Annotated in this window: 37 protein-coding genes, 11 tRNA genes, 1 other RNA gene, 1 pseudogene and 1 riboswitch (1 of these 51 only partly in view); of the genes and pseudogenes, 23 read left to right on the top strand and 27 right to left on the bottom strand. The window is 69.7% G+C overall.

What is annotated here, in order from left to right; translation table 11 throughout:
* Together trmB and GAS53_RS19920 are read left to right on the top strand one after the other, a co-directional pair.
* On the top strand, positions 1-776 hold a 776-nt coding region (gene trmB, locus GAS53_RS19925), incomplete at its 5' end, for a tRNA (guanosine(46)-N7)-methyltransferase TrmB (protein WP_151478997.1).
* Positions 777-919: 143 nt separating this feature from the next.
* Positions 920-2239, top strand: coding sequence for a PrsW family intramembrane metalloprotease (locus GAS53_RS19920; protein ID WP_151478973.1), 1320 nt, complete (start codon positions 920-922; stop codon positions 2237-2239).
* A 127-nt stretch (positions 2240-2366) separates the two neighbouring features.
* Here GAS53_RS19920 and GAS53_RS19915 read toward each other — a convergent pair whose 3' ends face one another.
* The 4 genes from GAS53_RS19915 to GAS53_RS19900 form a co-directional block, all read right to left on the bottom strand.
* On the bottom strand, positions 2367-3311 hold the full coding sequence (locus tag GAS53_RS19915; protein ID WP_151478972.1) for an aldo/keto reductase: 945 nt from the start codon (positions 3309-3311) through the stop codon (positions 2367-2369).
* 178 nt (positions 3312-3489) lie between these two features.
* Positions 3490-4533: a M23 family metallopeptidase gene (locus GAS53_RS19910; protein WP_151478971.1), complete on the bottom strand. Its 1044-nt coding sequence runs from the start codon at positions 4531-4533 to the stop codon at positions 3490-3492.
* A gap of 11 nt (positions 4534-4544) precedes the next feature.
* Positions 4545-4701: riboswitch (cyclic di-AMP (ydaO/yuaA leader) on the bottom strand.
* Positions 4702-5119: 418 nt separating this feature from the next.
* A tRNA-Met gene (locus GAS53_RS19905) sits at positions 5120-5193 on the bottom strand.
* 114 nt (positions 5194-5307) lie between these two features.
* Complete coding sequence (locus GAS53_RS19900; RefSeq protein WP_151478970.1) at positions 5308-6453, bottom strand: dihydrofolate reductase family protein; 1146 nt, start codon at positions 6451-6453, stop codon at positions 5308-5310.
* A gap of 134 nt (positions 6454-6587) precedes the next feature.
* Between GAS53_RS19900 and GAS53_RS19895 the strand changes: the two genes are divergently transcribed.
* Together GAS53_RS19895 and GAS53_RS19890 are read left to right on the top strand one after the other, a co-directional pair.
* The gene (locus GAS53_RS19895; protein WP_151478969.1) at positions 6588-7103 is read left to right on the top strand and encodes a MarR family winged helix-turn-helix transcriptional regulator; all 516 of its coding nucleotides are present in this window, start codon (positions 6588-6590) and stop codon (positions 7101-7103) included.
* A 181-nt stretch (positions 7104-7284) separates the two neighbouring features.
* Positions 7285-7911, top strand: coding sequence for a GTP cyclohydrolase II (locus GAS53_RS19890; RefSeq protein WP_151478968.1), 627 nt, complete (start codon positions 7285-7287; stop codon positions 7909-7911).
* Positions 7912-8066: 155 nt separating this feature from the next.
* Here the strand turns inward: GAS53_RS19890 and GAS53_RS19885 are convergent.
* The 5 genes from GAS53_RS19885 to GAS53_RS19865 form a co-directional block, all read right to left on the bottom strand.
* Positions 8067-8139: transfer RNA gene (locus GAS53_RS19885), tRNA-Lys, on the bottom strand.
* A gap of 143 nt (positions 8140-8282) precedes the next feature.
* On the bottom strand, positions 8283-9818 hold the full coding sequence (locus tag GAS53_RS19880) for an amino acid permease (RefSeq protein WP_151478967.1): 1536 nt from the start codon (positions 9816-9818) through the stop codon (positions 8283-8285).
* Positions 9819-10012: 194 nt separating this feature from the next.
* Complete coding sequence (locus GAS53_RS19875; RefSeq protein ID WP_151478966.1) at positions 10013-12214, bottom strand: DEAD/DEAH box helicase; 2202 nt, start codon at positions 12212-12214, stop codon at positions 10013-10015.
* A 244-nt stretch (positions 12215-12458) separates the two neighbouring features.
* Complete coding sequence (locus GAS53_RS58380; protein WP_151478965.1) at positions 12459-12986, bottom strand: hypothetical protein; 528 nt, start codon at positions 12984-12986, stop codon at positions 12459-12461.
* Between the two features lie 109 nt (positions 12987-13095).
* Entirely contained in the window at positions 13096-13446 is a 351-nt protein-coding gene (locus tag GAS53_RS19865) for a metallopeptidase family protein (protein WP_151478964.1), read from the bottom strand.
* A gap of 135 nt (positions 13447-13581) precedes the next feature.
* On the opposite strand from GAS53_RS19865, the gene GAS53_RS19860 reads away from it, so the two are divergent.
* The 8 genes from GAS53_RS19860 (at position 13582) to GAS53_RS19825 (ending at position 20542) form a co-directional block, all read left to right on the top strand.
* Positions 13582-15141 carry a metallophosphoesterase family protein gene (locus GAS53_RS19860; RefSeq protein ID WP_151478963.1) on the top strand — a complete coding sequence of 520 codons (1560 nt, stop codon included), beginning with the start codon at positions 13582-13584 and terminating at the stop codon, positions 15139-15141.
* Positions 15142-15221: 80 nt separating this feature from the next.
* Positions 15222-15294: transfer RNA gene (locus GAS53_RS19855), tRNA-Glu, on the top strand.
* Between the two features lie 39 nt (positions 15295-15333).
* Positions 15334-15408: transfer RNA gene (locus tag GAS53_RS19850), tRNA-Asp, on the top strand.
* A 24-nt stretch (positions 15409-15432) separates the two neighbouring features.
* A tRNA-Phe gene (locus GAS53_RS19845) sits at positions 15433-15509 on the top strand.
* 156 nt (positions 15510-15665) lie between these two features.
* Positions 15666-15766 (top strand) — tRNA-OTHER (locus GAS53_RS19840).
* 178 nt (positions 15767-15944) lie between these two features.
* Positions 15945-19913: an ATP-dependent RNA helicase HrpA gene (gene hrpA, locus GAS53_RS19835; protein ID WP_151478962.1), complete on the top strand. Its 3969-nt coding sequence runs from the start codon at positions 15945-15947 to the stop codon at positions 19911-19913.
* Between the two features lie 94 nt (positions 19914-20007).
* Positions 20008-20082 (top strand) — tRNA-Asp (locus GAS53_RS19830).
* A gap of 265 nt (positions 20083-20347) precedes the next feature.
* Entirely contained in the window at positions 20348-20542 is a 195-nt protein-coding gene (locus tag GAS53_RS19825) for a DUF6274 family protein (RefSeq protein ID WP_151478961.1), read from the top strand.
* 472 nt (positions 20543-21014) lie between these two features.
* Here GAS53_RS19825 and bldC read toward each other — a convergent pair whose 3' ends face one another.
* A complete protein-coding gene (gene bldC, locus GAS53_RS19820) occupies positions 21015-21221 on the bottom strand; it encodes a developmental transcriptional regulator BldC (RefSeq protein ID WP_027749187.1) in 207 nt (68 codons plus the stop codon).
* A gap of 588 nt (positions 21222-21809) precedes the next feature.
* Positions 21810-22664, bottom strand: a complete 855-nt coding sequence (locus GAS53_RS19815) for a hypothetical protein (protein WP_151478960.1) — start codon at positions 22662-22664, stop codon at positions 21810-21812.
* 234 nt (positions 22665-22898) lie between these two features.
* Here GAS53_RS19815 and GAS53_RS19810 point away from each other — a divergent pair, with 234 nt between their 5' ends.
* Positions 22899-24002, top strand: coding sequence for a Leu/Phe/Val dehydrogenase (locus GAS53_RS19810; RefSeq protein WP_151478959.1), 1104 nt, complete (start codon positions 22899-22901; stop codon positions 24000-24002).
* 302 nt (positions 24003-24304) lie between these two features.
* Positions 24305-24556, top strand: coding sequence for a DUF3073 domain-containing protein (locus GAS53_RS19805; protein WP_151478958.1), 252 nt, complete (start codon positions 24305-24307; stop codon positions 24554-24556).
* A gap of 215 nt (positions 24557-24771) precedes the next feature.
* Here GAS53_RS19805 and purM read toward each other — a convergent pair whose 3' ends face one another.
* The 9 genes from purM to purS all read right to left on the bottom strand — a co-directional run bounded on the left by purM (position 24772) and on the right by purS (position 34223).
* Positions 24772-25866 carry a phosphoribosylformylglycinamidine cyclo-ligase gene (gene purM, locus GAS53_RS19800; RefSeq protein ID WP_151478957.1) on the bottom strand — a complete coding sequence of 365 codons (1095 nt, stop codon included), beginning with the start codon at positions 25864-25866 and terminating at the stop codon, positions 24772-24774.
* A gap of 45 nt (positions 25867-25911) precedes the next feature.
* The gene (gene purF, locus GAS53_RS19795; RefSeq protein ID WP_151478956.1) at positions 25912-27438 is read right to left on the bottom strand and encodes an amidophosphoribosyltransferase; all 1527 of its coding nucleotides are present in this window, start codon (positions 27436-27438) and stop codon (positions 25912-25914) included.
* A 61-nt stretch (positions 27439-27499) separates the two neighbouring features.
* The gene (locus GAS53_RS19790) at positions 27500-28366 is read right to left on the bottom strand and encodes an META domain-containing protein (RefSeq protein ID WP_151478955.1); all 867 of its coding nucleotides are present in this window, start codon (positions 28364-28366) and stop codon (positions 27500-27502) included.
* A 97-nt stretch (positions 28367-28463) separates the two neighbouring features.
* Positions 28464-29261 (bottom strand): maleylpyruvate isomerase family mycothiol-dependent enzyme, encoded by a 798-nt coding sequence (locus GAS53_RS19785; RefSeq protein WP_151478954.1) that lies wholly within the window; start codon positions 29259-29261, stop codon positions 28464-28466.
* A 213-nt stretch (positions 29262-29474) separates the two neighbouring features.
* On the bottom strand, positions 29475-30356 hold the full coding sequence (locus tag GAS53_RS19780; protein ID WP_151478953.1) for a M23 family metallopeptidase: 882 nt from the start codon (positions 30354-30356) through the stop codon (positions 29475-29477).
* Between the two features lie 28 nt (positions 30357-30384).
* Positions 30385-30876: an ArsR/SmtB family transcription factor gene (locus GAS53_RS19775; protein WP_151478952.1), complete on the bottom strand. Its 492-nt coding sequence runs from the start codon at positions 30874-30876 to the stop codon at positions 30385-30387.
* 151 nt (positions 30877-31027) lie between these two features.
* Positions 31028-33286, bottom strand: a complete 2259-nt coding sequence (purL, locus tag GAS53_RS19770) for a phosphoribosylformylglycinamidine synthase subunit PurL (RefSeq protein ID WP_151478951.1) — start codon at positions 33284-33286, stop codon at positions 31028-31030.
* Complete coding sequence (purQ, locus tag GAS53_RS19765; RefSeq protein WP_151478950.1) at positions 33283-33963, bottom strand: phosphoribosylformylglycinamidine synthase subunit PurQ; 681 nt, start codon at positions 33961-33963, stop codon at positions 33283-33285. The genes purL and purQ overlap by 4 nt, the downstream gene beginning before the upstream one ends.
* Positions 33960-34223: a phosphoribosylformylglycinamidine synthase subunit PurS gene (gene purS / locus GAS53_RS19760; RefSeq protein WP_033526749.1), complete on the bottom strand. Its 264-nt coding sequence runs from the start codon at positions 34221-34223 to the stop codon at positions 33960-33962. Before purS ends, purQ begins: the two co-directional genes overlap by 4 nt.
* Before the next feature lie 359 nt (positions 34224-34582).
* On the opposite strand from purS, the gene GAS53_RS19755 reads away from it, so the two are divergent.
* The 8 genes from GAS53_RS19755 to GAS53_RS19720 all read left to right on the top strand — a co-directional run bounded on the left by GAS53_RS19755 (position 34583) and on the right by GAS53_RS19720 (position 39488).
* Complete coding sequence (locus GAS53_RS19755) at positions 34583-34900, top strand: histone-like nucleoid-structuring protein Lsr2 (RefSeq protein ID WP_151478949.1); 318 nt, start codon at positions 34583-34585, stop codon at positions 34898-34900.
* Positions 34901-35113: 213 nt separating this feature from the next.
* Positions 35114-35185, top strand: a tRNA-Gly gene (locus tag GAS53_RS19750).
* Between the two features lie 80 nt (positions 35186-35265).
* Positions 35266-35341, top strand: a tRNA-Gly gene (locus tag GAS53_RS19745).
* A 163-nt stretch (positions 35342-35504) separates the two neighbouring features.
* Positions 35505-36566: an ABC transporter ATP-binding protein gene (locus GAS53_RS19740; protein WP_151478948.1), complete on the top strand. Its 1062-nt coding sequence runs from the start codon at positions 35505-35507 to the stop codon at positions 36564-36566.
* Positions 36563-37369, top strand: coding sequence for an ABC transporter permease (locus GAS53_RS19735; protein ID WP_151478947.1), 807 nt, complete (start codon positions 36563-36565; stop codon positions 37367-37369). Before GAS53_RS19740 ends, GAS53_RS19735 begins: the two co-directional genes overlap by 4 nt.
* Positions 37370-37428: 59 nt before the next feature.
* Complete coding sequence (locus tag GAS53_RS19730) at positions 37429-38778, top strand: sensor histidine kinase (RefSeq protein ID WP_151478946.1); 1350 nt, start codon at positions 37429-37431, stop codon at positions 38776-38778.
* Positions 38775-39389, top strand: a complete 615-nt coding sequence (locus GAS53_RS19725) for a response regulator transcription factor (protein ID WP_151478945.1) — start codon at positions 38775-38777, stop codon at positions 39387-39389. Before GAS53_RS19730 ends, GAS53_RS19725 begins: the two co-directional genes overlap by 4 nt.
* Before the next feature lie 23 nt (positions 39390-39412).
* A tRNA-Gly gene (locus tag GAS53_RS19720) sits at positions 39413-39488 on the top strand.
* A 53-nt stretch (positions 39489-39541) separates the two neighbouring features.
* Here the strand turns inward: GAS53_RS19720 and GAS53_RS19715 are convergent.
* From GAS53_RS19715 to ffs, 6 genes are all read right to left on the bottom strand, one after another.
* Entirely contained in the window at positions 39542-40441 is a 900-nt protein-coding gene (locus GAS53_RS19715; protein WP_151478944.1) for a phosphoribosylaminoimidazolesuccinocarboxamide synthase, read from the bottom strand.
* Between the two features lie 85 nt (positions 40442-40526).
* Positions 40527-42083 carry a N,N-dimethylformamidase beta subunit family domain-containing protein gene (locus GAS53_RS19710; protein ID WP_151478943.1) on the bottom strand — a complete coding sequence of 519 codons (1557 nt, stop codon included), beginning with the start codon at positions 42081-42083 and terminating at the stop codon, positions 40527-40529.
* 319 nt (positions 42084-42402) lie between these two features.
* The gene (locus GAS53_RS19705) at positions 42403-44193 is read right to left on the bottom strand and encodes a hypothetical protein (protein WP_192583184.1); all 1791 of its coding nucleotides are present in this window, start codon (positions 44191-44193) and stop codon (positions 42403-42405) included.
* Positions 44194-44518: 325 nt separating this feature from the next.
* Positions 44519-45847, bottom strand: a complete 1329-nt coding sequence (purD, locus tag GAS53_RS19700) for a phosphoribosylamine--glycine ligase (protein ID WP_225859004.1) — start codon at positions 45845-45847, stop codon at positions 44519-44521.
* Between the two features lie 160 nt (positions 45848-46007).
* On the bottom strand, positions 46008-48317 hold the full coding sequence (locus GAS53_RS19695) for a DNA polymerase III subunit gamma and tau (protein WP_151478941.1): 2310 nt from the start codon (positions 48315-48317) through the stop codon (positions 46008-46010).
* Positions 48318-48411: 94 nt separating this feature from the next.
* An RNA gene (gene ffs, locus GAS53_RS19690) (signal recognition particle sRNA small type) lies at positions 48412-48510 on the bottom strand.
* 71 nt (positions 48511-48581) lie between these two features.
* On the opposite strand from ffs, the gene GAS53_RS19685 reads away from it, so the two are divergent.
* Positions 48582-48669, top strand: a tRNA-Ser gene (locus GAS53_RS19685).
* A gap of 67 nt (positions 48670-48736) precedes the next feature.
* On the opposite strand, the pseudogene GAS53_RS19680 reads toward GAS53_RS19685, so the two are convergent.
* Positions 48737-49555: pseudogene (locus GAS53_RS19680) on the bottom strand (tyrosine-type recombinase/integrase) (its annotated part continues 166 nt past the right edge of the window); the annotation flags it as partial.

Below are 49555 nucleotides of genomic sequence, written 5' to 3'. Positions count from 1 at the left end.
CCCCCCGGCCCCCCCGCCCGAAGGGCGAACCCCGCTTCCCCGACGGCCCCCGCGCCGACCCGGCCGGCTCACACTTCGAGCGCCGAATCCGCAGCTTCCAGCCCCGCCGAAGCCGGGTCACCCACGGCCAGGCGGACGCGCTGCAGCGCCTGTGGCCCAAGTGGGGACTGGACATCGACGGCCGACGGACCCTCGACCTGAAGGAACTGTTCGGCGCCGACATCCCGGTCGTGCTGGAGATCGGATTCGGCATGGGCGAGGCGACCGCACAGATGGCCGCCGAGGGCCCCGGCACAGGGATCCTCGCAGTCGACGTCCACACACCAGGCCAGGGCAACCTGCTGAACCTCGCAGACCGTAACGGCCTGTCCAACATCCGCGTCGCCAACGGCGACGCGATCATCCTGCTCCGCGAGATGCTGACGCCGGACTCCCTCGACGGCCTGCGGGTCTACTTCCCGGACCCCTGGCCCAAGAAGCGCCACCACAAGCGGCGCCTGATCCAGCCGGAGTTCCTCACCCTCGCCGCGTCCCGCCTCAAGCCGGGCGCACTCCTGCACTGCGCGACGGACTGGGAACCGTACGCCGAAGTGATGCTCGAAGTCCTCACCGCCCACCCGGACTTCGAAAACACCCAGCCGAACGGCGGCTTCGCGCCACGCCCCGCCTTCCGCCCCCTGACCCGTTTCGAAAGCCAGGGACTGACCAAGGGCCACGCGGTGAACGACCTGCTCTTCCGCCGCGTACCGCTTTCCGCGGACAGCACAGACAACTGAGCGCTCCGTGCACGCTCCGGCGCGCAACGTGCGCGTCGTGGGGCTGATCGCGCCCCCACGACGGAGCGGCACAACGTCACGGCTCCGCGCCCCTGACAGGGCGCTCTCGCGGGCCAAGCCCCTCCGTCGTTAGGGTCGTTGTCATGGCCACCAGCCCCCTATACCCGACGCACTACCCCGGCCTCCCCGCCGCAGGCGGAGGCGGAGGCCGGCGTCGGCACGCTCACTGGTGGCAGCGCAAATGGGTCCGCTACGGCGCACTGATCACCCTGCTCACGCTCTCCGGCCTGGTCATCCTGGCCCTCGTCCGCGAACAGACCGGCACCGAGGGCTTCTTGGTGGGCCTGGGCCTCTCCGTACTCCCGGTCCCGCTCCTCGTCGCGGCGTTCCGCTGGCTGGACCGAGTCGAACCGGGCCCCTGGCGAAATCTCCTCTTCTCCTTCGCGTGGGGCGCCTGCGCGGCCGCGCTGATAGCCATCGTCGCGAACAGTTTCGCGACGAGATGGATAGCAACAGCAACGGCGGACCCGTCCAGCGCGGACACCCTCGGCGCAACGGTCATAGCACCGATCGTCGAGGAATCAGCGAAGGCAGCCGCGGTCCTGCTCGTCTTCCTGTTCCGCAGACGCGAGTTCACCGGCATCCTCGACGGCGTCGTCATCGCAGGCGTCACCGCGACCGGCTTCGCGTTCACCGAGAACATCCTCTACCTCGGCACGGCGTTCGGTACCGACCAGCTCACCGGCGACAGCGGCATCGCCTCCGTAACGGCCGCGACCTTCTTCGTACGCGTGATCATGTCGCCCTTCGCGCACCCGCTGTTCACCGTGCTCACCGGCATCGGCTTCGGCATCGCCGCGTTCTCGGCCGACCGCCACCACGTGCGCCGTGTCCTCCTGCCGGTCACGGGCCTGCTGCTCGCGATGGGCATGCACGCGATGTGGAACGGCTCGTCGGCCTTCGGCGAGTACGGCTTCTTCGCGGTCTACGCGGTGTTCATGGTCCCGGCCTTCGGCCTGCTCACCTGGCTGGTCGTCTGGACACGGCAGCGCGAACTGGGCACGGTCCGCTCCGAACTGCCCGCGTACGCCATGGCGGGCTGGCTCACCGCACCCGAGCCGTTCGTCCTGGGCTCGATGAAGGCGCGCCGGCTGGCCCGCGAGTACGCCACGCATCACGGCGGGCGCGCGGCGGGCCGGGCGGTCGCGGAGTACGAGGCGTACGCGACGTCGCTGGCCTTCCTGCGCCACCGGGGCCGCAGCGGCCGCGCGGGCGCCGACTTCGTAGTACGCGAACGGGAACTGCTCCACGAGCTGTGGTCCCGCCGCGAACCGGCCCGCCCGGCCCTGGCGTACGCGGCCCGGGCGACGGCCCCGGTACCAGCGCTGCCGCCGTGGTACGGACCCCCGTACGGGCACCCGGCAACGACGCCGTACCCCGCGTACAACCCGTACCGCTCTTAAGAACCCGCAGAATCAGAACCCACAGAACCCACAGAATCCCAAAGCTTCGGCAGCCTCAGACAGAAGCCCAAAATCTCAGGAGCCTCAGCCAGAAACCCCGAAGCACCAGCAGTCTCAGACAAAAGCCTCAGCCAGAAGCCGCGGTCAACTTCACAAGATCGGCATCCGTGAGCGCCAGCTCCGCCACGCCCAACAGCGCCGGCAGCTGCCCCACCGTACGAGCGCTGGCGATCGGCGCGGCCACCGTAGGACGGGACGCGAGCCACGCCAGAGCAACCGTCGCGATCTCGGCCCCGCGCTCCTGCGCGACCTCGTCCAGCGCGGCAAGGACACGCCGCCCACGCTCCGACTCCAGGTGGACGCCCGCCGAACCGGCCCGGGGGCTGTCGACCTCGGCACCCGTCCGGTACTTGCCGGTGAGGAAGCCCGAGGCGAGCGCGTAATAGGGGACGGCGGCGAGGCCGGCCCGGGAGGCGATGTCCTGGCGCGGGCCCTCGTACGTGTCGCGGGAGACGAGGTTGTAGTGCGGCTGAATCGCGACGTACCGCGCGAGGCCCTCGCGCTCGGAGAAGTCGAGGGACTCCTGGAGCCGTTCGGGGGTGAGGTTGGACGTGGCGATCGCGCGCACCTTGCCGGAGCGTACGAGCTCGTCCAGGGCCGTGAGGATCTCCTCGACCGGCACGGACGGGTCGTCGAAGTGCGTGTAGTAGAGGTCGATGTAGTCGGTCCGCAGACGCCGCAACGACGCCTCGGCGGCCGCCTTGATGTTCACCGCGGACAGACCCTTGTACTGGGGGTGGGCTCCGACCTTCGTCGCGACCAGGACGTCGGCGCGGTTGCCGCGCGCGGCCAGCCAGTTGCCGATGACGGTCTCCGACTCACCGCCCTCGTTGCCCGGCACCCAGGCCGAGTACGAGTCGGCGGTGTCCACGAAGTTCCCGCCCGCGGCGGCGTACGCGTCGAGCACGGCGAAGGACTGCGCCTCGTCGGCGGTCCAGCCGAAGACGTTGCCGCCGAGGGCGAGCGGGAAGACCTCGAGATCGGACGAACCCAGCTTGCGAAGAGAAGTCATGGGTAGGCCAACAGCCGTACTGGACGGCCATATTCCACACTCAGGGTCCTACAGGTGCCCACAGACGGTCCTACAGGGGCCCACAGACCCCACAGACCCCAGATCTACGACACCCGGCTTACGTGTGTTGCGCCCCGCTTACGTGTGTTGAGCCCCGCTTACGTGTGTTGCGCCCCGCTTACGGGTTGAGCCCCTTGCTCCGCAGCCACGCCATCGGGTCGATCCCGTTGTCGGCGCCGCCCGGGTGGACCTCCAGGTGGAGGTGGGCTCCGGTCACGTTCCCCGTGGCGCCCACGCGGCCGATCACATCACCCGTGTTGACCTTCTGCCCGACGCTGGCGCTGATCGACGACTGGTGGGCGTACCAGATCTCCGTGCCGTCATCGAGGGTGAGCACCGTCTTGTAGCCGTACGACCCCTCGTAGCCGGCCTGGGTGATCGTGCCGCTGTGCACGGCCTTGATCAGCGTGCCCGTGGGAGCGGCGAAGTCGAGGCCGGTGTGCTGGCCGGAGGACCAGTACGCGCCGGACTGACCGAAGGTCGAGGTGATGGTGTACGAGGAGGTCGGCAGCGTGAACTGCTTGGCGAGCTCGGCAAGGCGCGCGGCCTCGGCCTTCGCCCTGGCCTCCTCCTCCGCCTTCTTCTTGGCGGCGGCGGCCTTGGCCTCGGCGGCCTCCCGCTCCTTGGCGGCCTGCTCGGCGGCCTTCTTCGCGGCGGCGGTCTCGGCGGCCTCCTGGGCCTCGCGGTCCACCTGGTCCTGCTGCTGCTCGGCCTGGAGCATGATGCGGGCGCGCAGGGCCTCGCCCGCGTCCGCACTGCCCTGCTCGGCGTCGGCGGTGGTCAGGCCCGCGGCGGTGAGCGGCGTGCTGGAGCCCTCGGGGGCGTCGGACTCGTCCGAGATCAGCGAGCCCACCGACGGCAGGTCGGGCACCGAGATCGACACCGGCGGCTTGCCGGTCTGCGCGGTGGCCATGCCGCCCGCGCCGACGGCGGCTATGACACCGACGCCCAGCACGGTCGAGCTGCGGGCGAGTCCTCCGCCGCGCTGCTTGGAGACGCGGTGCCGGCCGCGGAGGGGACGGACGGAATCCGCGGTGGGATTCCAGGCCTCCCAGGTCTCCTCGTCCTGGCGGATGCCGTAGCCGAAGGTGTCGAGCTTCTTCTCACCCGGCAACTCATCCGGCGGGAACGAGGTGGTGGGGGCAGGCCTGTTGGACGCCACGTGGGCGCACTCCTTTCCTTCCTTCTCGCCTACCGGGTTAGCTGACGGGTTCGGAGCAGGAAGGTCTCCTACGCGCGTCAACCACGGTGTACTCCACCGCGAAAGACACGCGATTCACCCCAATTGGTGGTTCCCCGGTTCCCTTGCGGGATTCGGCGCGTGAGCACGGAGCCGTCTCTTGTGACGGCTGGGACGACCGCGCTGCGTTATCGAACGTTAATAGACCCGGGCCCCGGATTCCAAGCTGTTCCTGATGATCGTTAAAGCTCTTGGCCTGGACTTACGGGTCATGAGCGGGGTAAATCGGGCGAGTTGATCGCCATTCAGGTACGGAAGGTTTGTTGATGGTGTGTCAGTTGTTATGCGGAGGGGCGTCGTTCGACTACTACGGGTGATATAGGTGGCCAGAGACTCCAGAGGATGAAACGAGAGGCTCCGAACTCAGGGCCGGCGCACGGCGAGCAGCACCATGACAACCTCCCGAAGGCGTCGACGCCCTCCCGGCGGAGGCGAGGCGCACGTCATACAGGCACGCAAAAACGCCTGGGGCCGGAATCCTTGTCGGATTCCGGCCCCAGGCCTTCAGTAGCGGGGACAGGATTTGAACCTGCGACCTCTGGGTTATGAGCCCAGCGAGCTACCGAGCTGCTCCACCCCGCGTCGTTAAGACCAGTGTACGCCATCCGCGGGACCCGAAGCGCACAGGTTTACGTCGCCTGCCCTTTACCCCCGGTTCGAGACGAATCACCTGGGGTCGGAGACGAAACGCGCCGCTCAGCCGAGATGGCGGTTGGGCGCCTTCGCCGAGGCTTCGTACTCCGGGAGCACGAGGACATCGGCGCCCTCCGCGGCCAGCAGCCCGCTCCCGTCCGCGGACGCGACGAAGGTGTCCGGCTCGCGCCATGCGGTGACCACCCGGCGTACCCCCGCGTCGAGGATCAGCCGGGCGCAGGGCGCGGGACGGGAGGCGCGGCGGGCGCACGGCTCCAGGCTGCTGTAGACCGTGGCGGTCGCGAGCCGCGGATCGTCCGGCCCGATCTTGGCGAGCGCGGCCTCCTCGGCGTGCGACACGGGGTCGGACTCACGGGAGTGGCCGCGGGCCAGTTCCGTACCGTCGGCGGCGACCACGACCGCGCCGACGCTGAACGCCGTCCGCGAGGGCGGGCACTCGGCGGCCAGTTCGCAGGCGAGCGCCAGCCACCGGTGATCGGCCGCGGAGGGGACGTTGCCGGTGCCGGGCGCGGTGGGGACGTACCGCATGAGGACGACGTCCCCCACGGGCCGTGTCTCGACCAGCCGCATCCGGTTCCGGGGGCCGCCCGGATATCCACCGGGCCCGAACAGCCGTGGCGCGCCCGGCTCCCCCACGACGAGCGGCGCGACGGCGAGCTGCAGTTCGTCGGCGAGCCCCTGCTGGAGGAGCTGGGTGTGGACGCGGCCGCCGCCTTCGACCATGAGGCGCCGCACGCCGCGTATGTCGTGGAGGTGCGCGAGGACGCCCCGCCAGTCCACGTCTCCCGACCCCACGGGGACGACATCGACGTCATCGTGCCCGCGCAGCGCGTCCGTGGCCCTCTGGACGCCCTTGTCGGACGTATAGACGATCTTCTCGCCACCCGTGGACCAGAAGTTGGCGGTCGGGTCCAGGTCACCGCTGCCGCTGACGGTGACCTTCAGCGGGTACTCCGGCCGTCCGGCGGCGACCCGGGCCGCGCGCCGCTCGGCGGAGTTGACGAGGAGGCGGGGGTTGTCGGCGCGCAGGGTGCCCGCGCCGACCAGGATCGCGTCGGACTCGGCCCGTACCTCGTCGACCCGGTCGAAGTCGGCGGGCCCGGAGAGGAGCAGCCGTCCGGGGCCGGTGTCGTCCAGGCAGCCGTCGAGGGAGACGGCAGCGGACAACAGGACGTAGGGGTGGGGCATGTACGCGCTCTCTTTCGGACTCTTCGGAACCCTTTGGGACTCTTTGGGACTCTTTGGGACTCTTTCGGAGGCAGGGTGTGGACCGGCCGAAGATCGGACTTGGTTCAAGTTTGAAGCAAACTTACACTGGGCGCATGACGACCCGCTGGCTCACCCCCGAGGAGCAGCGCGCCTGGCGCGCCTACATCGCCGCCTCCCACCTCCTGGAGGACGCGATCGACCGACAGCTCCAGCAGGACGCCGGCATGCCGCACCTGTACTACTCCATCCTGGCCAACCTCTCCGAGGCCCCGGACCGCAGTCTGCGCATGACCGACCTCGCCGAGAAGACGAAGATCACCCGTAGTCGGCTGACGTACGCGGTGACCCGCCTGGAGAAGGACGGGGCGGTACGCCGTGAAGGATGCCGCATGGACAAGCGGGGCAGTATCGCGATCCTGACCGACGATGGAATGGCCGTCCTCGAGCGCACGGCGCCCGGCCATGTCGAGACGGTCCGCGCGACCCTCTTCGACAACCTCACCCCGGAGCAGGTGGGGCAGCTGGAGGAGATCTGCACGGGGATCGCGCGCGGGCTCGAGGGCGACGATCCGCAGACCACACCCGACGACGTCCCGTGGCGCCGTCGCTCGTCGAGCTCTTGTACGTGAGTCCGTACGAGCACACACGTGAATCCATTTGAGCACATATGCGGGGCACATAAAGGCACGTGAACCGCACCACATCCACCACCGTCACACATTGCTTCAACTTTAAAGCATGAGGTAGGGTCTCGATCCGAGGAACTGCTTCAAAACTGAAGCAGATGAGAACCCGGACCGGAGTACCCGCATGCCCGACTTCCCCGCCGCCACCCCGCGCTCGCGCGTCCGGGTACCGCTGCGCTTCCACGACAGCTACAGCGTCGACGCCGAACTGGTCACCTTCCACGGACTGGCCGACGGCCAGGAACACCTGGCGATGGTCCTCGGCACCCCGTCGACGACCCCCCTGGTGCGCCTCCACTCCGAGTGCCTGACGGGCGACGTCTTCGGCTCGTCCCGCTGCGACTGCGGCCCCCAGCTCCGCGAGGCCGTCGAACAGATCGCCACCCGCGGCGGCGTACTCCTCTACCTCCGCCAGGAGGGCCGGGGCATAGGCCTCTACAACAAGCTCGACGCGTACGCCCTCCAGGACGAGGGCCTCGACACCTATGCCGCCAACACGGCGCTCGGCCTCCCCGAGGACGCCCGCGACTACACGGCGGCGGCCCAGATGCTGACAGCCCTCGGCGTCACGGAGCTGGACCTCCTCTCCAACAACCCCGACAAGGCGAACCAGCTCCGGGACCTGGGCATCACCGTCAACCACCGCGTCCCGACGGGCGTTTTCACGACGCCCCACAACGTCCGCTACCTGCGGGCGAAGGTCCTGCAGACCCAGCACACACTGCCGCTTCCGGAACTGACGGCGGGCTGACAGGAGTTCGTACGGCGGCCCCTAAGCCTCCCCGAGACCGCTTAGCGGGACTCAATGCTCAGCATGGGCCCGGAACGCAGCAACGCCCGAGTCAGCAGAAGCCGACCCGGACGCCGCACCGCGGATCAGGGGTCATATCGCCTGCCCGCCATCGGTAGACCCTGTGGGACTCGAACCCACAACCAATGGATTAAAAGTCCACTGCTCTGCCAATTGAGCTAAGGGTCCACGCACCGGCTCACGCCGATGCCCGCACCGACCCGCGTCGATGCAGGAACGAGCATAGCCGGACGAGGCCAGGACTCCGATCGGGTATCGGTGACCCGGCCGTGCCGCGAGGGCGGAAGGGGGTGGATGGGGGTGGCGGAAAGTTACGGATCCACCGGATCCGGGGCGCCCGCACGGGCCGCCTCGCGGGCCACGGTGCGTTCGTGGTCCGGGTTGAGGAACCAGTGGCGGGCCGAGGCGAACCACCAGGCCGCGGCGAAGCCGAGGACGGCCAGGACCGCGATCGGGGCGTAGTTGAACGTCTCCCAGGTGACCGGGGAAACCTGCGGGAGCATGAAGAGGATCGTGATCACGACCACCCACCCGACCGCCACGACCCCGATCAGGCGGGACCAGCGGCCCAGATGCCACGGACCGCGTTCGAAGCCGTCACCCTTGCGCAGCCGCAGCAGCGTCGGGATCACATACGCGATGTAGAGGCCGATCACGGCGATCGACGTCACCGCCGCGTACGCGGTCACATTGATCAGGTACGGCAGGCCGAGGACCAGCGCCCCGAGCGCCGCCAGCCACACCGCCGCGACGGGCGTACGCGTGCGCGGGTTCACCGTGTGCCACACGTGGGAGAACGGCAGCGCCCCGTCGCGCGAAAAGGCGTAGATCATGCGGGAGTTGGCGGTCACGGACGCCATGCCGCAGAACAGCTGCGCGCCGATGACCACCAGCAGGAGGAGCTTGCCCGCTGTCGCGCCCAGCGCGTCCAGGAGGATCTGGGCGGGCGGCACCCCGGTCGGCGAGCCGAGGGCCCCGTCGTACGACTGGATCGCGAAGGTGAAGCCCAGCAACAGGACGAAACCCGCTATCCACGATGTCCAGATGGACTGCACGATGCCCTTCGGGCCGGCCGTCGACGCGTCGTGCGTCTCCTCCGTCATGTGCGCCGAGGCGTCGTACCCGGTGAAGGTGTACTGCGCCATCAGCAGGCCGAGCAGCACCACGTACATGCTGCTGCCCCAGCCCGTGTTGTTCACGAACTCCGTGAACACGAAGGACGCCGACTGGTGGTGGTCCGGCGCGAAGGTCAGCGCGCCCACGATGACCGCCACGCCCACGACGTGCCACCACACGCTGACGCTGTTGAGGAGGCCGACGATGCGTACGCCGAAGGTGTTCAGCAGGCCGTGCAGGATCAGGATCCCGGCGAAGAGCAGGATCGTACGGCCGGGTGTGACCTCGAAGTCGAACTGGAGATTCAGGTACGCGCCCAGGAACGAGGCCGCGCCGAAGTCGATGCCCGCGGTCACCGCGACCTGGCCGAGGACGTTGAACCAGCCCGTGAACCACGCCCAGGCCGCGGCCGTACGCGGCGGTGCCAGACGGTGGGCCCAGAAGTACAGGCCGGCCGACGTCGGGTACGCCGAGCAGATCTCGGCCATCGCGAGCCCGACGAACAGCGTCATCAGGCCGACCGCGACCCAGCCCCAGGTGATCACGGCGGGCCCGCCGGTGTTCATGCCGAACAGATACAGCGTCATGCATCCCGAGAGCACCGAGATGATCGTGAAGGAGACCGCGTAGTTGGAGAACGCCGACATGCGGCGGGCGAGAACCTGCGTGTAGCCGAGCTGGGCAAGCCGTTCTTCGTCCGACAGCCCACGTGTCCTGGCGTCATCTGTCATGCCCCCAGCAATTCCCTCACCAGGGGTATGACATGCGCCACAGAGGACTTCGTTTGGCCGGAAAGGGTGGCCAAATCGCATGGCTCGGAACGAGCCCCCTCAGGTCGTGCAAGGAGCGGGTACGCCGAAGGGCCCGGCCGACCGAGGTCGTCCGGGCCCTTCAGTGATGCTCAGCGGCCGTTCAAGCCGACGTTTCAGCCGTTGCGCTTCCAGCGCGGCTTGTCATCACGACGCCCGAAGGACGAGCCGGAGCCCGAACCGGCGCCACGGTGGTCGTCACGACGGCCGTACGGGCGGTCATGGCTGCCGGTGCGGAAGCCGCCGCCGGCCGGACGGTCATCGCGACGGTCACGGTTGAACGGGCGGTCGCTGCCGCGGTGGCCGGCCGGACGGTCGTCCCGGCGGAAGCCGCCAGTCGCCGGGCGGTCGCCGTCACGACGGTCGCGGTTGAAGCCGCCCGAGGGACGGTCGTCACGACGGTCACGGTTGAGGCCACCACGGTCGCCGTCACGACGGTCATCGCGACGGAAGCCGCCCGACGGACGGTCGTCACGACGGTCGAAGGAACGGCCACCGCGGTCGTTGTCACGGTTGAAGCCACCCGACGCCGGGCGGTCGCCGTCACGGCGGTCACGGTTGAAGCCGCCCGAGGGACGGTCGTCACGACGGTCACGGTTGAAGCCACCACGGTCGCCGTCACGACGGTCGTCACGGCGGAAGCCGCCCGAGGGACGGTCGTCACGACGGTCACGGTTGAACCCGCCACGGTCGTTGTCACGACGGTCGTCCCGACGGAAACCACCCGACGGACGGTCGTCACGACGGTCACGGCGCTCGTAGTTGCCCCGCTCGTCACGACGCTGACGCGGCTCCTCGCGCACCGCCTCGGCGGCCTCCTGCGCGACCGTCTGCTCGGCGACGGCGGCCGCGGCGGCCTCCACGACGGCAGCGGCCTCGGCCAGCGCGGCCTCCGGGTCCTCGCCCCGCTCGCGCGCGGCCCGCGCGATCAGCCGGTCCGCCTCCTCGCGCAGCTCGGCGGCACGCCGCTGCGCGCGCTCCAGCTGCTTGGTGAGCTGCGAGACCTCACGCTCGGCCTGCTGCGCCGCGTTGCCCGCCGACTCGGCCTGGACCTCGGTCATCGACCGGGCACCGGTGATGTCCGCGACCTCCGGGTCGAAGGCCGCACCGCCCTGGATGATGTGACGCGAGGCGTCGACGCCCGCGTCCTCCATCAGACGGAAGATCTGCCGGCGCTGGTGCGGCAGGGACAGCGACACGACCGTGCCGGAGCGCCCCGCGCGGGCCGTACGGCCGGAGCGGTGCAGGTAGTCCTTGTGGTCACCGGCCGGGTCCACGTTCAGCACCAGGTCGATGCCGTCGACGTGGATACCGCGGGCGGCGACGTCGGTCGCGACCAGCGCGTTGACGTAACCGTCCTTGAAGTCGGCCAGCGTCCGCGTCCGCGCCCCCTGCGTCATGCCGCCGTGCAGCGCGTCGGCCTTCACGCCCGACTCACGCAGCTGCTCGGCGATACGGTCCGCGCCCAGCTGCGTACGGACGAAGATGATCGTGCGGCCCTTGCGGGAGGCGATCGCGGCCGTGACCGGCGCCTTGTCCTTCGGCTTCACGATGAGGATGTGGTGCGACATGGTCGTCACCGCGCCCTGGGCGGCGTCGACCTCGTGCGTCACCGGGTTGCTCAGGTAGCGCTTGACCAGCGTGGAGATCTCGTTCTCCATCGTGGCCGAGAACAGCATGCGCTGGCCGCCGCCCGGGATCTGGTCGAGCAGCTCGGTGACCTCGGGCAGGAAGCCCAGGTCGGACATCTGGTCGGCCTCGTCGAGGACGGCCACCTCGACGTTCGCGAGGGAGCAGGCGCCGCGGTTGATGATGTCGCGCAGCCGGCCCGGGGTGGCGACGAGGATGTCGACACCGCGCTCCAGGGCGTAGATCTGGTTGCCCATCGACGTACCGCCGCAGACGACCTTCATCTTCAGGCCGAGCACGTCGCCGTACGGCTGGAGGGCGTCCGCGACCTGCATCGCGAGCTCACGCGTCGGCGTGAGGATGATGCCGCGGGGCTTCTTCTTCTCGGTGTGACCGCCGGACAGCCGCGCGAGCAGCGGCAGACCGAACGAGAGGGTCTTGCCGGAGCCGGTGCGGCCACGGCCGAGGATGTCCTTGCCGGCCAGGGCGTCCGGAATGGTCGCGGCCTGGATCGGGAAGGGGGTGGTCACGCCGTTCTGCGCGAGCTTGCGCACAACGCCCTCGGGGAGACCGAGAGTGTCGAAGGTGACCTCGGGAACCGCGGGAGCCGCGGTCTCGTCGGTCGCCTCGACCGTGTCGGGCGCCTCGTTCTCGGGCACGACGACGTGATCAGTACTGGAAATGGACATGCGAATGCGAAACCTTCCGGAGTCTCGTCGGCACGCGCCCGTCAACTCCGTGATTTCGCAAACGACCGCCTCAATGCGGTCAGCCACGGCAAGGGAGAGTACGCGCCACGCGGCGCGCTCTGTGATGGCGCCGGGCAAATGGGATCAAACGATCTACCACCATACGCACCCTCCACCCCTCAAGGCAAACCGAGCCGATAGCCCCAGGTCAGCCCACCTCTCAGGCCCTCGCCCAGGCCGCCGCTCAGCCCTCGGCCCCGGCCCGCGGCGCCGGCTCCCGCCGCTCGGCGAGCTGCGGCGCGGGCTCCGGATGCGCCGAGGACGACGGCTCGGCCGTGGTCGGATCCGGCGACGGCGTGGGCGTCACCTTGGTGGGTGTCGGCTCCGGATCGGGACGCGTCGGCGTGGGCTGCGCCTTCGTCGGCGAGGACGCCCCCGGCCTGGGCTTCTTCCCGCCCTTCCCGCCGTCCCCGTCCCTGCCGGGCTTCGACGGAACGGCCGACGCGCTCTCCCCGGCCGACGGCGACGCCGACCCGGACGCCGACTCACTCGGCTTCGCCGCACCGTGTTTTCCGTCACGCGCCCCGTGATAGCCCGAGCCCCCGCCGCTCACCGCCGAGCCACCGTCCGGCGCCTCACCACCCCGCTGCCCCGCCGAGTGCGAGGGCTTCGCACGCCCTCCCTCGTCGTCACCGACGCTCATACAGCCTGCTGACACGGCAACGGCCAGGGCCGCGGCGGCCAGACGGACGGGTACGTACATGGCGCGCACGGGCAGCCACCTCCGAGGCGGAATGAGGAGTCCCCCTGCCCAACTCCCGCCGCCCGCAAGAAGACACGCGACCGCACGGGAGAGACGTCAGCCACATCCGGGAGCGACGTCAGCCGTATCCGAGGGCGTGCAGCCGCGCGTCGTCGATCCCGAAGTGGTGAGCGATCTCATGCACCACGGTCACCTCGGTCTCGGCCACCACGTCCTCACGCGTATCGCACATCCGCAGCGTCGGCCCCCGGTAGATCGTGATCCGGTCCGGCAGCACCCCGGCGTACCACTCACCGCGATCCGTCAGCGGAGTCCCCTCGTACAACCCGAGCAGCTCGGGATCGTGGCTCGGCGGTTCGTCCTCGACGAACACCGCCACGTTGTCCATCAGCCGTGTCAGCTCCGGCGGAATCCGGTCCAACGCCTCGGCGACCAGTTCCTCGAACTCCTCGCGCGTCATCTCCAGCACAGGGCCATTGTCCGGTACGGACGCCCGGGCGGTGCGGGACGCCGCGTACGAGCGCCCGTCCCCGAGCCCGTACGACCCCTGTGAGAGACCGCGCCCCGCCGCATACCCACCCCGCCCTTTGGGCATACGGGACCAATGGCCCGCGTCCCCGCTGCCGCCACCGCTCTGCACCGCGTAGGAAAGGCTCCACGTGCCTTCGTACGCCACTACCGCTCACGCCGTACGCACCCGGTCATCGAACTCGTCCACCAACCGCATCCGTACACCCGCGCCCTCGGCCTCATCGCCGTCGTCCTGTTCGGCGCGTGGCTCGGCCTGCTGATCGTCGGAAACGTCCGTGCGCCGGTCGGTCCGATGGACACCACCATGACCCTGCGCCCCTCCGTCACGGGCGGCACGAAGATCAACGTGTCCCCGCTCGGCGCCCTCGAACTGCGCAGCCACATTGCCCCCCTCCGCCTCGACGTGGACGTCGACCAGCTCGACCCCGTCCGCTCCCAGGCCCTCGTCGACCACCCCGAACGGCTCTCCGGCCTCCAGGACGAGGTCGCCCGAGACGTCGGCCACGGCACCCTCGACCTCGCCGTACGCTCCTGCGTCGCCGTGGTCTCGGGCGCGACGGCCCTCGGCCTCGCGGTCTACCGCCGCCCACGCCGAGCCCTCGCGGCCGGCGGCCTGGCACTGGCACTGCTGGCCGCCTCCGCAGCGACAGCCTTCGCGACGTGGAACCCGAAATCGGTCCTGGAACCGAAATTCTCGGGTCTCCTGAGCAGCGCCCCCTCGGTCGTCGGCAACGCCCGCAGCATCGTCAGCGAATTCGACGTCTACCAGAAGGAGTTGGCGCGCCTGGTGACGAACGTGACGAAGCTGTACGACGCCACGTCCACGCTCCCCGCGTACGAACCGGACCCCTCCACCATCCGCGTCCTGCACGTCTCCGACATCCACCTCAACCCCGCCAGCTGGAAGATCATCGCCTCACTGGTGAAGCAGTACGAGATCGACGTCATCGTCGACTCCGGCGACACCATGGACCACGGAACGGCGGCGGAGAACGGCTTCCTGGACCCGGCCGCCGACCTCGGCGCCCCCTACGTCTGGGTGCGAGGCAACCACGACTCCCGGATCACCCAGAGCTACCTGGAGCGGATGAAGAACGTGCACGTCCTGGACGACGGACGGGCCGTCTCGGTGGCCGGCCTGCGCTTCGCGGGCATCGGCGATCCGCAGTTCACCCCCGACCGCTCGGAGCGGGACGGGGAAGCCCCGTCGGAGGAACTGGCGGGTGCGCGTCTGGCGTCCGCGCTCCGCGACCAGGAAGCGGCAGGCACACCGGTGGACGTGGCCATCGCCCACAACCCGGACGCCGCCCGGCAGACGGACGGCGATGTACCGCTGGTGCTGGCCGGGCACCTCCACCACCCGGAGATGGAGGTCATGAAATACGGCACGCGCCTGCGCATCGAGGGCTCGACCGGCGGCAGCGGGCTGCGGGCGCTGGAGCAGCAGTACCCCGACCCCATCGAGACGTCGATCCTCTACCTCGACCGCGACACCCGCCGCCTCCAGGCCTGGGACGAGATCAAACTGGGCGGCCTGGGCCTGACGACGGCCGAGGTCAGCCGCCATCTCCCGGAGGAAAACCAACCAGGCGCACCGTCCACTCCGCCCGCCACCCCCTCGCCCACCCCGTAAACCGTTTTGGCGATCCCTCCCGACATCCCATATGCTGCTCACGTCCCCGACGCGCTGCGAGGCGCCCAGGCGGGCCGATAGCCCTCATCGTCTAGCGGCCTAGGACGCCGCCCTTTCAAGGCGGTAGCACGGGTTCGAATCCCGTTGGGGGCACGCAATCCCGTGTGCGAGACTGTTCGCACACAACAGCTTGGTCCTGTGGAGCAGTTTGGAGTGCTCGCCACCCTGTCAAGGTGGAGGCCGCGGGTTCAAATCCCGTCAGGACCGCTGCGACTCGCCCGCGAGTCGCGTGGCTGGGTAGCTCAGTTGGTACGAGCGATCGCCTGAAAAGCGATAGGTCGCCGGTTCGACCCCGGCCCCAGCCACCACCCGAAGGCCCCGTCCAGACGGACGGGGCCTTCCGCGTACCCCGACATGGCACCAGCAAGTCCACGATCGTGCCGCAGCGGCGCAACGACACCGCCGCCGCGCCAGAGCCACGACAGCCGACTTCCCACCCGCTGCGACTCGCCCGCGAGTCGCGTGGCCGGGTAGCTCAGCCGGTACGAGCGATCGCCTGGCTGCATCCGATTGCGGCTGCGCCGCGGGCGATAGGTCGCCGGTTCGACCCCGGCCCCAGCCACCACCCGAAGGCCCCGTCCAGACGGACGGGGCCTTCGTCGTGCGCGTGCGCCGGCGAGGGCACAGGAGAGGCCGGCAAGGCAGAGGAGACCGGGCCGCCCGCTCCCCGCCCGCTCCGCGTGAGCGGCCCCGTGCAAAAGCGTTCGCTCCTCGTTTCCCCGAGGTGAGATCCTGGACCGCGTATGTCTACGCATCCTGCCCCCGCCCTCGGCGATATCGCCCCTCGTCTGGCCGAGCTGTCCCTGCGCGACGCGCACCGGCTCGGGCGCAGGCTCGAGGGTGCGCGCCGGATTCGCAAGCCCGAGGCCCGGGCCGCTGTCGCCGCCGAGATCGAGACGGAGGTCGCCAGGGCCGAGGTCCGCATGGCCGAGCGGCGCACGCGCGTGCCCGCCGTCACGTACCCCGAGCAGCTGCCCGTCAGCCAGAAGAAGGACGACATCGCGGACGCCATCCGTGATCATCAGGTCGTCATCGTCGCCGGTGAGACCGGGTCCGGCAAGACGACGCAGATCCCGAAGATCTGTCTGGAGCTCGGGCGCGGGGTCAGGGGGATGATCGGGCACACACAGCCGCGTCGTATCGCCGCCCGTACCGTCGCCGAGCGGGTCGCGGAGGAGCTGGACACGCCTCTCGGCGAGGCCGTCGGCTGGAAGGTCCGCTTCACCGACCAGGTGAACCCGGACGGCACCTTCGTGAAGCTGATGACGGACGGCATCCTGCTGGCCGAGATCCAGACGGACCGCGAGCTGCGCGCGTACGACACGATCATCATCGACGAGGCGCACGAGCGGTCGCTGAACATCGACTTCCTGCTCGGGTATCTAGCTCAGCTGCTGCCCAAGCGGCCGGACCTGAAGGTCGTCATCACCTCCGCGACCATCGATCCCGAGCGGTTCTCCCGGCATTTCGGGGATGCGCCGATCGTTGAGGTCAGCGGGCGGACGTATCCCGTCGAGGTGCGCTACCGGCCCCTCCTCGAAGAGGACGGCGACGATGCCGACCGCGACCAGATCACCGCGATCTGCGACGCGGTCGAGGAGCTCCAGGGGGAAGGCAAGGGCGACATCCTCGTCTTCCTCTCGGGAGAGCGGGAGATTCGTGACACCGCGGATGCGCTGACCAAGAAGAACTACCGGTTCACCGAAGTGCTGCCCCTGTACGCCCGTCTCTCGCACGCCGAGCAGCACCGCGTCTTCCAGCCGCACACCGGGCGCAGGATCGTTCTGGCGACCAACGTCGCCGAGACGTCGCTGACCGTCCCGGGCATCAAGTACGTGATCGACCCGGGCACCGCCCGCATCTCCAGATACAGCCACCGTACGAAGGTGCAGCGGCTGCCCATCGAGCCGGTCTCGCAGGCCAGCGCCAACCAGCGCAAGGGCCGCTGCGGACGGACCAGCGACGGAATCTGTATCCGGCTGTACACCGAGGACGACTTCCTCGCCCGGCCGGAGTTCACGGACGCCGAGATCCTCCGTACGAACCTGGCGTCCGTCATTCTCCAGATGACCGCGGCCGGGCTCGGGGACATCGAGAAGTTCCCGTTCATCGACCCGCCGGACCACCGCAACATCCGCGACGGCGTCCAACTGCTCCAGGAACTCGGCGCGTTGGATCCGACCCAGAAGGACGTACGCAAGCGGCTCACGGAGACCGGGCGGAAGCTCGCCCAGCTGCCCGTCGACCCGCGGCTCGCCCGCATGGTCCTGGAGGCCGACAAGAACGGCTGTGTGCGCGAGGTCATGGTGATCGCCGCCGCGCTCTCCATCCAGGACCCGCGCGAGCGGCCGGCCGACAAGCAGACGCAGGCCGACCAGCAGCACGCCCGCTTCAAGGACGAGACGTCCGACTTCCTGGCGTACCTCAATCTCTGGCGGTACCTGCGTGAGCAGCAGAAGGAGCGCGGCTCGTCGTCCTTCCGCCGCATGTGCAAGCAGGAGTATCTGAACTTCCTGCGGATCCGCGAGTGGCAGGACATCTATTCGCAGCTGCGGACGGTCGCCAAGCAGATGGGCATCCATCTGAACGAGGACGATGCCCCCGATCAGCAGATCCATCTCTCGCTTCTCGCCGGGCTGCTCTCCCACATCGGCATGAAGGACGTGAAGGAGGCCGGGGGAGAGGGCGGGAGAAACACAGGGAAGAACGAGTACCTCGGCGCCCGGAGCGCCAAGTTCGCGATCTTCCCGGGCTCGGCACTCTTCAAGAAGCCACCGCGCTTCGTCATGTCCGCCGAGCTCGTCGAGACCTCCCGTCTCTGGGCCCGGGTCAACGCGAAGATCGAGCCGGAGTGGGTCGAACCGCTCGCGGAGCACCTGCTGAAGCGCACGTACAGCGAGCCGCACTGGGAGAAGGACCAGGCCGCGGTGATGGCGTACGAGAAGGTCACGCTGTACGGCGTGCCGATCATCGCCCAGCGGAAGGTCAATTACGGGCGGATCGACCCGGAGGTCTCCCGCGAGCTGTTCATTCGCAACGCGCTCGTCGAGGGCGACTGGCGTACGCACCACAAGTTCTTCGCGGACAACCGCAGACTCCTCACCGAGGTCGAGGAGTTGGAGCACCGCGCGCGGCGTCGCGACATCCTGGTGGACGACGAGACGCTGTTCGACTTCTACGACCAGCGGGTGCCCGAACACGTCGTGTCGGGCGCGCACTTCGACTCCTGGTGGAAGCACAAGCGGCACGACGAGCCCGAACTGCTCGACTTCGAGCGGTCGATGCTCATCAACGAGCGTGCGGGGGATGTCAGCAAGGACGACTATCCGGACTCCTGGCGTCAGGGCCGGCTGAAGTTCCGTGTGACGTACCAGTTCGAGCCGGGCGCGGACGCGGACGGCGTGACCGTCCACATCCCGCTCCAGGTCCTCAACCAGGTCACGGACGAGGGCTTCGACTGGCAGATCCCGGGCCTGCGCGAGGAGGTCGTCACGGAGCTGATCCGGTCCCTCCCGAAGCCGATCCGGCGGAACTACGTCCCTGCCCCCGACTTCGCGCAGAAGTTCCTGGAGCGGGCGGTGCCCCTCCAGGAGCCGCTGACGACGACGATGGCGCGCGAGCTCAAGCGCATGGTCGGGGTGCCGCTGACGGCCGACGACTTCGACTGGTCCCGGGTTCCCGACCATCTGAAGATCACCTTCCGGATCGTCGACGAGCGGCGGCGCAATCTGGCCGAGGACAAGGACCTGGAGGCGCTGCAGCTGCGCCTGAAGCCGAAGGCACGGCAGGCGATCTCGCAGGCCGCGGCGGCGACGGCCGAGCGCACGGGCGGCGAGTCCCTGGAACGCAAGGGCCTCACGGACTGGACGATCGGCTCCCTCACCCGTGTCTTCGAGACGCGCCGGGCCGGCCAGCCGGTGAAGGCGTACCCCGCCCTGGTCGACGACGGCGACACGGTCTCCGTACGCCTCTTCGACACCGAGGCCGAGCAGCAGCAGGCCATGTGGAAGGGCACGCGGCGGCTCATCCTGCGCAACATCCCGGTGAACCCGGCGAAGTTCGCGTCGGACAAGCTCACGAACCCGCAGAAGCTGGCCCTGTCCGCGAACCCGCACGGCTCCATCCAGGCCCTCTTCGACGACTGCGCGATGGCTGCGGCGGACAGACTGATCGGGGACTTCGGCGGGCCCGCCTGGGACGAGGAGTCGTACCGGAAGCTGTACGAGAAGGTGCGCGCGGAGATCGTCGACACGACGGTCCGCACGGTCGGCCAGGTGCAGCAGGTCCTCGCCGCCTGGCAGGCCTGTGAGCGCCGTCTGAAGGGTGTACGGAGCGCTGTGCTGCTCGCGAACCTCACGGACGTACGCACACAGCTGGACGCCCTCGTGAAGCCGGGCTTCGTCACGGAGACGGGTCTGCGTCGTCTGCCGGACCTGATGCGCTACCTGGTCGCGGCGGACCGCCGGCTCCAGCAGATGCCGACGAACGTCCAGCGGGACACGAGCCGTATGGAGAAGGTCCACGAGATGCAGGACGAGTACGCGTGGCTGCTCGAGCAGATGCCGCAGGGCCGTCCCGTCCCCTCCTCGGTCCTGGACATCCGCTGGATGATCGAGGAGCTCCGCGTCAGCTATTTCGCGCACGCGCTGGGCACGGCGTACCCCGTCTCCGACAAGCGCATCGTGAAGGCCATCGACGCGGCTGTCCCGTAACGGCTCCCGTACGCAGGGTGAGTTCGCCCTGGGGGCTCACCCTCCTGTACAGTCTCTTCTCGCAGCGCAACGCACGATTGGCCCTGCGAAACCTGGTCCTGTGGAGCAGCTTGGAGTGCTCGCCACCCTGTCAAGGTGGAGGCCGCGGGTTCAAATCCCGTCAGGACCGCAGTAGATGAAGGGCCCAGCATCCGACAAGGATGCTGGGCCCTTCTTCATGCGCCCTGGGCGCCCCCTCAGGGGCGCGGGGAACTGCGCGACCAGCCCCCACGGCGCCGCAGCCGCACACCGCACCGCAAGGCCCCTGACGCCGGCATCCGACCAACACCGGCCTCACAAGCCTCGCTCGCCCCGCGGAGCGCCACCTGGGCTTGACGCCGTCACATTCCCCCAGTACCTAGAAACCAGGGCCCAAGACCCCACCGGAGGTGGCCATGGCCGTGTCCGCGAGGCACGAGACACGAGCTCTGCTCCGCGCCCATCTGTCGGCGGCCTCCGGGTACCGCCATCTGACGCGGCACTGCCCGATCTGTCATCGGCTCCTGCGGCTGGCCACGGAGACCGCTCCAAGCGGCACGGAGAGCCCCGACGAGAGCCCCCAAGAGGACGAGAGCCCGTCCCCGGCGTAGGCAAGGCGGCCAGTGCTCCGCGCGTCAACTGTCGCCCGGGCGGCGCCAGATGCGCACAATCCCCTTTAGCGCAGGAGCACCACACGCAACAAGGACCCCGACATGTGATGGGTGTCACCGCATAAGTTTTCAAACCTGCGGAACTTACCCCCCACATACAACTGGTCAATTTAATATGTGCAATTGCACCCAGCTCAGAGGCCTCGCACAGCTGATCCGACAGCCCTCCCCAGACTGCGACAAGGCCGCTCACAGTCCGGCCCGGCACTCCGCGACCAGGGCATCAGCAGGGCACAAAAAGATCGCGCTGGACCCGGCGGAGTCCAGCGCGATCTACGACGCACCCTTGTTGCTTGAGGTTCTTGCTCGGGCGTGGACCCCGTTGGGGCAGGATCCGCGTCGCTTGGAGCTTGGGTTCGGGCGTACCGACAAATGGGGGACCTGCCGAAATGCCCTGCTATGGAGTTGTTGTTCAGACTTCGCTGCGCTGCTGCGGGATACCCGCAAGCAGAGCGCGGACTTCGGCTTCGCGGTAACGGCGATGCCCGCCGAGCGTCCGGATCGAAGTGAGCTTGCCGGCCTTCGCCCACCGCGTCACCGTCTTCGGGTCCACGCGGAACATCGTGGCAACCTCAGCGGGGGTCAGCAGCGGCTCGGCATCAGGGGTGCGAGCGGTCATGAGCGGCCTCCTCGGGAGAACCGAACCTTCTCGGTTCTTTCCTCTAAATTCTGCACCTTGACCCGCGTTGCCCGAAATGGCGGACGCGGGCCGAGTCGGTTATAGGACGAACGGCTTGTCCTCGGCACTACAACTACACCATCTGTCCAGCCACGTCGGCCAAACCGATGGAATTGCCCTCCCAGGTGTTCATCAGCGACGGAAGCCGATGGACCATGCCATAGCGGACAGTCACGCCACTGTGACGATCAGTCACAGGACGATCAGGAGTCACGAGACCCCCCATAGCGTGCAATGCTGAGATTCCACCCATACGCGGGCAGAAGGAGCCCTCCCCGGACTCCTTGTCCTATTTTGGCATGAGGAGGGGCGTTAGGCGCAAGGTCCGCGTTAGTGCCGTCCGTCACGCTTACCCCGTACGACCCGGATCGGGACTTACGTCCTGTCAGATCCCGTGACACAAAGGAACCCTCGGCCCGGCGAACGAACCACGGGCCCCGGCAAGCGAACAGCAGGCCCCGGTATGCGAACCCCGCAGCACGTGGTCCGCGGAAGTGCCATCGGTTCCTCAGGAGTCCCGCCGGCCCCTCAGTTCGCGGAGCGACGGTCCCGTACCGAACGCCACCGCTCCACGAGCCGACCGTACGCCTCGCCGGCCCCGGCACCGTCGCCCGTGCGCAGCGCCTCGATGCCCTCGGCGACATCGGCCGCCGAGTGGTCGCCGTCGAGCTCGCCGGCGGGCAGGACGTGCACCAGGCCGCCGTAGTCCAGCTCCACCAGCGAACGCGGGTGGAACTCCTCCAGCCAACGCCCCACGTCCACCAGGCCGTCGATGAGCGGTCCTTCGTCGAGGGTGTCCCGCAGTGTCCGCAGGGCCCGCGCCACCCGCCGCCGGGCCTGCACCATCGGCGTCCGGTAGCGGAGCACCGGCGCGTCCTCCTCGGCACCGGAGCCGGCCCCCTTGCCGAACTCGCGCTCCTCGTCCGACACCAGCACGAACCAGTTCAGCGGCACCTGCCAGGTCGACGTGCGGATCCAGGGCCGGGCGTCGGGGTTGCGGGTCAGCCAGCGCTCGTAGTCCTGGGCCGTCTGGCGCCGTACGACCGGGGGCAGGACCGCGTCCAGGACCGGCGGCGGCAGCTCCTCGGCCAGGTCGCCCAGGGCCTGCCAGCCGCGCAGCCGGGTCCGCCAGGGGCACACGCACAGCACGCCGTCCACGTCCACGACGAACGCGTCGCCGCTCTCGTGTACTGGCACCGGGACAGGCGGGGTGGGCAGCAAGTCGGCCAGCGACCGGCGCAGTTCGTCCTGATAGGAGGGGCGGTCCGGGCGGCGGGCATAGCGCGCCCAGTGGCCGCGCTCCGGCTCGGGGAAGGCCGCCAGCGGTTCGTACACGCGGAGATAGGACGCGTACGGGACGATCAACGAGGACACCTTGGGCACGCTTGCTCCCTCCCCCGCCGACCAAACGGAAAACCCGCGAAACCTGCGCACAAGAGCGCGGGAAAACACTGCAAATCGTCCCACGCCCCATCGTGACCGTACTCCGGGAGAGGGTGATCCTGACCACTGCGCGGATGGCGGTCCCGTACAGGCTCTAATCTCGTGCCACACGGACCCCCGCCACCCGTACGAGGGCCGCCCCGAACCGCCGCTTCTTACCTGGGAGTCACCACCGTGACCGACGTAACCGGCGCCCCTGCCGATGTACTGCACACCCTGTTCCGCTCGGATCAGGGCGGCCATGAGCAAGTCGTGCTCTGTCAGGACCGGGCCAGTGGCCTCAAGGCCGTCATCGCGATCCACTCCACCGCTCTGGGCCCCGCCCTCGGCGGTACGCGCTTCTACCCGTACGCGAGCGAGGCGGAGGCCGTCGCCGACGCGCTGAACCTCTCCCGCGGGATGTCGTACAAGAACGCCATGGCCGGGCTCGACCACGGCGGGGGCAAGGCCGTGATCATCGGCGACCCGGAGAAGGTCGAGCCCGCTCAGAAGACTGCGCTGCTGCTCGCCTACGGGCGGTTCGTCGCTTCCCTCGGTGGCCGGTACGTCACCGCCTGCGACGTCGGCACGTACGTGGCCGACATGGACGTCGTGGCGCGCGAGTGCCGCTGGACCACCGGGCGCTCCCCCGAGAACGGCGGCGCGGGCGACTCGTCCGTCCTGACCGCCTTCGGCGTCTTCCAGGGCATGCGGGCCTCCGCCCAGCACCAGTGGGGCGATCCGTCGCTGCGCGGCCGCCGGGTCGGCATCGCGGGCGTCGGCAAGGTGGGGCGCCACCTGGTGGAGCATCTGCTGGACGACGGCGCCGAGATCGTGATCACGGACGTACGGGAAGAGGCCGTACGGGGGATGCTGGCCAAGCACCCGTCCCGTGTGACGGCCGTCGCGGACACCGACGCGCTGATCCGGGTGGAGGGGCTCGACATCTACGCTCCCTGCGCGCTGGGCGGCGCCCTGAACGACGACTCCGTGCCGGTGCTCACCGCGAAGATCGTCTGCGGTGCGGCCAACAACCAGCTGGAGCACGCGGGCGTCGAGAAGGACCTCGCGGACCGCGGGATCCTCTACGCGCCGGACTACGTGGTGAACGCGGGCGGTGTCATCCAGGTCGCCGACGAGCTGCACGGCTTCGACTTCGAGCGGTGCAAGGCGAAGGCCGCGAAGATCTTCGACACCACGCTGGCCATATTCGCACGTGCGAAGGCGGACGGGATTCCGCCGGCCGCGGCGGCCGACCGGATCGCCGAGCACCGCATGGCGGAGGCGCGTCGTCCCTGAGGTCCGGGACAGCTGTTCGGGACGTCCGGCGGGTACCTGCCGGCGGGTGTTGGAGAGAACTCTCACGTTCGTCGGCGGGTCGTTCGCCGAGAAGAGGTTAAAATCGCGGTTGACCAGCGAGGACAGGGCGCCTCGAGGGTTCTGGGCGTAGGCGCGTCCTGCGGGCGACGTACCGTATGGGCGCGGGCTCAGGTACCGTGGAAGCCCTACGGACCGGTCTCTCCGCGGAGAGCCCGTTCCAGATCATGAACGCGTGTCAAGACTCTGGGGCCGTCGAGCCCCGTCACCGAGGGGGTCGAGCCATGGGGCGCGGCCGGGCCAAGGCCAAGCAGACGAAGGTCGCCCGCCAGCTGAAGTACAACAGCGGCGGGACTGACCTGTCGCGTCTGGCCAACGAGCTGGGCGCTTCGACTTCGCAACAGCCGCCGAATGGCGAGCCGTTCGAGGACGATGACGAGGAAGACGACCCGTACGCCCAGTACGCGGATCTCTACAACGACGACGAGGACGAGGACGACGAGTCCGGTCCCACGTCGCAACGCCGCGGCGCTTGACGCTCCAGCTGAGCTGTTCGTTTTAGCTGCGCTTCACCCGGTCCGGACCGGTTTATTGCCGGACCGGGTTTTGCGGTTGCGCTCCGCTTGGAGCGGGGGTAGCTGCGGCGCGTTGTGATCTGCGGGCTGTCGTGGGCTGGTCGCGCCCATGCGGCGGAGCCGCATATGTCACAGCCCCGCGCCCCTAATGGGGCGCCTCTGATGGGGCGTGTTGATCAGTTCGCGTAGTCGTTGATCAGGGTTGCGCCCGTCTCGTGGGTGTCTCGGTCTGTGATCTCGCCTGCCACCCAGGACTCCACGCCGCGGTCCTCCAGTGTGGCGAGGGCCACGTCTGTGGACTCCTGCGGGACGATCGCGATCATGCCGACGCCCATGTTCAGGGTCTTCTCCAGCTCCAGGCGGTCGACCTGGCCGGTCGTGCCGACGAGGTCGAAGACGGGGGCCGGGGTCCAGGTGGCGCGGTCGACGGTCGCGTGCAGGCCGTCCGGGATCACTCGGGCCAGGTTGGCCGCGAGGCCGCCGCCCGTGATGTGCGAGAACGCGTGTACGTCGGCCGTACGGGTCAGTGCCAGGCAGTCCAGCGAGTAGATCTTGGTGGGCTCCAGGAGCTCCTCGCCGAGCGTCCGTCCGAACTCCGCGATGTGCTGGTCGAGCTTCAGCTTGACGCGGTCGAACAGGACGTGCCGGACGAGCGAGTACCCGTTCGAGTGAAGGCCGGAGGCCGCCATGGCGATCACCGCGTCACCCTTACGGATACGATCCGCGCCGAGCAGCCGGTCGGCCTCGACCACGCCCGTGCCCGCGCCGGCGACGTCGAAGTCGTCCGGGCCGAGCAGCCCCGGGTGCTCGGCCGTCTCGCCGCCCACGAGGGCGCAACCCGCGAGGACACAGCCCTCGGCGATGCCCTTCACGATGGCGGCCACACGCTCCGGGTGGACCTTGCCGACACAGATGTAGTCGGTCATGAAGAGCGGCTCGGCGCCGCACACCACGATGTCGTCCATCACCATCGCGACCAGGTCGTGGCCGATGGTGTCGTACACGCCGAGCTGCCGGGCAAGGTCGACCTTCGTGCCGACGCCGTCCGTGGCGGAGGCGAGCAGCGGGCGCTCGTACCGCTTCAGAGCGGAGGCGTCGAAGAGGCCGGCGAAGCCGCCGAGGCCGCCGAGGACCTCGGGGCGCTGCGTCTTCTTCACCCACTCCTTCATCAGTTCCACGGCGCGGTCGCCCGCTTCGATGTCGACGCCCGCGGCTGCGTAGCTGGCACCTGTCCCCGGGGACGCAGTCCCCAAGTCGGACTCAGTAGTCATGACTGTGAGAGCTTTCGTGTCGTACAGCTGTGTTGCTGCGAGGTCTTACGGGCGACGGATCGCGTCGGCCGCGGCCGTGGCGGCTGGGCCCGCCGCCAGCTCGGTCTCCAGGAGCTGCTTGCCCAGCAGCTCGGGGTCCGGGAGATCCATCGGGTACTCGCCGTCGAAGCAGGCGCGGCAGAGGTTCGGCTTGTCGATGGTCGTGGCCTCGATCATGCCGTCGATGGAGATGTACGAGAGGGAGTCGGCGCCGAGCGAGGTGCCGATCTCTTCGATGGTCATGCCGTTGGCGATCAGCTCGGCGCGGGTCGCGAAGTCGATGCCGAAGAAGCAGGGCCACTTCACGGGGGGCGAGGAGATCCGGATGTGGACTTCCGCCGCGCCCGCTTCCCGGAGCATCCGGACCAGTGCGCGCTGCGTGTTGCCGCGCACGATCGAGTCGTCGACGACGACCAGGCGCTTGCCCTTGATGACTTCCTTGAGCGGATTCAGCTTGAGGCGGATGCCCAGCTGGCGGATGGTCTGTGAAGGCTGGATGAAGGTCCGGCCCACATACGCGTTCTTCACCAGGCCGGCGCCGAACGGAATGCCGGAGGCCTCCGCGTAACCGATCGCGGCGGGCGTGCCGGACTCCGGGGTCGCTATGACCAGATCGGCCTCGACGGGGGCTTCCTTGGCGAGGCGGCGGCCCATCTCGACCCGGGAGAGGTACACGTTCCGGCCGGCGATGTCGGTGTCCGGGCGGGCCAGATACACGTACTCGAAGACACAGCCCTTGGGCTTCGCTTCCGCGAATCGGGAGGTTCGCAGGCCGTTCTCGTCGATGGCGACGAACTCGCCCGGCTCGATCTCGCGGACGTAGGCGGCGCCGCAGATGTCCAGGGCGGCGGACTCGGAGGCGACGACCCAGCCGCGCTCCAGGCGCCCGAGGACCAGCGGGCGGATGCCCTGCGGGTCACGGGCCGCATACAGCGTGTGCTCGTCCATGAAGACGAGGGAGAAGGCGCCCTTGACCTGCGGGAGGATCCTGGCGGAGGCCTCTTCAATGGTCAGCGGTTGGCCGTCGTCGTCGACCTGGGCGGCCAGGAGGGCCGTGAGCAGGTCGGTGTCGTTGGTGGCCGCCACACGCGGGGTGCGGCCCTCCTGCTTGGGCAGGTCGGCGACCATCTCGGCGAGCTCGGCCGTGTTGACCAGGTTGCCGTTGTGGCCGAGCGCGATGGAGCCGTGCGCGGTGGCACGGAAGGTGGGCTGGGCGTTCTCCCAGGTGGAGGCACCGGTGGTCGAGTAGCGGGCGTGACCGACCGCGATATGACCCAGGAGCGAACCGAGAGAGGCCTCGTCGAAGACCTGGGACACGAGGCCCATGTCCTTGAAGACGAGGATCTTGGAGCCGTTGCTCACCGCGATACCCGCGGATTCCTGGCCCCGATGCTGGAGGGCGTACAGCCCGAAGTAAGTGAGCTTGGCGACCTCTTCACCGGGAGCCCAGACTCCGAAGACGCCGCATGCGTCCTGGGGGCCTTTCTCGCCGGGGAGCAGATCATGACTGAGTCGACCGTCACCACGTGGCACGCCACCGAGTGTAGGCGAGATCGACCACTGGTCCGAATTGGCGATTCGGGACCCTAATGGATCACTTGCCGGCGACCGCTTCGACGCCTGTGCCGTTTTCGCTGGTCAGCGTGAGGGTGCTGCCCTTCAGCTGGTATTTCACCGTGCTGTCGAAGAGCTTCAGGAGGGCCTTCTCGGTGTCCATGAGTGAGGCGGAGCACATCTTCCGGGTGGTGCCGGCCGTGCCAAGAGTGATACTGCCGTCGCCGACCGTCGCCTTCGCCGTCACCCTGTTGCAGCCGAGCTGGCCGCGGACGGTGCCGTCCTCGCCGAAGGTGAGGTGGACCTTGCCGTCGGCCTCGGAGGACAGCGGCACGGCAGAGTCGCCCTTCGCGTCGCCCTTCACCATCGAGGTGACGTTCCACTTCGTGCCGTAGAGCTCGGCGGGCTTCTCGGCGGTGAGGTTCACGGTGTACCCGTCCTGCGTGGTGAGCTTCAGCTTGCCGTCGTCGACCTCGGCCTTGACCGTGCTGCCGGAGATCGCGCCGCCGAGCTGGGACTCGAAGTCCATCGTCCCCTCGGTGGTGCAGGCCATCTTGGTCTTGATCGTGTCGTCGCTGATCTTGATCGTGTCGCCCTCGATCTCGGCGCTCGCCCCGAAGTGGTTGCAGCCGTAGTTGCCGCCCACCTTGCCGTCCTTGCCGAACTCGATGTGGGCGCCGGCCGGGGCCTTCCGCGTCGTGCCGTCGACGGTCACGCTCTCCACGTTCCACTGCTTGCCGGTGATCTCGGCGGCCGGGCGGGAGCCGACGGAACCGGAGCCGGAGTCGTCGCCGCTCTCCGTGCCGCAGGCGGCGGTGGCGAGGAGCCCGGTGACGGCCAGGGCACTGAGACCGGCTCGGGCGCTGAGGCCGCGGCGGGCGCTGAGGGTAAGACGCTGCGTGTGCATGCCGCTTTGACGGGACGGGTGGGGTGGTTGGTTCCCTCGCGGAATAACGGCCGCGCAACGGCCGACACGTGGTCCCGAGCGATGGCCGGGGCCTCGGTCAGCGCATCAGGGGCAGCAGTCCGCCCAGGTCGGCCCGCTCCCCGCTTGCGCTGGCCTCGGCGTCGGCGAGGGCCGTCTGCCACTCCTTACGGCCGGTCACGAGCCGGATCCAGGTCAGCGGGTCGGTCTCGACGACGTTCGGCGGGGTGCCGCGCGTGTGCCGCGGGCCCGCCACGCACTGCACGACCGCGTACGGCGGCACACGCACCTCCGTGGAGGCGCCGGGCGCCTTCACCGCGAGCGCGTCGGCCAGGAGACGGGTGCAGGCGGCGAGGGCATGGCGGTTGTGGGGAATGTCGAGTCCCGGCACGGCCGCGTTCAGGTCGTCCGTGTGGACAACCAGCTCCACCGTGCGGGTGACGAGGTAGTCGGCGAGGGTCATGGAGCCCGTGCGGGCGGCGAGCAGCCGGTTGTCGGGGGCCGCCGCCAGGCGCTCGGCGAGGCGCCGCCCGGTGCGGTCGTAGAGCGCGTCGAGGTCGGGGTTCGCCCTGGCCAGCTCCCGGGTGTCCGCGTCGATGTCGTCCGCCCTGGCGGCGGTCGCGAACGGCCAGTCCAGCAGGGAGAGCTCCGCCTTGTCCGGTTCGTCCCGCTCGAGGTTCCGGCTGACGGTCTCGACGGCCATGGTGATGTGTGCGGCCAGGTCGCGTACGGTCCAGTCGCCCAGGCGGGTGGGGAGGGCGAGCTGGTCTCCGTCGAGCGTCCGTACCGCTTCTCGTACGTTCCCCAACTGCGCGAGCACCGCCACGCGGGTCTTCGTCGAGTCGTAGGTACGGGTGCGCTTCTTGGCCGGCGGCATGGTCAGGAGCCTAAGCGCTCCGCTGGGTTTGGCCGGGAAACTGTCTGTCATTCGCCAACTGCAGGCCGGTCGTGGCTGGTCGCGCCCACGCGGCGGAGCCGCAAATGTCACAGCCCCGCGCCCCTTACGGGGCACAGTCCGCGCTGGTCGCACCCACGCGGCGGAGCCGCATGTGTCGGGTGCCCCGCGGCCCTGCGGGCACGGGCGGCGGGCTCAGGCTCCGGGGGCGGCGGACGGAGTTTCCGCGGCCGTGAACGTCTCGCCGTTGGCCGGGACGCCGATGCCCTGCCAGCTGAACGGGATGCCGCGGGCCGAGTCCGGGTCCGGGCCGTCCATCAGCTGGAAGTGGACATGCGGTTCGGTGGAGTTGCCGGAGTTGCCGCAGCGGGCGATCTGCTGACCTGCCCGTACGCGGTCGCCCGGCCGGACGGTGAGGGAGCCCCGCCGCAGGTGCGCGTACATCGCGTACACGCCGTCGCCCAGGTCGAGGACGACGTGGTTGCCGGTGATCCAGGCGGCGCCGCCGGTATCCCGCACGCCGGCCTCGACCAGCATCAGATAGACGAGCGCGGGCCAGGAGTTGCGGCTGAGATGGTCGCGCCGCCAGTCGGAGGCATGCACGACGGTGGCGTCGGCCACGGCGTACACCGGCTCGTCGAAGGCAGGGAAGATCCGCGGACGCCGGACCACGGGCCACAGCACGGCGAAACCGGGGCGGGTCCTCGGACCGTCCTCGGACTCCGCCACAGTGCCCTCGGGCTCCGCCCCTGTGGCCTCCGGCTCCGCCACGATGTCGATCGCGTACGTCTGCCCGTACGCGTGCGTGCCATGACTCGGCACCTTGTCGGCAGGGCTGTTGAGCGCGGACCACCGGCCCCTGACCGGCGGACCCACCTCGACCGACGCCCGGTCGGCGCCCTTGCGCCGGTTCCCGCTCAGGCTCACGGCCACGCCGATGGCGAGGGCGGCCGCCAGCGGCAGGAAGGTCCACCACCTGGAGATCGGGAAGTCGGCGAGGCGGTTCCCGATCACCACGGCGAAGAAGGTCAGCAGGAGCGCTCGGAACAGGATCATCGCGGTCTTGCGTATGGACATCGTTCCCCCAGAGATGCGGCGATCGCTTTCAGACCGGGCGGGCCGTGGCCAGCGCCACGAGGAGCGGGACGACGCGGCCCGCCGGGATCACGTAACGTCCGCGCCCGGCCGACTGCAGCCAGCCCGCGGCGGTCAGCTGCCGCAGGTGGTGGTAGATCTGGCCGCTCGTACCCACGTCGTCGAGCTCGGTCAGCTCGGTGGCCGTGCGCCGGCCGCCGAGGATCTCGCGGAGCAGTCGCAGCCGCATGGCATGCCCGAGCGCGGCGAATGCCTCGGCGGCTTCACTCCAGTCGGCGTCGAGCAGCTGCTCGGTGAGCATGCCGTACTGCCACTCGTACCGCTCCTCGGTCGGCAGCCGAACAGCGCCCGTGAACAGCACGCCGCCGTCGGCGACGTGGGCCAGCTGCTCCTTGAGCCCTTCGAGCGCCCAGAAGTCGCCGTCGCCCACGTGCACAGAGGGCTTGCTCTCCAGGGCGTCGAGACGCCGCTCCAGCTCCGCGACGCGCTGCTCCAGATCCATGGAACGAGATTACGTAATTACGTAGAAGCGGTCAAGGGGAGGCAGGCGGAGCGGACCGCTTGGGCTGGGGCATGCCGAAGGCCCCGCCCGGAATCCGGACGGGGCCTTCAACTACGTATCGCGGAAGGCTTCACGCCTTCACGCCCCAGCCTTACGCGAGCAGCGCCGGGATCGTCCCTTCGTGCGCCGTGCGCAGCTCGGCCAGGGTGAGGGTGAACTCGCCCTGGACCTCCACCGCGTCTCCGTCGACGACACCGATGCGGGTGACGGGCAGGCCGCGCGCCCCGCACATGTCGTTGAAGCGGACCTCCTCGGAGCGCGGGATCGCGACGATCGCGCGGCCCGCGGACTCGGAGAGGAGGAAGGTGAAGGCGTCGAGCCCGTCGGGTACGACGAGGCGCGCGCCCTTGCCGCCGAGCAGCGCCGACTCGACCACGGCCTGGACAAGACCGCCGTCGGACAGGTCGTGCGCGGAGTCGATCATGCCGTCACGGGAGGCGGAGATCAGGATCTCGCCGAGCAGCCGCTCACGCTCCAGGTCGACCTGCGGAGGCAGCCCGCCGAGGTGGTCGTGGACGACCTGCGACCAGGCCGAACCGCCGAACTCCTCACGCGTCTCGCCCAGCAGGTAGAGCAGCTGCCCCTCCTCCTGGAACGCGACCGGCGTGCGACGGGCGACATCGTCGATGACTCCCAGCACGGCCACGACCGGCGTCGGGTGGATGGCGGCCTCGCCCGTCTGGTTGTAGAGCGAGACGTTCCCGCCGGTCACCGGCGTGCCCAACTGCTGGCAGGCGTCGGCCAGTCCGCGGATGGCCTCCGCGAACTGCCACATGACGGCCGGGTCTTCGGGCGAACCGAAGTTCAGGCAGTCGGAGACGGCGAGCGGCTTCGCACCGGTCGTCGCGACGTTCCGGTACGCCTCGGCGAGGGCCAACTGGGCGCCGTGGTACGGGTCCAGTTTGGTGTAGCGGCCGTTGCCGTCCGTGGCGATGGCGACGCCGAGCCCGGACTCCTCGTCGATGCGGATCATGCCCGAGTCCTCGGGCTGGGCGAGGACCGTGTTGCCCTGCACGAAGTGGTCGTACTGGGAGGTGATCCAGGACTTGGAGGCCTGGTTCGGGGAGCCGACCAGCTTGAGGACCTGGTCCTTGAGCTCATCGGAAGTAGCGGGCCTGGGCAGCTTGTTGGCGTCGTCCGCCTGCAGCGCGTCCTGCCAGGACGGCCGGGCGTACGGGCGCTCGTAGACCGGGCCGTCGTGCGCGACCGTGCGCGGGTCGACGTCGACGATCTTGCCGCCGTGCCAGTAGATCTCAAGCCGGTCGCCGTCGGTCACCTCGCCGATGACCGTGGCGATGACGTCCCACTTGTCGCAGATCTCGAGGAACCGGTCGACCTTCTCCGGCTCGACGACCGCGCACATGCGTTCCTGCGACTCGCTCATGAGGATTTCCTCGGGCGAGAGGGTCGAGTCGCGCAGCGGTACGTCGTCCAGCGTCACGCGCATGCCGCCGGAGCCGTTGGACGCCAACTCGCTTGTCGCGCAGGACAGTCCGGCCGCACCCAGGTCCTGGATACCCACGACCAGCTTCTCGGCGAAGGCCTCGAGCGTGCACTCGATGAGCAGCTTCTCCTGGAAGGGGTCGCCGACCTGGACGGCCGGGCGCTTGGAGGGCTTGGCGTCGTCGAAGGTCTCGGAGGCGAGGATGGAGGCGCCGCCGATGCCGTCGCCGCCGGTCCGGGCCCCGTACAGGATGACCTTGTTGCCCGCGCCGGACGCCTTCGCGAGGTGGATGTCCTCGTGCCGCATGACGCCGATGGCACCGGCGTTGACCAGCGGGTTGCCCTGGTAGCAGGCGTCGAAGACGACCTCGCCGCCGATGTTGGGCAGGCCCAGGCAGTTGCCGTAGCCGCCGATGCCCGCCACGACACCCGGCAGGACACGCTTGGTGTCGGGGTGGTCGGCCGCGCCGAAGCGCAGCGGGTCGACGACGGCGACCGGCCGCGCGCCCATCGCGATGATGTCGCGCACGATGCCGCCGACGCCTGTGGCCGCGCCCTGATAGGGCTCCACGTACGACGGGTGGTTGTGCGACTCGACCTTGAAGGTGACCGCGTAACCCTGGCCGACGTCCACGACACCGGCGTTCTCACCGATGCCGACGAGGAGGGCGTCCGACTGGGGGGCCTTCTCGCCGAACTGCTTGAGATGGACCTTGGAGGACTTGTACGAGCAGTGCTCGGACCACATGACCGAGTACATGGCGAGCTCGGCACCGGTGGGCCGGCGGCCGAGGATCTCCACGACCCGCTCGTACTCGTCCTTCTTCAGGCCCAGTTCGGCCCAGGGCAGCTCGACGTCGGGGGTCTCGGCCGCGTGCTCGACCGTGTCCAGAGGCGTCCGGCTCATGCGTTGACCAGCTTCTTGAGGATCGAGGTGAAGAAGGGGAGGCCGTCGGTGCGACCGGACCCGATGAGGGGCTCGACCGCGTGCTCCGGGTGCGGCATCAGGCCGACGACGTTGCCCGCCTCGTTCGTGATGCCGGCGATGTCGCGAAGCGAGCCATTGGGGTTGAAGTCCACATAACGGAAGGCAACCCGGCCCTCCGCCTCCAGCATGTCGAGGGTGCGCTCGTCGGCGACGTACCGCCCGTCCATGTTCTTCAGCGGAACGTGGATCTCCTGGCCGGACTCGTAGTCGACGGTCCAGGCGGTGTCCGCGTTCTCCACCCGCAACTTCTGGTCACGGCAGATGAAGTGCAGGTGGTCGTTGCCGAGCATCCCGCCCGGGAGGAGATGGGCCTCGGTGAGGATCTGGAAGCCGTTACAGATGCCCAGTACAGGCATTCCCGACTTCGCCTGTTCAATGACGGTCTCCATCACCGGCGAGAAGCGCGAGATCGCTCCGGTGCGCAGATAGTCGCCGTACGAGAAACCGCCGGGCAGCACCACGGCGTCGACCTGCTTGAGGTCCTTGTCCTTGTGCCAGAGAGCGACGGGTTCGGCACCGGCGAGCTTGATCGCACGCTGGGTGTCCCGGTCGTCGAGGCTGCCCGGGAAAGTGACGACGCCAATACGAGCGGTCACTTTCCGACCTCCGCGACTTCCTCCACCTTGACGGTGAAGTCTTCGATCACGGTGTTGGCGAGGAAGGATTCCGCAAGTTCATGGATGCGGGCGAGCGCGGCGTCGTCCACCGGTCCGTCCACTTCCAGTTCGAATCGCTTTCCCTGACGTACGTCGGAGACGCCCTCGAAACCGAGGCGCGGCAGTGCACGCTGCACCGCCTGGCCCTGGGGGTCGAGGATCTCCGGCTTGAGCATGACGTCGACTACGACGCGTGCCACTGGCACTCCCGGTGTGTGGTGCTGAGCAGGTTCCTTCAGACTACCCGCACAAAAATTCTACGCGGGTAGATTCGTAGGAATCTACGTGACGGCCATCACGATTCCGCATCAACGGCCTATCGACGGGCTACCTTCACGAAAAATCCTGGGAAAGATCCGGATCGAGACCCGGCTCCCTATTGCCCTGGGACACGCCAAGAGATTTAGTCGAGCTTCACATTGGATTGCCGGGCACTGTACAAATGAATTGGCAATAGCCGATACTTTGCCCAATCGCTCATAAAAGCAGCCGGACAGTCGGCATCTCCGCACGTCATCGCGCGTCGCCGGAGAGGTGCCGCACGAAGGGACCGATATTCGTGGCGCAGCGTGTCGTAGTCACTCTCTTCGACGACATCGACGGCTCGGAAGCGGCGGAAACGATCGCCTTCGGTCTGGACGGCAAGTCGTACGAGATCGACCTGAATCAAGCCAATGCCAAGAAACTGCGTGCGGCGCTGGAGCCGTACATGGAGGCCGGCCGCAAGCGGTCGCGGTCCGGCAAGGCGTACCGGCAGACCGCGGTCGCGCCGGATCCGGCGGCCGTGCGGGCCTGGGCGCAGTCCAACAAGTTGGAGGTGCCCGCCCGCGGACGCATCCCCAAGAAGGTTTACGAGGCGTTCGCCGCGGCGCAGTGACCCCCATGGGGGAGGCGTGGCTTCCGCGGGTCGGTTGTTGGGTGCCGGTTCGTTCGGGCTGGTCGCGCAGTTCCCCGCGCCCCTTACGGGGCCTGGGCCCCGGGGTCCTCATCGGGCCCTGGGAGCAGCCGACTTGCGCAGCACCCCCGCTGATCAGCTAGAGTCTGGAGCACGCCGAGGGGCGAGGCCGGAAGGCCCGCTTCACGGAGTCACGCGGGTGTAGTTCAGTAGCAGAACATCCCCCTTCCAGGGGGAAGGCGCAGTGTGCAATTCCTGTCACCCGCTCTGCATCGCCGGTCTGGCCACAGTTGTGGATCAGGTAGGCTGGTGCCCGCGCCGATCGGTGAGAGCCGGTCGGAGGCAATGCGGACGTAGCTCAGTTGGTAGAGCGCAACCTTGCCAAGGTTGAGGTCGCGAGTTCGAGCCTCGTCGTCCGCTCCAGTGAGTAGTAGTCGGTAAGGCCCCGGTCATCGCGACCGGGGTCTTTCTCGTATGTCCTCGCTCACCACCCGTTGTCCTCGCTCACCACCCGTCTGACATTTGTCATGTGCAGCGATGACAGCGTGCACTGCCCGCGTCGGCCGGCCACCGGGACGCTGGTCTCATGAACACGAACGAACACGTGATTGAGGTCACTGATCTGCGGCGCGTGTACGGGGGCGAGTTCGAGGCGGTCAAAGGGGTGTCCTTCACCGTGGGCCGCGGGGAGCTGTTCGCGCTGCTCGGGACCAACGGCGCGGGCAAGACCTCCACCGTCGAACTGCTCGAGGGCCTCGCGCCGCCGGCCGGCGGTCGGGTTCGGGTCCTCGGCCACGACCCGTACACGGAACGCGCCGCGGTACGCCCGCGCATCGGCGTCATGCTCCAGGAGGGCGGCTTCTCGTCCGAGCTGACCGTCGCGGAGACCGTACGGATGTGGGCGGGCTGCACCAGCGGGGCACGGCCGGAGGGCGAGGCGCTGGCGCTGGTCGGCATGGCGCGACGGGCCGGCGTACGGGTCAAGCAGTTGTCCGGGGGTGAGAAGCGGCGGCTGGACCTGGCGCTCGCGCTTCTCGGGCGGCCCGAGGTGCTCTTCCTGGACGAGCCGACGACCGGACTCGACGTCGAAGGGCGCCAGGAGACCTGGGAGTTGGTGCGCGAGCTGCGTGAGACGGGCACGACCGTGCTGCTGACCACGCACTACCTGGAGGAGGCCGAGGGGCTCGCCGACCGGCTCGCGATCCTGCACGAGGGGCGCATCGCGGTCTCCGGGACCCCGGCCGAGGTGACCGCCACCCAGCCGTCCCGGATCTCCTTCGAGCTGCCCGCCGGCTACTTCCCCGGCGACCTGCCGCCGCTCGCCCAGCTCGGCATCACCGGGCACGAGATGGACGGGCGGGTGCTCCGGCTGCGGACGAACGAGCTGCAACGGGTCGCCACCGGGCTCCTGGTGTGGGCCGAGCGCGCCGGGGTGGAGCTGCGGGGGCTCGATGTGCGGTCCGGATCGCTGGAGGAGGCGTTCCTGCGGATCGCCCGCGAGGTGTCGGCGACGGCTTCGGAGAGGTCTTCGGAGACGGCTTCGGCTTCGGCTTCGGCTTCGGCTTCGGCTTCGGCTTCGGCTTCGGCTTCGGCTTCGGCTTCGGCTTCGGCTTCGGCTTCGGCTTCGGAGAAGGGGAGCGTGGCATGAGCGCGGGGACTGTGACGAAGACCGCACCGGTGGGTGCGGAGGTGACCGCCGCTGGGCGGATGAGGGCTCTCGCGCGGGCCGAGCTGACGCTGCTCGGGCGCAGCAGGGCCACGTTCTTCGCGGCGGTGTTCGTGCCGCTGGTCATGCCGTTGAGCCTTCGTTCGGCGGTCGAGGAGATGGACCTGAAGGAGGCGGGTCTCTCGGTCGGCTCGGTCATCCTGCCCTCCGCCGTCGGGTTCTCCCTGCTCTTCGCCGTCTACAGCTCGCTGGTGAGCGTCTACGCCGCCCGTCGTGAGGAACTCGTCCTCAAGCGGCTGCGCACCGGGGAGCTGCGGGACGCGGAGATCCTGGCGGGTGCCGCGCTGCCGTCGGTCCTCATCGGCCTGGTGCAGTGCCTGGTGCTGACGGTCGCCTGCGCGGCGCTCCTCGACGTGGGAGCGCCCGACGCGCCCCACCTCGCGCTGGCAGGACTGCTGTTGGGGCTCGTGATGTGGCCCGCGCTCGCGGCGGTCATGGCGAGTTTCAGCAGGAGCGTGGAGGGCGCCCAGGTGGCGGCCATGCCGCTGCTGCTCGTGTCGATGATGGGCTCCGGCACCTTCGTACCGTTCGAAGTCATGCCCGACCGCCTCGCCTCCGTCTGCGAACTGCTGCCGCTGTCGCCGGTGATCACCTTGGTGCGCGGCGGCTGGACGGGAAACCTCTCCGCGTACGACGCCCTGGGCGCCGTCGCGACGGCGGTGGCCTGGACCGCGCTCGCGGTGTTTGCTGTACAGCGGTGGTTCCGCTGGGAGCCGCGGCGCTGACCACCGCCGGGACGTACGAGGACAGGGACGATACGGGGATGGGGATGGGGAGTTCGGGTATGCGCAGGCCGGGAGCCTGGTGGCGGAGGAAGAGCACGCCGGCGAAGGTCGAGACGTACACCCGCTGGTCCTTCCACTTCTTCGCGGTGATCGAGGTCGCCGGGGTCGGGCTGCCGGCCTTCGGGATGGTGGGAGCGGAGTGGGCCGTCTGGCTCCTCCTGCCGGTGTGCGGGCACGCACTGCTGGTCGCGGTGACCGGGTCCCGGGCGCTCGACTGGACACGCGGCAGGCGGCAGCGGCCCGTACGCCTGCTCGCCGCACTCGGTACGGTCACCGGGCTGCTCGGGACGGGGGCGCTCGCCTTCTCGGAGCACGGTCCCGGCGGCGACGATCCCGACACCGCGGCGGGCTCGCTCTTCATGGGCGTGATGATCTTCGGGGTGGGCACGCTGGCGCTCGGGGTCAGCAGCCGGCGGCACGTACCGGCGATCGTGGGCGGCTTCGCGGCGGGTACCGCGGTTGTGGCGCTCCCGCTGGGCATGCCCGGTTCCGCCGCGCTGGCCATGGCGTTCGCCGTGCTGCTCGCCGGCGGACTCATCGCTTTCACCTCCGTCTTCTCGGTGTGGCTGCTCAACGCCGTGTACGAACTCGACGCGGCCCGCGAGACCCGGACCCGTCTCGCCGTCGCCGAGGAACGGCTCCGCTTCGGGCGCGACCTGCACGACGTGATGGGCCGCAACCTCGCGGTGATCGCCCTGAAGAGCGAGCTGGCAGTCCAGCTCGCGCGACGCGAACGGCCCGAGGCCGTGGACCAGATGATCGAGGTGCAGCGGATCGCCCACGCGTCGCAGACGGAGATCCGTGAGGTCGTACGCGGCTACCGCGAGGCCGAGCTCAGCGCCGAACTCTCCGGCGCGCAGGGGGTGTTGACGGCGGCTGGGGTCGACTGCACGGTGACCGGTTCGGCGGCGGGACTGCCCGTGGCGGTGCAGTCGGCGCTGGGGTGGGTCGTACGGGAGGCGACCACGAACGTGCTGCGGCACGGGGACGCGGGGCGGTGCGGTGTGTCGCTGGAGGTGGTGGGGGCTCGCGTTGTCCTGACCGTGGAGAACGACGGGGTGGAAAAGGAAACGGACGGGGTGGAAAAGGACGAGGTGGACAGGGACGGGGCGGAGAAAGGCCGGGCGGAGAAGGGCAGGGGAGAGAAGGGCGGTGTGCCGGGTTCGCGCAGTGGCGCGGGGTCCGGTCTTACCGGGCTGCGGGAGCGGTTGTCGGCGGTGGGCGGGACGCTGGAGGCGGGGCCGGTCGACGGTGATCTCTTCCGGGTCGTGGCCGAGGTTCCGCTGCCTCCGTCATCCTCCTCGTCGTCCGCCGTTCCGCGCCCCTTGAACGAAGAGGTCACCTCATGACCCGGCCCATCCGGCTGCTGCTCGCCGACGACGAGCACCTCATCCGGGGGGCGCTCGCCGCGCTGCTCGGTCTCGAGGAGGATCTGCTGATCGTGGCGGAGGCGGCCAGCGGGCCCGAGGCCCTGGCCATGGCTCGGGCGCACGAACCCGACGTCGCCGTACTCGATCTTCAGATGCCCGGGGCGGACGGTGTGAGGGTGGCCACATCGCTACGGGCCGAACTTCCCGCCTGCCGGGTGCTGATCGTGACGAGTCACGGACGGCCGGGGCATCTGAAGCGGGCGCTTGCGGCGGGTGTGCGCGGGTTCGTCCCGAAGACCGTCAGCGCGCAGCGGCTCGCGGAGATCATCCGTACGGTGCATGCCGGAAACCGTTACGTCGACCCGGAGTTGGCCGCCGACGCGATCTCCGCCGGGGACTCGCCGCTCACCGCGCGGGAGGCGGAGGTGCTGGAGCTGGCCGCCGACGGGGCGCCCGTCGCGGAGATCGCGGAGCGGGCCGCGCTGTCGCAGGGGACCGTACGGAACTACCTGTCGTCGGCCGTCTCCAAGCTCGGGGTCGAGAACCGTCACTCGGCGGTACGGCTCGCGCGGGAGCGAGGTTGGGTATAGTGGCTCTCGCGCCACGGCGCAGTGCGGACGTAGCTCAGTTGGTAGAGCGCAACCTTGCCAAGGTTGAGGTCGCCAGTTCGAACCTGGTCGTCCGCTCCAGTAAGTGAAGAAGGCCCCGGTCATCGCGACCGGGGCCTTCTTCGTGCGTGCGCTCAGCTCCAGGTGGTGCCGGTGAGGCGCTCGTACGCCTCCACGTACTTGGCCCGGGTCGCGTCCACGACCTGCTGGGGCAGGGCCGGCGGCGGCTGCTCGCTCTTGCGGTCCCAGCCGGACTCGGCGGAGGTCAGCCAGTCGCGTACGAACTGCTTGTCGAACGAGGGCTGCGGGCGGCCCGGCTCCCACTGGTCGGCGGGCCAGAAGCGGGAGGAGTCCGGGGTCAGCACCTCGTCGGCGACGACGAGCGTCTCGCCGTCGAAGCCGAACTCGAACTTCGTGTCCGCGAGGATGATCCCGCGGTCGCGCGCGATGCTACGGCCGCGGCCGTAGACGGCGAGCGTCGCCTGGCGCAGCCGGGCCGCGGTGTCCGCACCGACCTGGCGGGCGACCTCCTCGTACGACACGTTCTCGTCGTGCTCGCCGACGGCGGCCTTGGTGGCCGGGGTGAAGATCGGGGCGGGCAGCTCCGAGCCGTCGCTCAGGCCCTCGGGGAGGGCGAGGCCGCAGACGGTACGGGTCTCGTTGTACTCGGCGAGGCCCGAGCCGGTGAGGTAGCCGCGGGCCACGCACTCGACCGGGACCATGCGCAGCGATTTGCAGACCAATGTGCGGCCCTGCCAGGCGGCCGGGGCACCGGGCGGGAGTTCGGTGCCGAGGACGTGGTTCGGCAGCAGGTCGGCGATCTGGTCGAACCACCAGAGCGAGAGCTGCGTCAGGACGCGGCCCTTGTCGGGGATCTCCGTGGGGAGCACCCAGTCGAACGCGGAGATGCGGTCGCTGGCGACCATCACGAGGTCGCCCGCCTCGTTCTGGTACAGGTCGCGCACCTTGCCGGTGTGCAGATGCACCAGACCCGGAACCTCGAGGGGTTCGGGCTTATCGACGAATCCGGACACGGTTCCTCCCCGTGATTCTGACTGAATGGGCTCGATTCTCCCGCATACCGGGAAGCCGCAGGTGACGGGGGTACGGTCCGTCCGGTCAGTCGCGTTTGCAGATGCGGTCCAGGAGGTTGGCCGTGGCGCGCTGGACGCGGGGATCGACGTGGCCCGGGCGGTCCAGGGCCGGGGACCAGGCGAAGGTGCCGGCCGCGAAGACGAGGGCGCCGGAGGGGGCGCGGTAGAGGGAGGTCTCCTGGTGGCGGAGCGCGCCCTCGGTGTCCCGGTACGGGGAGTGGGAGAGGAGGATACGGCGCCGGTGCTCGGGGAGCGCGACGCGCGGGAAGTAGCGGTCGGCCTCGCCCGCGACCATGCCCTCCAGCTCGTCGCCCTCGTGGGCGCCGGTCGCCTCCCACAGCCAGTGGTCGGCGTTGCGGACGACCAGCGGGTGCGCCTCGGGGACCCGGCCCGCGTACTGGATGCCCAGGAGCTCCTGCTCGGGGCGGTCCACTTCGCGCCACAGTGCCGGTTTTCCGGGGGCGCGGCGTTTTCGGCAGGTGAGCAGGCGGTCGGGGACGCCGGACGGGGACGGTCCCAACTCCGCCTGCCAGTACATGGTGTTGGCGGAGAGGAAGACGAGCGAGGTGCCGTGCTCGCGGGCGAGTTCCACCGTGCGGCGCATGGTCGTCGACCAGTACTCGTCGTGGCCCGGGAAGACCAGGCCGCGGTAGCGGGTGGGGTCGACGCGGCCGGCGTGCAGGTCGCGGGCGTCGGCGTACGCGAGGTCGTAGCCGTAGCGCTCGGCCCAGCGGATGAAGTCGTAGGCGTGGCCCACATGGAGCGGCAGCCCCGCGCCCGCGTACGGGCGGTCGAACGAGACCGTCGTCGCGGCCTCTGCCTCGCCGAGCAGCCGGCCGGTCTCGTCCCACGCGTGGTAGAGGCTCGCGCCGGTGCGGCCGTCCTCCGGGTAGAGGTTGTACGCCTGCCAGGTGATGTCGGGGAGCAGGAGCAGCAGGTCGGCGGGGTGGTTGTCGCGGACCGTGAACGGGATGTGCGAGCGGTAGCCGTCGTCCGTGGTGAGGACGGCCACGTACGCCCCGATGCTCCAGTACGACGGAATCTGCAGCCGCCAGGACAGCCACCAGTGGTGGCAGGAGACCGTGCGGTCCGCGGTGAGCGGGGGTGGCTGGACGATGCCGGAGAGCCGGGGGCTGGTGGTGATCTTGCTGGCGCCGTCGCCTCCGTAGTGGCCGATGCGGTAGATGTCCACGCTGAACTGCTGCGGCGGGTCCACCGTGATGTGGAAGTCGATGGCCTCGCCGGGGGCGGCCGCGCCCGTGGAGGAGAAGCCCTTGATCTGACGGTGGACGTCGTCCGCCGAGCGGGGGCCTCCGGCGGTGTGGCGGGGGTTGGGGATTCTTGGGTCGGTGCTGGTGGTGGAGCTGCGGTAGTGGTGCCCGCGTCCGTGCCCGTCTCCGTCGCCTGGAGATGTCGCGCCCGGGGGTGGAGCGTGGTCCACGTACCAAGGGACGACCTGGCCCGTGTCGTCGAAGTAGTGCTCACTGCCGCGCAGCCAGGGGACGGGGCCCTGCCCGAAGGGGTCCGTGACGGCGTGCGCCAGCGCTCCCGACTCCCACCGGCGAATCTGCTCCGACCCCATGCGACATTCCCTCCCTCGTGCCCCCGTTAGCCCCTGTCGGCCCTTGTAAGCCCTTGCCATGTCAATGAGCGGTCCCAGCACATCACATTACGCACGCGTTCCATCACCGTTCGTCGCGAATTGCCTCCGGCGGTTGGGCAGGGGGGTTGGGGTGGCTTGAGTTCGCTGGTTAGTGCGGGTTGTCGGGGGCTGGGTGCGCAGTTCCCCGCGCCCCTGGGGGTGAGGGCTGAGGTTCGGGGATGACGTGCGGGTCGTCTTGGGCTGGGCGCGCAGTTCCCCGCGCCCCTAGGTGAGTGGGGGGTGGGTGTGAAACGACCAGTCAGACCAGGCGTACCGGTTTTTCTGGGCGTATGCCGAGGTGGAGGAGCCAGGCTCGGAGGGGGGCGGGGTCGCCGTCCTCGATGAGGCTCAGGACTCGGGGGCCCAGGTCGACGGAGCGTTCGCCGTTGATGAGGAGGGACGGGCCGTCCAGCCAGTCGAGCCCCGGCGTCGCCCCCGCCGTGTCCATCGCCGCGCAGCAGACCATCGCCGCCACATGGTCGGCCAGCAACTCGCGTCCGGTGCGGGGCGGTTGCAGCGGGAAGAGCGGCAACGTTCCGTCGTCCCAGAGCGCCGTGTCCGGTCCGGCCTGACCACCGGAAGCAGGCGGGGCGGACGGTTCGGCCGGCACCGCGGCCTCCTCGCGAGCCAACTCCGCACTCAGCCCCGCCGCCAGCGCGGCACTCCGCTCGCTCTCCGGCCCACTGTCCCCCTCGTACGCCGCCTCATCCTCCGGCCCGCCGTCCCCCTCGTACACCGCCCCGCCGTTCTCCACGGCCGGGAGCGCCTCCGTACTCAGGTGATCCATCACGCGGGCCAACGTAGGCCCGTCCGGATCCGAGGCCCTCGGCTCGGAGGAACGGCTCACACCCAGCGCGTCCAGCACCCGATGCAGCCGCGCCGCGTCCGTACGCCATTTCCGGTCGACCACCTCGTCCGGATACTCGTCCCAGTCGACCGGAGCCCAGTCGGGCCCGGACTCGGCGGGCCCGCCGTGGAAGAGGCGCGCGGCCAGCAGGGACGCCGCCTCGTCGACCGCGCCGGGCTCCTCCAGGAGGTCGCAGGCGGGGCGCTCGCCGAGCCGGGAGGCAAATCCCTCGGCGAGGCGATCGCGGCGGGAGAGCTCGGTGAGGGCCGCGACGACGCCCGCGTCGAGGCGTGCGGGCCAGCGGCCCATGCGCCACGCGGGCAGCGCGACCCGGGTCAGCAGCCGGTCCCAGCCCGCGTACGCAAGCCCCACCTGCTCCTGCGCGACGATCCGCAGACCGTAATCCACAGCCTGTGCACGCTCCGCCGCGGCGGCCGCCACACCCCGCTCCATCTCGGCCGCATGCCCCCGGCAGCTCCGCAGCAGAAGCCGGGCCACCCAGCCGACCCCGCCGAGCACCGTCCTGGACAGGGGCCCGCGCGTGGGCGACGACGTCACCGCCACGGCCGCGTCGAGGCCCCGTACGAAACGGCGGGCCGCGGCTATGTCGGGGTGCGCCGAGGGCCCCGTACCCGCGACGACCGGTGCGAGGACGGCGCGCAGTTCACCGACCCGCATCCACCACAGGAAGGGCGAGCCGATGACGAGGACGGGCGCGGCGGGCGTACGACGATGGGCCGACGGCAAGCCCCGTACGCCCTCTATTTCTTCTTCCTGGGGCTCCGTGCGGGGCGGGCCGTGGGCCGGGTGGGTGCGGTCCTCCAGCCAGCTGTCGCAGTCCGGGGTGAGCGCTATCGCGGAGGGCGCGGGCACTTCGAGGCGGTCGGCCAGGTCCCGCACCATGCGGTACAGGTCGGGCGCCGACTCCTCGGCGATCGGAACCGTGGGACTCACGGCGGGCCGGGAGCGGACGACGACCAGCGCGATGGCTGCCGCGGAGAGGAGGACGAGGACTGCCAGCCCCGCCACCAGCCAGCGCACCACTCCCCAGCCACCGCCGTCGATATGGCCCGTCGACCCGCCGACGAGCAGCACGACGGCGACGGCCGCGGGCAGCAGGGCGACGGCCAGCGCCCTGCTGCGGATGCGCAGCACGGCGAGAGCCCGGGAACGCGCGGCCTGCGCGCCCACCTCCACACCCATACCGGACACGACCGGTGTCACCCCCTACTGCCCGCCCGGCGCGTGCATACCCAGCCACCGCCGACAGACGTCCATGGCGTTGCTCACTCCCCCACTGTGGCACCCACGACTGACATCGCAATGCCGGTGGGCCAAGTGCCGGAACGCTTGCGCCGCACCCTAGTTGGGGCCCTGGCCCTCGTCAGCCGGATGGGGGATCGGTCACTCGATGGAATGGCTTTGGGTAGAGGTGGCTGACGAACGGGCCCCGAATCCTGTGCTGGATCTGGGGCCCGGGGTCGTTGTGGGAGCTGTGATGGCGCAGGTGGTGGCGCGTAACCGAGGGTTACTCGCCGGCGGTGCCGGCCGTCGTCCCGGCGTCCGCTGTCGTCCCGGCTCCCGCCGTCGTCCCGACTCCCGCTGCCGCCGCCCCTGCCACCTTCGCGGCGATGTCCGTACGGTGCTGGGAGCCGTCGAGGCGGATGCGGTCGACCGCCGCGTACGCGCGTGTGCGGGCCTGTGTGAGGTCCGTACCGCTCGCCGTGACGGAGAGCACCCGGCCGCCGGCGCTGACGATCGCGTCGCCGTCGCGCTTCGTGCCCGCGTGCAGGACGTACGCGTGCGGGGTGTCCTGTGCGGCCACCTCGTCGAGGCCTTCGATGGGGTCGCCGGTGCGCGGGGTGCCGGGGTAGTTGTGCGAGGCGATGACCACGGTGACGGCCGCGTCGTCGCTCCAGCGGAGGGGTTCGAGGTCGGCGAGGGTGCCGTTGGCCGACGCGAGCAGGACGCCGGAGAGGGGGGTCTTCAGCCGGGCGAGTACAACCTGGGTCTCGGGGTCGCCGAAGCGGGCGTTGAACTCGATGACCCGTACGCCGCGCGAGGTGATCGCGAGACCGGCGTACAGGAGCCCGGAGAAGGGGGTGCCGCGGCGGCGCATCTCGTCGACGGTCGGCTGCAGGACGGTCTGCATGACCTCTTCGACCAGCTTCGGGTCGGCCCACGGGAGGGGCGAGTACGCACCCATGCCGCCGGTGTTCGGGCCCTCGTCGCCGTCGTGCGCCCGCTTGAAGTCCTGGGCGGGCTGCAGCGGGACGACCGTCTCGCCGTCGGTGATCGCGAAGAGGGAGACCTCGGGACCGTCGAGGAACTCCTCGATGACCACGCGGTCGCAGGCATTGGCGTGCGCCTTCGCCGCGTCGAGGTCGCCGGTCACGACGACGCCCTTGCCGGCCGCGAGGCCGTCGTCCTTCACGACGTACGGGGCGCCGAAGGCGTCGAGCGCCTCGTCGACCTCGTCGGGGGTCGTGCAGACGTACGAGCGGGCGGTGGGTACGCCCGCGCCCGCCATGACCTCCTTGGCGAAGGCCTTGGAGCCCTCCAGCTGGGCGGCCTCCTTCGAGGGGCCAAACACCGGGATGCCCGCCTCGCGCACGGCGTCTGCGACCCCGGCCACGAGGGGGGCCTCCGGGCCGACGACCACCAGCTCGGCGCCGAGCTCCGTGGCCAGCGCGGCCACGGTCTTGCCGTCGAGGGCGTCGACCTGGTGCAGCTCGGCCACCTCGGCGATGCCCGCGTTGCCTGGGGCACAGTGCAGCGCGGTGACGTCGGGGTCGAGCGAGAGGGAGCGGCACAGGGCGTGTTCGCGGGCACCGCTGCCGATTACTAGGACCTTCACGGGGTCACACTATCTGTCGCGTTTTCGGGTGCGGGTCGTAGTGGGCTGAGCGGGCAGTTCCCCGCACCCCTGAAGGGGCACGGTCGCACGGGCCCGTCCGAGGCGCCAAGCCATCCGCCGGTGCCCCTGACCACTCGTTACTGCACGTCACTGCTCGTTACTACTCGTTCGAGAACTCCTCCACCACCGTCGCTCCCAGCTCTCTCACGATCAGTTCGTGGCCCGACAGAGCCGACTCGTCGAGGTCCGGGTCGTCGTCCTCCGGGACGTCGTCCTCCGGAGAGATCGGGGGCGGTTCCGGAGCCGAGGGGCGGGGTGCGGATGAGGGAGGTTGAGGTGAAGTGGGCGTGGACGTGGGCCGGCTCTGGGGAGCGGCGGCCGCGGCGGACCGGGGAGCCGGCGCCGAAGGCTGCTGCGGGGCGGGGCGCGGGGCCGCCGGAGCAGCGGCGCCCCCCGACCCGTAGCCACCGCCGAAACCGGGCCCGGGTGCGGGCGGCGGTGCCGAACCGCCGGACGGATCGACGACCGCCTCGACCTTCCACTGCACGTTGAACTGCTCGACCAGCGCCTGCCGCAGCACCTCCTCGCTGCCGCTGCTCGCGAAGTTGTCCCGCGCGCCCGCGTTGACGAAGCCGAGTTGCAGGGTCGTGCCGTCGAAACCGGCCACCTGCGCGTTCTGACTCAGGAGGATCCACGTGAAGCGGCGTCGGTTCTTGACCGCTTCCAGGATGTTCGGCCAGAGCGTGCGGGGGTCGGGCCCACCGCTCGGAGGAGCGGAGGGGGCGGCGGGCGCCGCACCGGCCGAAGGGGCGGCAGGGGTGTACGAGGGCGCAGGGGCCGCCTGCGAGCCGGACGCGGCCGGAGACTGCTGTCCTCCGCCCGCGGGTGCGGCGGTCGGCCATCCACCGGGGCGCCGGCCGCCGCCCGCGGCTGTCGCGGTGGGCCAGGCGCCGGGCGCACTCCCGGCAGCGGGGGTCGCGGGCGCGGAGGGAGTCTGAGCGGGCGGCTGTTCCGGAGCCGGAGTGGGCGCGGCCGGAGCCGGAGTGGGAGTGGCTGGAGTGGGGGTGGCCTGGGTGGGAGAGGGCACGGCCGCAGTCTGGGCTTGGGCCGGCCCCGGACCCGTATCGCCACCGGGGGCCCCCGCCCCCCGTACCGCGGCCCGAGCCGCCGCGGGCCCGCTACCGGGCGCAACCGGCGGACCCGAGCCGCCCACCGCACCACCACCGCCGCCGCCCTGCATCCCGGCATGCGCATCGGGCCCGGGTACGTAACCCATGGCAGGCCCTCCGGCTGCCGCCGCCCCCGTGAAGTTCACCCCGCGCTCGATCCGGTCGAGCCGGGCCATGACGGACCGCTCGTCGCCGTACGCCGCGGGCAGCAGCACCCGCGCGCAGATCAACTCGAGCTGAAGGCGGGGCGAGGTGGCCCCCCGCATCTCCGTGAGCCCCTCGTTGACGAGATCGGCGGCGCGGCTCAGCTCGGCCGCGCCGAACACCCCGGCCTGGGCCGTCATTCGCTCCACGACTTCGACGGGAGCGTCGATGAGCCCCTTCTCCCCGGCATCGGGCACGGCCGCGAGGATCACGAGGTCCCGCAGCCGCTCCAGCAGGTCGGCGACGAACCGCCGAGGATCGTTTCCGCCCTCGATGACCCGGTCGACGACCTCGAAGGCAGCGGCACCATCGCCCGCGGCGAAGGCCTCGACCACGGAGTCCAGCAGAGACCCGTCCGTGTATCCGAGCAGCGAGGTGGCCATGGCATACGTCACACCGTCCTCGCCGGCCCCCGCGAGCAGCTGATCCATGACGGACATGGAGTCACGCACGGACCCGGCACCGGCGCGCACGACAAGCGGAAGCACTCCGTCCTCGACGGGAATGCCCTCGCGCCCGCACACCTCGCCCAGGTACTCCCGGAGGGTCCCGGGAGGCACGAGCCGGAAGGGATAGTGGTGCGTCCTGGACCGAATCGTCCCGATGACCTTCTCGGGCTCGGTGGTGGCGAAGATGAACTTGAGGTGCTCCGGCGGCTCCTCGACGACCTTGAGCAGCGCGTTGAAACCGGCCGACGTGACCATGTGGGCCTCGTCGATGATGTAGATCTTGTACCGGCTGCCGGCGGGCCCGAAGAATGCCTTCTCGCGCAGGTCACGGGCGTCGTCGACACCACCGTGGGACGCGGCGTCGATCTCGATGACATCGATGGACCCCGGCCCGTTCCTCGCCAGGTCCCGGCAGGACTGGCACTCCCCGCACGGCGTCGGCGTGGGCCCCTGCTCGCAGTTCAGACACCGCGCCAGGATCCGCGCGCTGGTCGTCTTCCCGCACCCACGTGGACCGCTGAACAGGTACGCGTGATTGACCCGGTTGTTCCGCAGCGCCTGCTGCAACGGGTCGGTGACATGCTCCTGCCCGATGACCTCGGCGAACGACTCCGGGCGATAACGGCGGTACAGCGCGAGAGACGACACGCATACGAGGTTATAGGCGCCCACTGACAACGAGGACCGCCCGTCGGGCTTCCTCCGGGACACCCCACCGCCGACCCGTCCCTCACCGCCCGCAAACGCAAGCGCCCCCCACGCACCCGCCAGAGCCAACCTACCCTTGCTGCCTTCCGGCCCTGGGGGAGTTCAGTCAGATAGCGCCACGTGAGGGGCTCCGCACAGGCTACAGGATCTGAGCGGGAGGAACGAGTTCGCGAGCACTCCTCAACGTCTTGTATTGTTTGCGGCGGAGGATTCGCCTAGTGGCCTAGGGCGCACGCTTGGAAAGCGTGTTGGGGGCAACCCCTCACGAGTTCGAATCTCGTATCCTCCGCCAGTGCCTCACCGGGCACGATGTCGAAGGGCCCCACCGTTCGCGGTGGGGCCCTTCGACGGTTTCCGTCTCAGTTCGCCTTCGGCAGCTCCCAGAGCACGTCGCCGACTTGCTGCGCGACCTTCCGGAGCATCGGACCGGTGATGTGCATGTAGCGAGCGCGCATCCGTGCCGCTCCCCCGGGTTCCCATCCCATGATCGAGTCGACGACGACGTCAGGAACGCCGAGAAGGAGAAGCACGGTCGCGGCAGTGTGGCGAGCGTCATGAAGACGGCCGTCCCGTACGCCCGCGTCCCGAAGCAGCCGCTTCCACACGTGGTAGTCGGTGTTCGGGCCCAGCGGCCCACCAAGGGGCGAGGCGAAGACGTATCCCTTGTCCTCCCAGTCGGCTCCTGCTGCCAGCCGTTCCCCCGCCTGTACCTCCTGGTGGTGCCGGATGAGCTTGATCAGAGGATCGGGCAGGCCGATCGTGCGACGTCCGGCCCGGGACTTGGTCGACTTGTGTTCGCGCCGGATCTGCTCGTGCTGGGGGCAGTAGCCGGCCTTCCTGCCGCACGGTTCGCCCTCATCGCAGCCATGGCGGTACTTGGGCCGAAGGCGGTTCTTGCGGATGCGGACATACCCCGCGTCCAGGTCGACGTCTTCCCAGTGGAGCCCGAGTGCCTCGCCTTGCCGGAGACCGAGCGCCAGGGCTACGACCCATCGCGTGCTGTTGCGAAGCTTGGCCGCTTCGAGGAGGAGGCTCTGAACCTCCTCGATCGAGTACGGCAATGTCCCCCTCTTCGAGCCGCGGAGCCTTGGCGATCTCGGCCGCATTGGTGGGGACGTGCCCGCGGCGCACTGCCTCGGCGAGGGCGACCCGGATCGTGCGGTGCACGTGATGAGCGG

This window comes from Streptomyces albicerus, assembly GCF_008905045.1.
Taxonomy (GTDB): Bacteria; Actinomycetota; Actinomycetes; order Streptomycetales; family Streptomycetaceae; genus Streptomyces; species Streptomyces albicerus.
Note: the sequence above shows the minus strand (reverse complement) of the source record. Positions and strands in the feature narration are given on the sequence as shown.

What these genes read in the sequence shown, in the direction of transcription:
- GAS53_RS19880 (WP_151478967.1), bottom strand. Translation starts at nt 9,818, where the DNA reads ATGACAGATGACGCCAGGACACGTGGGCTGTCGGACGAAGAACGGCTT.
- GAS53_RS19900 (WP_151478970.1), bottom strand. Translation starts at nt 6,453, where the DNA reads ATGCCCCACCCCTACGTCCTGTTGTCCGCTGCCGTCTCCCTCGACGGC.
- hrpA (WP_151478962.1), top strand. Translation starts at nt 15,945, where the DNA reads ATGTCTACGCATCCTGCCCCCGCCCTCGGCGATATCGCCCCTCGTCTG.
- GAS53_RS19735 (WP_151478947.1), top strand. Translation starts at nt 36,563, where the DNA reads ATGAGCGCGGGGACTGTGACGAAGACCGCACCGGTGGGTGCGGAGGTG.
- GAS53_RS19780 (WP_151478953.1), bottom strand. Translation starts at nt 30,356, where the DNA reads ATGTCCATACGCAAGACCGCGATGATCCTGTTCCGAGCGCTCCTGCTG.
- bldC (WP_027749187.1), bottom strand. Translation starts at nt 21,221, where the DNA reads ATGACCGCTCGCACCCCTGATGCCGAGCCGCTGCTGACCCCCGCTGAG.
- GAS53_RS19920 (WP_151478973.1), top strand. Translation starts at nt 920, where the DNA reads ATGGCCACCAGCCCCCTATACCCGACGCACTACCCCGGCCTCCCCGCC.
- GAS53_RS19740 (WP_151478948.1), top strand. Translation starts at nt 35,505, where the DNA reads ATGAACACGAACGAACACGTGATTGAGGTCACTGATCTGCGGCGCGTG.
- GAS53_RS19875 (WP_151478966.1), bottom strand. Translation starts at nt 12,214, where the DNA reads ATGTCCATTTCCAGTACTGATCACGTCGTCGTGCCCGAGAACGAGGCG.
- GAS53_RS19775 (WP_151478952.1), bottom strand. Translation starts at nt 30,876, where the DNA reads ATGGATCTGGAGCAGCGCGTCGCGGAGCTGGAGCGGCGTCTCGACGCC.
- GAS53_RS19790 (WP_151478955.1), bottom strand. Translation starts at nt 28,366, where the DNA reads ATGCACACGCAGCGTCTTACCCTCAGCGCCCGCCGCGGCCTCAGCGCC.
- GAS53_RS19725 (WP_151478945.1), top strand. Translation starts at nt 38,775, where the DNA reads ATGACCCGGCCCATCCGGCTGCTGCTCGCCGACGACGAGCACCTCATC.
- GAS53_RS19705 (WP_192583184.1), bottom strand. Translation starts at nt 44,193, where the DNA reads ATGGGTGTGGAGGTGGGCGCGCAGGCCGCGCGTTCCCGGGCTCTCGCC.
- GAS53_RS19825 (WP_151478961.1), top strand. Translation starts at nt 20,348, where the DNA reads ATGGCCGTGTCCGCGAGGCACGAGACACGAGCTCTGCTCCGCGCCCAT.
- purM (WP_151478957.1), bottom strand. Translation starts at nt 25,866, where the DNA reads ATGACTACTGAGTCCGACTTGGGGACTGCGTCCCCGGGGACAGGTGCC.
- GAS53_RS19915 (WP_151478972.1), bottom strand. Translation starts at nt 3,311, where the DNA reads ATGACTTCTCTTCGCAAGCTGGGTTCGTCCGATCTCGAGGTCTTCCCG.
- GAS53_RS19710 (WP_151478943.1), bottom strand. Translation starts at nt 42,083, where the DNA reads ATGGGGTCGGAGCAGATTCGCCGGTGGGAGTCGGGAGCGCTGGCGCAC.
- GAS53_RS19890 (WP_151478968.1), top strand. Translation starts at nt 7,285, where the DNA reads ATGCCCGACTTCCCCGCCGCCACCCCGCGCTCGCGCGTCCGGGTACCG.
- GAS53_RS19895 (WP_151478969.1), top strand. Translation starts at nt 6,588, where the DNA reads ATGACGACCCGCTGGCTCACCCCCGAGGAGCAGCGCGCCTGGCGCGCC.
- GAS53_RS19860 (WP_151478963.1), top strand. Translation starts at nt 13,582, where the DNA reads ATGGCCCGCGTCCCCGCTGCCGCCACCGCTCTGCACCGCGTAGGAAAG.
- purL (WP_151478951.1), bottom strand. Translation starts at nt 33,286, where the DNA reads ATGAGCCGGACGCCTCTGGACACGGTCGAGCACGCGGCCGAGACCCCC.
- GAS53_RS19805 (WP_151478958.1), top strand. Translation starts at nt 24,305, where the DNA reads ATGGGGCGCGGCCGGGCCAAGGCCAAGCAGACGAAGGTCGCCCGCCAG.
- GAS53_RS19730 (WP_151478946.1), top strand. Translation starts at nt 37,429, where the DNA reads ATGCGCAGGCCGGGAGCCTGGTGGCGGAGGAAGAGCACGCCGGCGAAG.
- GAS53_RS19785 (WP_151478954.1), bottom strand. Translation starts at nt 29,261, where the DNA reads ATGCCGCCGGCCAAGAAGCGCACCCGTACCTACGACTCGACGAAGACC.